The organism is Streptomyces sp. H39-S7 (assembly GCF_027158205.1).
In the GTDB taxonomy this organism is placed as follows: Bacteria; Actinomycetota; Actinomycetes; order Streptomycetales; family Streptomycetaceae; genus Actinacidiphila.
The window spans coordinates 1-57,671 of sequence record NZ_JAPVLU010000004.1 but is presented as its reverse complement, the minus strand read 5'-3'; the positions used below and the strand labels follow the sequence as shown (position 1 = coordinate 57,671).

Here is a 57,671-nt window from a genome sequence, read left to right as displayed (position 1 = left end):
CGGGAGAAATGCAGTTCCTCGGCGACGGCGGCGAATGCGCGCAGCAGGCGGGGTTCCAGATCGTGGGGCACGCCGCCATTGAACACCCGCCCGTCCATTGACAACGAAAACGCGTCAATGGCCGCCGATCAGGTGTTGGACCGCGGCAGCGGCCCGCGGCCAGGCTGATCACATGCACCGTCGCCCTCCCGCACCGCTGCTCCTCACCGCCGCAGGCGGCACCCTGATCGCCGCCGACCGCACCGTCAACCGGCGCGCCGTCGACCGGCCCGCCCTCCAGCACGCCGGCACCGTCCGGCCGCCCGGCCGCTTCGGCGCCTACCGGCGGATCTTCGCCGCTCCGGGCAGCGCGGCCTTCACGGCGGGCAGCCTGCTGTCCCGCGCCCCGATGGGGATGTTCGGCGTCAGCCTGATCATCATGATCGCCACGACCCGCGGCTCCTACGCGCTCGCGGGCGCCGTGGCCGCCGCCGGCCTGGCCGCGACCGCCGTCCTCGCCCCGCTCATAGCCCGCCTCACCGACCGGTACGGGCAGGCCAGGGTCGCGCTGCCGGCCACCGTGTGGTCCGTGACGGCCTGCCTCGCCCTCCTGCTGTGCGTGCGGTACGACGCCCCGTCCTGGACGCTCTTCGCCACGTACACCGCCAAGTCGACGACCCCGAACACCGGTGGCATGGCCCGCGCCCGCTGGGCGCACCTCTACCGCGACGACCCCGCGGCCCGCCACGTGGCCAACTCCTTCGAGCAGGTCGCCGACGAGTTCTGCTATCTGCTCGGCCCGGTGCTGGCGGCATTCCTGTGCACGGCGCTCTTCCCCGAGGCGGGCATGCTGGTCGCGAACGTCCTGCTGCTCGCGGGGGTCCTGCTCTTCATCGCCCAGCGCGGCACGGAGCCGCCCGCCGCGGGACGCCCCGCGACCCGTACCGGCTCCCTGCTCCGGGTGCCCGGCCTGCCGGCCCTGCTGGCGGTGTTCTTCTGCACCGGGGTGATCTTCGGCACGCTGGAGGTCACCACGATCGCCTTCGCCGACGCCCGCGGCCACGCGTCGGCCGCCGGCGTCGTCCTCGCCCTGCAGGCCGCCGGATCGGGCGCCGCGGGCCTGCTCTACGGCCTGTACCGGCCCACCGGCCCCGCCACCACCCGCTTCGCGGCCGCGGTGGCGGCGATGGCGGCCCTGATGACCCTGCCGCTGCTCGCCCGCGACCTGCCGACGCTCGCCGGCTGCCTCTTCCTCGCCGGCTGCGCCACCGCCCCCACCATGGTCAACGGCATGACCCTGGTGCAGAGCCTCGCGCCGCCGAACCGCCTCAACGAGGGCATGACGGTCGCCGTCACCGGCATCCTGGCCGGTATCTCCGCCGGTGCCGCCCTCGCGGGCACCGCAGCCGAACGCTTCCCCGCGGGCACCGGCTTCTGGCTCCCCGCCGCCGCGGGCGCCCTCGCCGCCGCCCTGGCGCTGCGGGTACGCCCGCGCACCCGCGTCCACGCATGAGAAAGGCCCCACCGCGGTGAGCGGCGAGGCCTTCGTCATACATGGGGTTGGTGGAGATGGCGGGAATCGAACCCGCGTCCTGTGGTGCGGAATCAGGGCTTCTCCGAGCGCAGTCCGCTGTGCTTTTCTCAGCCCTGGCAATCACGCGGACAAGTTGCCAACGGGCTCAGTCACTGTTTGGTTTCCTTCAAGCCCCCGTGACCGGGTCATGAAGTTTAGTTCCCTTGATTATGCCAGGATCCAGGCCGGGAACAGCTCCTGGGCTGACACTCCGTAGAGCTTTCTTCCTAGCTACTTATTAGGCAGCGAGGGAGAAAGCGGAGGCATCGCGCTTGGTGTTGGCGATTATGTTTTGCGACATATGGTTAACGAGATCATTGCCGCTTCCTCGGCTCGCTTCCCCTGCTTCGACATCCCCAGTCGAAACCGATCATCCCCATGTTGATTTTTCAAAGTGTCACCGGAACTGGCGGGCGAACCCGACGGACCCGGTGGCGCTGCACCCATCGTACGTGACCAACACGTTGCCGGGCCACTGCATTCCCGTGCGGCCGCGGCGCGCCCGTCAGGCGCGCTGGCGTCGCCTGACCGCGGAGATCGCGCGGTTCGACTCGCGGGTGTCCTGCTTCTCGCGCAGGGTCTGCCGCTTGTCGTACTCCTTCTTGCCCTTGGCCAGCGCGATCTCGACCTTCGCCCGGCCGTCCTTGAAGTACAGCCGGAGCGGGATGATCGTGTGGCCCGACTCCTGCGTCTTGTGGATCAGCTTCGCGATCTCGGCCTTGTGCAGCAGCATCTTGCGCTTCCGGCGGGCCGCGTGGTTCGTCCACGTCCCCTGCGTGTACTCGGGGATGTGGACGTTGTGCAGCCACGCCTCACCACCGTCCAGCTGCGCGAAGCCGTCCACCAGCGAGGCGCGGCCCATGCGCAGCGACTTGACCTCGGTGCCGGTCAGCACCAGGCCCGCCTCGAAGGTGTCCAGGATCAGATAATCGTGGCGCGCCTTCTTGTTCTGCGCGATCAGCTTGAGACCAGTCTCTTTCGTCATAGCGCGGCCATTCTCGCACTAGGAGGGGGGTCTGAGGCCACTCAATACTTCCCTGGCCTCCGTCACCGCCGCGTCGGAGGCCCCCGCGGGGGCCGAGCCGCCGTTCACCGTCAGATCCGGTTCGATGCCCCGGCCGTCCACGTTCCGCCCGTCGGGCAGGCTGTAGTGGCCGACGGTCAGCTCGGCGACCGAGCCGTCCGGCAGTTCGCTGGGCATCTGCACCGAGCCCTTGCCGAAGGTCCGCGAGCCGATCACGACCGCCCGGCCGCGGTCCTGCAACGCGCCCGCGAGCAGTTCCGCGGCGCTCATGGTGCCGCCGTCGACCACGGCCACCAGCGGGGTCACGGTGTCGCCGCCGTCCTTCGCGTAGAGGGCGCGCTGCCGGCCGTGCACGTCGTAGGTAGCGACGAGGCCGCCGTCGAGGAAGACGGAGGAGACGGTGACGGCCTCGGTGACCAGACCGCCGGAATTGCCGCGCAGATCCAGCAGCACGCCCCGGCTGCCGGCGCGCACCGCGTCGCGCACCGCGGACCGCACCTGGCCGCCGACGCCCTTGGTGAACGCCTCGATCTTGATGGAGGTGACGTCCCCCTCCAACGTGCCGACGGTGACGGCTTCGGTGGCCAGCACCTCGCGACGCAGCGTGATGTCGCGGTTACGGTCGCCGGTGCCGGCGTCGGCGCCCTCGTGCTCCAGCCCGAGCCGGACGACGGACCCGGCGACGTTGTCGCCGCGCAGCTCCGCCACGACGTCCGTGACCGGCTTGCCGTCCGCCCGCACCCCGTCGATCGACCGCAGCCGGTCGCCGACCCGCACCCGCGCGAGCGCCGCGGGACTGCCGGCCTGCACCCGGGCCACCTGGATCCAGCCGCCGCCGGTGCGCCGCACCCAGATCCCCACGCCCACGTAGCGGCCGTCCAGGGCCTGTTGCAGGCCCGCGTACTCCTGGGCGGTGTAGAACGAGGACCAGCGGTCGCCGCTGCGGCTGACCAGCTCTTCAGCGGCTTCCGGGCCGACCTTGCCGTCGTCGATCGCCTTCGCGATCTCGTCGGAGTCGGCGACGTTGCCCGCCGGGATCCGGCTCTGCGGCGCCGACGCGGACCGCGCGGGAACGGCCAGGGCGCCGGCCGCCACGCCGGTGGCCAGCACCGCGCCGAGGCCCGCGCACACGAACGTCAGGGCGACCCCGCGGTGTGAACCGCGGGGCGTCCCGAACATCAGCCGGCCGGACATGGCGGGAAGTCTAGGGCAGAAACGGGCGCCATACGGAGAGTTGACCGCAGACCGCCCGAAGCGGCGCTCACACCTTGAGGTATTTACGGAGCGTGACGAGAGCCGCGAGGGACGGCATCAGGATGCTGCACACCAGCACCAGGGGCAGGACCTTGATGACGTCGCCCCAGCCGAGGAAGTGCACCAGCGGGATCTTGTCCTGGAGCTTCAGCCCGTGGTCGATCAGCATGTACCGGCCGGTCATCAGCATGCCGCAGGCCACCCCGCCGCCGACCAGCCCGGCGAAGGCCGCCTCGGCGATGAACGGCATCTGGATGTAGAAGCCGGAGGCGCCCACCAGGCGCATGATCCCGGTCTCCCGCCGTCGGCTGAACGCCGAGACGCGCACGGTGTTGATGATCAGCAGCATCGCGACGATCACCATGAAGACCATGGTTCCGAACGCCATCCACGTCATGCCGCCGAGCAGGTCGAAGAGGTTCTTCAGCAACTTGCGCTGGTCCTGCACCTCCTGGACGCCGGGACGGCCGGCGAAGGCGCTGGAGACGACCTGGACCTTCGTCGGGTCCTTGAGCTTGACGCGGTACGACTCCTGCAACTGGTCAGGAGAGAGGGACCCGGCCACCGGCGAGTCCTTGAACTGCTCCTGGTAGTGCTTGTACGCCTCCTGCGCGGACTCGTAGAAGACGGTCTCGACGACCGGGAGCTTCTCCAGGTCGGTCTTGATCGCCTTCTTCTGCTCCTCCGTGACAGCGCCCTTGGAGCACGAAGGGGTGCTCTTCACGTCCGCCTTGTTGCAGAGGAAGATCGACACCTGGACCTTGTCGTACCAGTACCCCTTCATGGCGTCGACCTGCTGACTGGCGAGCCAGGCTCCGCCCGCGAGGGCGAGCGACAGGGCGACCGAGATGATCACCGCGAAGGTCATGGTGAGATTGCGCCGGAGACCGACGCCGATCTCCGACAGGACGAACTGGGCGCGCATGATGTCCTTTCAGGGGGCTGGTGGCTATGACTACGGAACGGAACCCGGTTCGGTTCAGTGCTGGTAGCCGTAGACACCGCGCGACTGGTCGCGCACCAGTCGCCCCTTCTCGAGCTCGATGACGCGCTTGCGCATCTGGTCGACGATGTTCTGGTCGTGGGTGGCCATCACCACGGTGGTCCCGGTGCGGTTGATGCGGTCCAGGAGACGCATGATGCCGACCGAGGTCTGCGGGTCGAGGTTTCCCGTCGGTTCGTCCGCGATCAGCAGCATCGGCCGGTTGACGAAGGCGCGGGCGATGGCCACACGCTGCTGCTCACCACCGGACAGCTCGCCCGGCATGCGGTCCTCCTTGCCGGCCAGGCCGACGAGGTCCAGCACTTCGGGGACCGTCTTGCGGATCGTCCCGCGGGGCTTGCCGATCACTTCCAGCGCGAACGCCACGTTCTCCGCGACGGTCTTGTTCGGAAGCAGCCGGAAGTCCTGGAAGACCGTGCCCAGCTGGCGCCGCATCTGCGGCACCTTCCAGTTGGAGAGCCTCGCCAGATCCTTGCCCAGGACGTGCACCATGCCGGTGTCCGTCCGCTCCTCGCGCAGGATCAACCGGAGGAAGGTCGACTTTCCGGACCCCGACGAACCGACGAGGAAGACGAACTCGCCCTTCTCGATCTCCAGCGAGACATCCCGAAGTGCAGGACGGTTCTGCTTGGGGTAGGTCTTGGTGACGCTGTCGAATCGGATCACGTTCGCACCAGTGAGGTAGCCGGATATTGGGGGCGGACAACCGCAGGGGCGGCTCTCCTGGTGTGGGCGACCATACGCGAACGGCGTAGGGGCGCGCAGTCGGCGTCCTGGGTTCGTGTGTTTGCGCACAGGGCACAGGGGGGCAAACCAGGCATCGAGGCCTGCACCTCACGCTGTGAAATCATGCGAGGCGCGCCGATTCCGGCCGAAGCTGGCACAGTGGAGGAACCGAACGGCCCAATGGCGCGTTCACCGGCGGAGGAGGAGATCGCATGACATCCGACCGACTGGTGTGCGCGAACTGTGCCGGCCCCGTGAGCGAGGGCCGCTGCGCGGTCTGCCGCGCCAACCGCGCCCGCCTCCAGCAGGAGAACCCCTGGTCGGCCCTGAGCCCGGCCGCCCTCATCGCCCTCCTGGTGGCCCTGCTGGCCGTCGTCCTGGTAGTAGAACACGCCACCTGAGCGCGCGCGCTGCGTGAGCGGCGCATATAGGGGCCCGGGCCCGAGCGGCGGGGTCCGGGCCGGGGTCCGAACAGCGTGAAGGGGTGCGTCTGCGGCGCTGCGCACCTTGACCGCGCGGAGGGGGGGAGGCGCCCCCTTGGCGTGCTGGTACGCATTGGTGATCAGCTCGCAAGCTACTTCCGAACTTGCGTTGTGCAACGACGCGAAGTCACCCGAGGTGCGGCTGTTCGCGATGCTCCAGGTAGTGGCTGATCCGGAGCCGCTGTGTGTGGTGCATGGCAAGGTCGGCAAGGTCGTCCGGGGCAATGAACCGGAGCTCCGTGGACTCGTCGGAGATGGCCGGTCGGCCACCGACAATGCGGGCGGTGAAGCAGACGTTGAACTGCCGTCGGACTTCGCCGTCCGAGTAGGCGATCACGTGACGGGGGTCGGTGTACGTGCCGACAAGGCCCGTGATCTCCACGTCAAGGCCGGTCTCTTCCTTGACTTCACGAATGGCTGTTCCCGGCAGTGAGTCCGTCATGTCCATACCCCCACCCGGCAATGCCCAGAGATCGTTGTCGCTCCGGCGCTGGAGCAGAATCCGGCCCTCATCGTCGGTGACGACGGCGGAAGCCGCCACGACCAAGCTGTTCGGCTCGGGCGCGTTCGGGTCGTCGTAGTACTCGGTGCGTGCCATGGTCACACCTCCTGTACTGGCGTCGCGGTCGCCCACACGGCAGCGAAGCTCTCTGCGTATGTGTCGAACAATCCACCACCGGTGTTGCGGCGAAGATGCCAGACCGGGGCCGCGTACGCGTTCACTCCCCAGACGTGAGCGTTGACCAGCGCTTGATCATCTGCGCGGTAGAGAGAGTTGTAGAGGGTGGTTCCGTGCATGCGGATATCGATGCCGGACACACCGGTGAGGGCCCGGTAGTGCATAAGGGCAAGTCGGCAGCGCGACTCGATGCCGTGGCCGAACCGCTCCTCCTGGCCACGCTGCTGAACGTTGGAACTGTCCGGATCACCTACCGCGATCCGGATCGCGCAGCCTGCGGCAGCCCGCTCCCGCAGCAGTTCATTGAGCCGGGGATATGCCTCGTGAAGGAAGACGGCGGCGTACACCAACACGTCGATCTGTTCACGCGCTTGCAGCAGCATGTCCACGAAGGCAGACGGGGGAACGTCCGCGCGCTGTTCGTAGAGCGCCACCAATTCGGGACTGACGGCGCGAGCGGCACGGGCCTGCCGGGAGCGCGCCGGCCATAGAGCGTTCACGTCTTCTCCTAGCGTCTCCGCCGCCAGCATGGCCGTGACACGGCGCGGTGTACGACCGAGATTGACCCACCGTTCGACGGACTTGGGATCTACCTCGGCTTTCGCCGCAAGAGTGGCGTGTGTCCAGCCTCCGGCCGCCATGACTGCACGTAATCGTTCGTTTGGCATCCGAGTCTCTCCCCACTTGCTGGGACGGCACTAGGGACGTTTTACCCGGTCTGGGACGTCCCGAAGTGGGTTTTGGGAGAGGTTCCTACGTCCTGATTGCCGGCGTGATGATCCATCCATGAGCGATGAGGCGATTCCGGAAGTCGGCGCGCTGGCGGTGGATACGGCCAAGGGGCGTGCGCAGTTCGCGTACCGCGCGTGGCTCGACCACGTCATGGGCTGCAAGGTCGCGTGCCGGGCGGATGGCGTTGACTGCGAAACTGCTGCCCAGCTGCGGCAGGCGCTCCGTGACGCGCGTGGGGAGGCCACGCCGTGAGCGGCAAGCCGCCGCCGGTCGCCCCGGCCAAGTGATCACGGTAACGCGGGACTGATGACGTGACGCGTGCTGCCAACGCTGCATGAAGCGCAGCGCACAAGCTGCGCAGACAGTCCGCACCGGGCCCGTCCCGAGGCGGGTACGCAACGAGAGGGGCCCGGAGCGCGCCGCCTGCGCGCTCCGGGCCCCTCTCGGGATGTATCAGCTACTGGCGGCCTGTTCAGGCAGCCGTGCGCCGGTTGGTGAGGCGCGGCATCATGCGGAAGCCGACGCCACCGGCGATCATCGTCGCGGCACCGACCAGCAGGAAGGTGGTCTCACCCGAACCCGTCTTGGCCAGCTCCTGGTTGGTGCTGCCCTGGGCCACCGGGATGGTGTTGTGGCTGTCGGTGCCGGTGTTGTTGCAGTCGACGCTGTCACCGGTGAGGGTGCAGGCGCCGCTGTTGCCACCGGTGGTACCGGTGCTGTGAGACGGAGCGACCGTGGTGGGGCTCGTCGTCGGCTTGGTGGTGCCGGTCGGCGGCTTGGTGGTCGTGGCCGGCGGAGTCGTCTTCGGCGGAGTCGTCTCGCTGGGCGGCGGAGTCGTCGTCGGCGGCGGGTCCGTCTTCGGCGGAGTCGTCTCGCCCGGCGGCGGAGTCGTCGTCGTCGGCGGCGGGTCCGTCGGCGTGCCCGTGGTGGTCTCGTCGACGCCGGGAGCGGCCACCGTGACGTCCACGGACACGGCCTGAGCCACGCCCACGGCCGTCAGGGACGCGCCCGCGGCGATGACCGCGGCGGCGGCTATGCGCGCCAGACGCAGTCGGGTGTTTTTCTTGCTCATCTGGTAAGTACCCCCAGTAGCGGATCTCTGTAAGTGGAGCAGCCATGGACCGGACGGCAACTCACGTCCGGTCATGCGCATGCCGCGCAACACCTTTCCCATAATCCTCGGCAGCGTCAAGGTCATTCCAGCCGGAATGCCGGGATTAGGGTTGTTTGCCGGGCAGTTGTGTACATGGCTGTGACATAAAAGTGGCAACTGCCACCCATTGGGTGGCAGTTGCCGACAGAGATGGGCGCGCAGGAACTAGTCCTGGGAAGCCTTCTGCTGGCCCTTGCGCCAGCGGATGCCCGCCTCGATGAAGCCGTCAATGTCACCGTCGAGGGCTCCCTGCGGGTTGCCGACCTCGTAGTCGGTGCGCAGGTCCTTGACCATCTGGTACGGGTGCAGGACGTACGAACGCATCTGGCTGCCCCAGGAGTTCCCGCCGTCGCTCTTGCCGAGGGAGTCCATCAGCGCCTGCTCCTCCTGGCGGCGGCGCTCGAGGAGCTTGGCCTGGAGGACGTTCATGGCGCTGGCCTTGTTCTGGATCTGCGAGCGCTCGTTCTGGCAGGAGACCACGATGCCGGTGGGGATGTGGGTCAACCGCACCGCGGAGTCGGTGGTGTTGACGCCCTGGCCGCCGGGGCCGGAGGCGCGGTAGACGTCGACGCGCAGCTCCGACTCGTCGATCTCGAGGTGGTCGGTCTTCTCGACGACGGGGAGGACCTCGACGCCCGCGAAGGACGTCTGGCGGCGGCCCTGGTTGTCGAAGGGCGAGATCCGCACGAGGCGGTGGGTGCCCTGTTCGACGGAGAGGGTGCCGTACGCGTAGGGGGCCTTCACGGCGAAGGTGGTCGACTTGATGCCGGCCTCTTCGGCGTAGGAGGTCTCGTAGACCTCCGTCTGGTAGCCGTGCCGCTCGGCCCAGCGCAGGTACATGCGCTGGAGCTGCTCGGCGAAGTCGGCGGCGTCCACGCCACCGGCCTCCGCACGGATGTTGACCAGGGCCTCACGGGAGTCGTACTCACCCGAGAGGAGGGTGCGGACCTCGAGTTCGTCGAGCGCCTTCCGGACCGAGACCAGCTCTTCCTCGGCCTCGGCGAGGGCATCGGCGTCGCCCTCGTCCTCGGCGAGCTCGAACATCACCGACAGGTCGTCGATACGACTGCGGAGCTGCTCGGCCTTGCGCAGCTCGGCCTGGAGGTGCGAGAGCTTGCTCGTGATCTTCTGCGCCGCGTCCGGGTCGTCCCAGAGGGACGGCGCGGCGGCCTGCTCCTCGAGGACGACGATATCGGCCCGCATCGCGTCGAGGTCCAGGACGGCCTCGATCGACCCCATGGTCGAGGAGAGGGACTTCAGCTCTTCGGATACATCGACGACTGCCACGGGTCCAGAGTACCGGCTGGTCGAACGGGACGTTCTCGCCCGGTGGCGATCATCTGGCGGGAGGCTCCGCACGGGCCGCCGCGGAGACGCCTCTCAGACCTGCGCCGTCGCGCGGCTGAGGGCGCCGGCCGGCGTGCGGACGTACAGCTCCAGGACACGCCCCGACGACGTGACGGCAGCCGGGGTGGTGGCCGCGGTGGCGCCGGGCAGGGCGGCGACGGACCACTCCGCGCCGCCGGTGACGGGGCCCGCGGCCTGGGAGAGGCCGCCGGAGGAAGCGGGGGCGAAGGCGTAGACCCGGTCGCCGGAGGCCAGCGGTTCCGGACGGCCGGCGGCGTCCAGACCCCGCAGGACGACCGGGGGCCGCCAGGCGCCCCCCGAGTAGGGCAGGCGCAGCACGGCGCCGTCGGCCTTGCGGACGACGAACGCGTCCAGGGTCCCCTTGGCGCGGGAGACGAGGCCGGGGGCGGCGGTGATGCGGCCGGGGGTGGGGACCACCGACCAGGCGTTCCAGCGGGTGCCGACGAGGGAGGCGGTGACGAGCTCGCCGCCGGAGCGGCCGACGAGGTCGATCCGGCCGGGCTCGGAGGACGCGGCGGCCGGGGCGGCGTCGAACCGGGTCCGCTCGTCGACCTGGTACCACTGGTTCCAGGCTTTGCCGATCATGGTCCGCCGGTAGAGCAGGCCGTCCGTGCCGAGGGCGAACAGGTCCAGCCGGCCCGGCGAGGCCGAGACGACGGCCGGGTCGTCGGCGACTCCTATACCCGTCAGGTGCTGCCAGGCGCTGTAGTCGCCCGCGGCGCCCGCGCCACGGGTGACGTACCAGACGTCGTTGTCCTCGCCGCGGGCGAAGACGTACGTGGTCCCGGAGACGGTGATGGCGCGCGGGCCGCCGACCAGTTTCACGCGGGGCGCGGGGACCGCGCTGAACGCGGACCAGCGCGGCAGCTCGACCGGAGCGCCGACCGAGCCCTGCGGTGAGGCGGCGCCCGCGGTGGGCGCGGTGGGGTGCGTGGTGGGCGGGGCGGTGCTGGGGTGGTCGTTGTCCGCCGGGGCCTCCGACCCGGAGTCGCCGCCCAGCGAGGCGACGCCCCAGCCGCCCAGCCCCGCGACGACCAGCGCGGCGGCGGCCGCCGCGCCCACCCTCACCCGGCGGCGGCGCACGGCGTCGGAGACGGCACGGTGCCGCGGGCTCGCGGGTCGGCCGGCGGCCGCCCCCGCACCACCGGGACCGCCGCCGGAGCGGGCGCTCCGGCCGTACCCGGCCAGTTCCTCGGCGGTGGGCAGCTTGATGCTCGTGTGGGTGTCGCGGCTGGAGTCGGGGGCCGCGCCGCGCACCAGCGGCACGGCGCCGCGGTGGCTCGGCGGCTCGAAGAGCCCGATGTCCTGCTCGTACGGGGTGTCCTCGTCGGCGTCGGCCGGGTGCTCGTCCGGCGCGTCCACGTCGAGCGGCGGCAGACCGGCCAGCCGCGGCAGCTGGTCCCGCAGGCGTTCACCCAGCTCACCGGCGGTGAGCCGGGACGCGGGCGACTTGGCGAGGCACTGCGCGAGCAGCTGCCACAGTTCGTCGGGGATGTCCGGGAGCGGCGCGACGGTCTCGGTCACGTGGCGGCGCAGCACGGCGCCGGGGTGGCCGCCGCCGAACGGCGTGAAACCGGCCAGCAACTCGTAGAGCACGGTCGCCAGGGCGTAGATGTCGACACTCGCGCGCGGCGGGAGCCCCTCGATGATCTCGGGGGCGAGGTAGTCCGGGGTGCCGATGATGCGGGTGGCCCGGGTACGGCGCGGGGAGTCGACGAGGCGGGCGATGCCGAAGTCGGTGAGGAGCGCGGGCGGAGCGCCGCCGGGCCCGGTGGGGGCGGCGGAGTCGAGCAGCACGTTCTCGGGCTTGACGTCGCGGTGCACGACGCCGGCGGCGTGCGCGGCGGCGAGGCCGTCCGCGACGTCGGCGGCGATGGCGACGGCGGCCTCGGGGGCCAGCCGGCGCTCGCGCTCCAGGCGGGACCGCAGGTCGGTGCCCCGCACCAGGTCCATGACCAGTGCGAGGTCGGTGCCGTCCACGACGAGATCGCGGATGCCGACGATCTGCGGGTGGTCCAGCGAGAGCAGCGCGGTGCGCTCCTGCACGAAGCGGCCCACGAGGTCCTGGTCGGAGGCGAGGTCCTCGCGCAGCAGTTTGATGGCGACCGGACCCTCGGGGCCCTCACCCAGCCACACCGTGCCGGCGGATCCCCGCCCCAGCACCTGGTGGGCGGTGTACCGGCTGCCGATCTTCCTTGCCAAGGCCTGCTCCGACTCCTCCGACGGTCCGTCGCGCCGTATGCGGCGCTGTCGCGTTGGCGACAAAACTACGCGGCTCGGCGGCCGTTCGGGGGGCCGGTGTGCGGTGACGTGTGCTTCTGCAACGGAAATCACCCGCCAGGTGTCGACAAGTCGCCAGCATGGCACCTGCGATGGGTGTCGGGAGCGGACATGACGAGGCTCCACGCGGCGTACGCGGAAGGTCGGCGGCGGACGTGTTCGGGTCCGGATCCGGGTTCGGATCCGGGTCCGGGTCGAGGTACGCGGGGAACGCGGCCGGGGTCAGTTGGCCGACCCCGCCACCTCGTTGACCTTGTCCCAGGCGGTGCTGATCCAGCCCGTCGTGGTGTCCCAGAGGTTCTGGCCGCTGTCGACCCACTCCGGGAGCGGCGTGGTGTACCAGACCACAACGAAGATGACGATCAGCACGAGAATCGTCGTCAGACAGCCCTTGAGGCAGCCCAGGCCCGGGATCTTCATCGGGTTGGCGCCGCGCGGCCGCGGCTCGCGCCGGGGATCGGGCTCCGGCGGCCGCTGCGGCTCGTACCGCTGCGGCTGCGGCTGCTGATAGCGCGGCTGGACCTGCTGCTGGGGCTGTTGCGGCTGCTGGTACCGCGGCTGGGGCCTGGACGGCTGCTGCGGCGCGTAGGGCTGCTGGCCCTGCTGCTGATACTGCCCCTGGCCCTGCTGGTACTGGTTCCGACCCTGCTGGTTCTGACCCTGCTGGTCCTGCCGGCCCCGGTCCTGCTGCTGACCGCCGGGCTGCCGTCGCGGCCTGCGGCGCAGCGGGTCCTGCTCCGGGTCGAGGTACTGCAGCTCGGTCTGCTCGCCACGCTGGCGGGCCGCGTCGAGCTGGGACTGCCAGGGGTGCGGGCCCTGCTGGTCCGGCCGGCCCTGCGGCGGGCCGCCGGGCACCGGCGGCCTGACGCGGGTGCCGTCGGCGCCGGGCCCGGCCGGGCCGGTGAGCGGCAGTACGCCGGTCGCGCCGTTCGGGTCGTAGCGGTGCGAGGGCAGCACCTGGGTCGGGTCGGCGCTGCCGGGGACGGTGGTCGGCGCGAGGTCGGGGCTGAGCAGCGCGGCGACGCCGAGCGCCGCCTCCGCCTCGGCGGGAGTCGCGTGCACGCCGATCCCGGCGGCGGCCACGCGCAGCGCGCGGGCCAGGTTCTCGGCGCTGGGCCGCTCCTCCGGGTTCTTGCGCAGGCACCGCTCGATGACGGTCCACAGCGGTTCCGGCACGTTGCCGGGGCGCACCGGATCCTGGCTCAGGTGCGCGTGCAGCACCTCCAGCGCGTTGTCGCCGCGGAACGGCGCGCGACCGGTGACCAGCTCGTAGAGCAGGATGCCCGCGCCGTACAGGTCGACGGCGGACGTCTGCGGCTTGCCCTGCGCGGACTCCGGCGCGACGTAGGCCGGGGTGCCGACGAACTCGTGGGTGCGCGTGATGCCGGGCGAATCCGCCAGACGGGCGATGCCGAAGTCGGTGAGCATCGGGTGCATGTGCGCGCTGCCGTCGTCGCCGTAGGTGGTGGCGAGCAGCACGTTGGCGGGCTTGAGGTCGCGGTGGACCACGCCGTCGGCGTGGCTGGCGGCGAGCGCGTCGGCGACGGCGGCGGTCAGCAGGGCGGCGCCGACCGACGAGAACGGGCCGTTCTCGCGCAGGTACTGGTGCAGGTCCGGACCGTCGACCAGGTCCATCACCAGCGCGAGCAGATCGCCCTCGACCACGAGGTCCCTGACCCGCACGATGTGCGGGTGGCGCAGGCGTACGAGTACGGCGCGCTCGCGCAGGAAGCGCATCACGATGTCGGGGTCGCTCGCGAGCTCTTCCTTGAGCACCTTGATCGCGACGACGCCGTCCTCGTCGCGCACCTGGGCGCGCCAGACGGTCCCCGTGGCCCCGCGTCCGAGTACCTCCTCGAGGAGGTACTTGCTGCCTACCGGCCGCACGTCATGCACTCCCTGGTCTCGGTGGTGCTTCGTGGTACCCGGTGGAAGGAGTACCCGGTGGATCCCTGCTCCGCCGCGACCCGTCGGGCCCGACCGTGCCAACTGTAGTGCGGACAGCCCCGGCGGCCCGCTGCCTACCGCGTGCACCGAGGCGCGTGTGGCCGTGTGTGACCGCCGGTACGCACTGCGGAGCTCGGAAGTAGGACGCCGGCGACCGCCGCTTGGTTGCCCCGGAACAGCTCCTCATTGCGACAAGCAGCACCTTTACGGTCAGCAACTGATCATTCAAGATCACTACTGTCGGGACCGGGGGCGGGTTGTCGGTGGCAGGTGGGAGGATGCATCCCGTACGGGTGTGACGGGGCAACAGGGGCCCGCCCGCTCGTGCTTGTACGTGTCGACGCGCCCGTGCGCGGTGGGGAGTTTCCTGCCAGGCATCCGGGCAGAAGGGACCGCGGACGAGATGCAGATCCGGCTGACCGTCCTCGGGCCGCGCAGCGGCCGAGCGGGACGCACCTGCGACGTGCTGGTCACCGCGCCCGCGGGGACCGCGCTGAGCGCGGTTTCCGGAGCGCTCGCGTCCGGAGCCGGCGACGGCCGGCCCGCGCGCTCCTCCGGCTCTTCCGTCGCGCTCTACTCGGGCGCCGAGCGGCTCGACCCGGGTGCCCTGCTCGGCATGCCGCCCCTCGTGGACGGCGCCGTGCTCTCCCTGCACACCCCCGCCGAGCAGCACGCGGAGCCGCCGCCGGGCGCGTCCGTCCCGGCCCGGCTGTGCGTCATCGGCGGCCCGGACTCGGGCGGAGTCCATCTGCTGCAGGGTGGCCAGGTCAGGGTCGGCCGCTCCGCCGAGGCCGACGTCCCGCTGGACGACCCCGACGTCTCCCGGCTGCACTGCGCGGTCACCGTCGCCGCCGACGGCCGGGTCACCGTCGCCGACCTCGGCTCAACCAACGGCACCACCGTCGACGACCGCCCCGTCGGGGAGCGGCCGGTCGCGCTGCCGCCCGGCGCGCTGCTGCGGATCGGCGAATCCACCCTCCACGTGGAGCCCGGTCCGCGCGACGCCGCCGTCCCGGCGGCGCCCGACAGCGAGGGCCACCTGCGGGTCACCCTCCCCACCGGAAGCGCACCCGCGGCCGAACGGACCGGCGGCGGCCACGGCTCCGCCACGTACCCCGGCCCCCGCCCGGAGGCCGCCCCCGCGGGCCGCCCGGCTCCCGAGACGGCCCCCAGGCCGCCGCGGCCGCCCGCCCCGCCTGCCGCCCGGCCCTCGGGCCGGCTGGACACCCCCCGCAGCGGTTCGCACGGCTACGCGGATGACGGTGCCCCGGGGCCGGACGAGACCGCGACGTACGGCCGCGGCGAACGGCTGCGGCCGGACGACACGGTCCGCGTCCCCCGCCCGCCCCAGCCACAGCAACCGCCGCAGCCCGGCGGCGGGCGGGTCGCCGGGACCATAGGAGCGTGGGCACGGCGGCTGGCGGCCGGCCGGAGCGGCGGCGCGGCCCAGGGCGCGGACGGCGCCCGGCTCTCCGCCGAGTCGGCCGCGCTGCGCCGGCGCTGGCCCGATCCGGCGACCGTGCTGCTGACCGCGCTCGGCCCGGGGCACCGGCTGTGGGAGCGCGGGCCCGACCATCCGGACGCGCTGACCCTGCGGCTGGGCACCGCCGACCTGCCGTCGGAGGACGGCGCCGGCACCCTGCGCACCGTCCCCTTCACCGTCGACCTGCGCGATCCGCACACCTTCGCGCTCGGCCTCGCCGGCCCCCGGCCGCGGCTGGCCGGGCTGGCCCGCGCGGTGCTGGCGCAGGCCTGCGCGCTGCACGCCCCCAGCACGCTGGAGCTCGTCCTGATCAGTGCGGACCGCTCGCGCGGCGCCGAGCAGCGGGCCGACGAATGGTCCTGGCTCAACTGGCTGCCGCAGCTGCGTCCCGCGCACGGCCAGGACTGCCGGCTGCTGCTGGCCTTCGACCGCGAGCAGGCGGTGGCCCGGGTCTCGGAACTCGCCCGCCGCCTGGAGGAGGGGCCGCTGGGCTCCGGCTGGGCCGGGGCCGCGCCGGAGGCCGTGGCCGAGGCCGCCGCCGGGCGCGAGGGCCCGTTCACCCTGGTCGTCGTGGACGGCGACCCCGGTTCCGCGACGCTGCGCGACGCCCTCGACCGGATAGCGGCGGTCGGCCCCTCGGTCGGCGTGCACGTGCTGTGCCTGGCCGAGTCGCCGGACCGGCTCGCGACCGGGTGCGGCGCCGTCGCCCAGCTGTCCGGCGATGTGGCGACGACCCTGCGGATGGATCCGGACGGGCCGGCCCAGGTCGTCGTGGACGCGGTGTCCCCCGCGTGGGCCGAGCGCTTCGCGCGGGCGCTCGCGCCACTGCGGGAGACGGACACGGCCGCACCGCGCGCCCGCAACGCGCTTCCGCGCACCGTGCGGCTGCTGGACGCGCTGGATCTGGCGCTGGCCACCCCCGCCAAGATCACCGCCCGCTGGGACGGCTCCCCGGACGACACCGGCGCCCAGGAGGCCGGGCAGGACGGCGGGCCGGCCCTCACCGGCTACGCCCGAGCCGGGGGACGGGCCCTCGCGGTGCTGGGCTCGGGCTCCGGCGGCCGGGTCGTCGTGGACCTGGCGGCCGAGGGGCCGCATCTGATGGTGGGCGGCGCCGCCGGTTCGGGGAAGACCGAACTGCTGCGCTCGATCGCCTCCGCACTCGCCGCCGCCGAGCGGCCGGACCGGCTGGCGCTGGTCCTGGTCGACGGCGCGGGCACCGAGCGCGGCGAAGGCCTGCGCGCGGTCACCGACCTGCCGCACGTCTCGACGTACCTGGCGGCCTCCGACCCCACCCGCATGCGCGAGTTCGCCCAGGCGCTCGGCGCGGAGCTCAAGCGCCGCGAGGAGCTGCTGGGCGGCCAGGGCTTCGCGCAGTGGCACGCGGACCGGTTGGTGACCGTGCCCCGGCAGTCGGCGGTGCGGGGTGACGGTCCGCGCGGCGACGGCTCGCGGGGCGACGGCCGCAAGCCGTCCGAGCAGGGCGCGCTGCGCGTCCAGACCCGCAGCGACTCCACGCTCCCCCGGCTGGTGGTCGTGGTCGACGACTTCGACGCGCTGGTCGCCCCCGGGCTCGGCAGCCCCGGCCGCCCGGCGGCCGGTTCCGTCGTCCGGGCGCTGGAAGCGGTGGCCCGCGAGGGCGAACGGCTCGGCGTGCACCTGGTCGCGTCGACGGGGCGCCCGGAGCGCACCTCGGGGACCGAGGCGGACGAGCAGTCGCGGCTGCGGATCGCGCTGCGCACCGAGGATCCCGCCTCGGCCGCGCTGCTGGTCCATGTCGAGGACCCGGCGGGTCTCGACGAGGCGGTGCCCGGCCGCGGCTATCTGCGCCGTCCCGGCGGCGCGGTGGCGCCGTTCCAGGCGGGCCGGGTCAGCGGGCGCATCCCCCGTACGGCGACGCTGCGGCCCACGGTCGTGCCGCTGGAGTGGGAACGGATGGGCGACCCGCCGACCCGGCGCCCGCTGCGCGAGCTCGGCAACGGGCCGACGGATCTCGCGCTGCTCGCCAGCGCGCTGCAGCGGGCCGCCGAGTCCGCCGGGACGGGTCCGGCCCGGCCCCTGATGTGACGGATGCGCGACCGCCGGCGCCCGCGCGAACCGCGGGCTGAGCCGGTTCGCGCGGGGGCCCAGTTTTCGCGTTTTCAAACCCCTCTGACGCCGCATCACGTCAAGGTCACGATCAACCCCTATACCCCGCCCATGCCCTTGCGTCGCCGTTCCGCGCGGGCGTAGGACAGACGGACCGGACCGAGGGGATGAGCAGATGCGTACATTCAGCACGCGCGCGCACAACCACCAGGCACGAACCGCGCTGGCCGTCGTTGCGGCCGCCGCACTGGCGCTCACCGCGGCCGGCTGCGGCAGTGACGACAAGAAGGAGGCCGGGCCGTCGTCCGGCGCTCCGTCGGCGTCGTCGCCGGGGCTCCAGCTGCCGGATCTCAAGGGCCAGAAGCTCGAGGTGGCCGCGGTGTGGACCGGCGCCGAGCAGAAGAACTTCCGGAAGGTGCTGGACGAGTTCCAGAAGCGCACCGGCGCGACGGTCACGTTCGTCCCGACCGGGGACAGCACCTCCACCTTCCTGGGGACGAAGATCCAGGGCGGGGCGCCGCCGGACGTGGCGTTCCTGCCGCAGGTCGGCGTGCTGCACCAGTTCGCGGACAAGGGCTGGATCAAGCCGATCGGCCCCGAGGCCCAGGCTCAGCTGACGAAGAACTTCTCGAAGGGCTGGCAGGACCTCGGCGCCTACAAGGACAAGCAGTACGGGGTCTACGCCAAGGCCGCCAACAAGTCGCTGGTCTGGTACAACACGGCGGCCTTCCAGCAGGCGGGCGTCGCCGAGCCGAAGACCTGGGACGAGTTCCTCAAGGCCGCGGAGACCATCTTCGAGTCGGGCACGCCCCCGGTATCGGTCGGCGGCGCGGACGGCTGGACGCTGACCGACTGGTTCGAGAACGTCTACCTGAGCCAGGCGGGCCCCGAGAAGTACGACCAGCTCGCCCAGCACAAGATCAAGTGGACCGACCCGTCCGTCAAGGACGCGCTGACCACGCTCGCCGGGCTCTTCGGCAAGAAGGACCTGGTCGCGGGCGGCCCGACCGGCGCCCTGCAGACCGACTTCCCGAAGTCGATCTCCCAGACGTTCACCGGCACCCCGCCCGGCGCCGCGATGGTCTACGAGGGCGACTTCTCGGCCGCGGTGATCTCTTCCAGCACCAAGGCGAAGGTCGGCACCGACGCCAAGGTGTTCCCCTTCCCGGCCGTCGGCAGCGGCAAGGCGCCGGTGGTCAGCGGTGGTGACGTCGCGGTGGTCCTGAAGGACGGCAAGGGCGCCCAGGCGCTGCTGACCTTCCTGGCCTCGACCGACGCGGCGAAGGTGTGGGCGTCGTCCGGCGGCTACGTTTCGCCGAACAAGTCGCTGGACGTGTCGGCCTACCCGGACGAGGTCTCCCGGAAGATCGCGCAGGCGCTGATCTCGGCGGGCGACGACTTCCGCTTCGACATGTCCGACCAGGCGCCCGCCGCCTTCGGCGGCACCAAGGGCGAGGGCGAGTGGAAGGACCTGCAGGACTTCCTGGTGAAGCCCACCGACGTGGCGGGCGCCCAGGCCAAACTCGAAGCGGACGCCGCCAAGGCGTACAAGAACTGAGGCGCCGGTGGCCTCCACGGTGACCACGGGGGGCGCGGCCGCGGCCGGCCCACCCCCCGTGAAACGCAAGAGCCTGCTGGGCACCCGCCCCGCAGTGGCGATGGCCTTCCTGCTGCCCGCGCTGCTGCTGCTGGGCGCGCTGGTGGTGTACCCGATCGGGTACACCGTCCAGCGCAGCTTCTTCGACGCGGACAACTCCGCGTTCGTCGGCCTGAAGAACTTCGGCGAGGTCTTCACCGACCACGCCAACCTGACGGCCGTCAAGAACAACGCGATCTGGGTGATCGTCGCCCCGGTGGTGGCCACCGTGCTGGGCCTGATCTTCGCGGTGCTGACCGAGCGGGTCTCCTGGGGCACGGCCTTCAAGCTCGTCGTCTTCATGCCGATGGCGATCTCAATGCTGGCCGCGGGGATCATCTTCCGGCTGGTGTACGAGAACGACCCGGACCGCGGTGTCGCCAACGCCGTCGTGGTCGGGATCCACGACACGTTCGCCGAGGCGTCCGCCTATCCGGGTGCCAGACCGCGCCCGAACGCGGATCTGGCGCCGACGGCGGGCGGCTCGTTCACCAGCAAGGCGCCGGCGCAGCCGGGCACACCGGCGGCGCTGCCGCTGATCGGGATCCCGCAGAACAAGATCCCGGGCGGTGCGCACGACGCGAAGGCGGCCGCTCCCGCGGCGGACGGCGGGGTCTCGGGCACCGTGTGGCTGGACTTCAAGCCCGGTGGGGGCGGGAAGGCCGGCGAGATCGACGCCGGTGAGAAGGCGCTGCCCGGCGTCAAGGTCGAGGCGGTCAAGGACGGGAAGGTCGTCGCGTCGGCGAAGTCCGGCGACGACGGCACGTTCGCGCTGCCGGCCTCGGCGGCCGGCGCCAGTCTGCGGCTGCCCTCGTCCAACTTCGCCACCCAGTACAACGGGGTGGACTGGCTCGGTCCGAGCCTGGTCACACCGTCGATCATCGTCTCGTACATCTGGATGTGGGCGGGCTTCGCGATGGTGCTCATCGCGGCGGGCCTGGCGGGCGTGCCGCGTGAACTGCTGGAGCAGGCACGGGTGGACGGCGCGAACGAGTGGCAGGTGTTCCGGAAGATCACCGTGCCGCTGCTGGCGCCCGTGCTGGTGGTGGTCCTCATCACGCTGATGATCAACGTGCTGAAGATCTTCGACCTGGTCTACATCATCGCCCCCGGCGCCTCGCAGAACGACGCCAACGTGCTCGCCCTGCAGCTCTACCTGAAGTCCTTCGGCGGCGGCAACGACCAGGGCGTCGGCAGTGCGATCGGCGTCCTCCTGCTGCTGCTCGTCCTGCCCGTGATGATCTTCAATATCCGGCGGCTGCGCAGAGAGGCACGACGATGAGCGCGATCGCGGCGAAACTCGCCTCCTGGGTCAGCGGGGGCGCGGTGCGCGTCTTCCTCATCGTGGTCGCGCTCTTCTGGCTGCTGCCGACCATCGGCCTGCTGCTGTCCTCCCTGCGCGACCCCACGGACATCGCGGCGTCCGGCTGGTGGAAGGTGTTCAGCGCCCCCTCCGAGCTCACCGTCTCCAACTACAAGTCGCTGCTCAGCAACGACACCGTCGTCAACTCGCTGCTCAACACCATCCTGATCACCGTCCCCACCACCCTGCTCGTCGTCGTCATCGGCTCACTGGCCGGCTACGCCTTCGCGTGGATGGACTTCCGCGGCCGCGACTGGTGGTTCCTGGCCGTGGTGGGCCTGCTGGTGGTCCCGGTCCAGGTGGCGCTGATCCCGGTCGCCCAGCTCTTCGGGAAGATCGGCATCTTCGGCGACATCACCGGCGTCGTCCTCTTCCACACCGCCTTCGGCCTGCCGTTCGCGATCTTCCTGCTGCGGAACTTCTTCGCCGAGATCCCTCGCGAACTGCTGGAGGCGGCGCGGCTGGACGGAGCCGGCGAGCTGCGGCTCTTCACCACCGTGATCATGCCGCTGGGCGGCCCCGCCATCGCGTCGCTCGGGATCTTCCAGTTCCTCTGGGTGTGGAACGACATGCTGGTGGCGCTGATCTTCGCCGACAGCGGCTCGCAGCCGATCACCGTCGCCCTGCAGCAGCAGGTCAGGCAGTTCGGCAGCAACATCGACATCCTCGCGCCGGGCGCGTTCGTGTCCATGGTCATCCCGCTCGTGGTGTTCTTCGCCTTCCAGCGGCAGTTCGTCTCGGGGGTGATGGCCGGCGCCGTGAAGTAGTCGCGATCAAGCACACTCCACGAGCCGTAACCAGATCACTCCCCGCGACGTTGCGCCGCATATAACGGGCACAGGCCGCGTACGTCATTGTTCATCCGATAACCGAGCAATCCTCGTGTGTACGCGGGCGCCCGTCCACAGCGCCCGCGTCAACACCTGGATGCCCCTTGCCCCGGTTCAGCGTCATCGTGCCCGCCTACAAGGTTCAGGCCTATCTGCACGCCTGCCTGGAATCCGTAACGACCCAGTCCTTCACCGACTTCGAGCTGATCGTGGTGGACGACGGCTCGCCGGACGGCTGCGGCGAGATCATCGACGAGTTCGCCGACCGCGACCGCCGGATCACCGCCCTCCACCTCCCCGAGAACGTCGGCCCCGGCCACGCCCGCAACGCCGGGCTGTTCCGCGCCACCGGCGACTACCTGCTCTTCCTCGACGGTGACGACACCCTCGCCCCCGGCGCCCTGCTGGCGGTCGCGGACCGCCTCAAGGAGACCGGCGGTCCCGACCTCCTCGTCTTCGACTACGAGCGCACCTACTGGCACGGCGAGGCCCGGCGCAACCGGCTCGCCGGGCACCTGGGGCAGCACGGTCCCGAGACCTTCACCCTCGGCGACCGCCCCGAGCTGCTCGACCTCCTCACCGTCGTCTGGAACAAGGCCTACAGCCGGGAGTTCACCGAGCGGGCGGCCCTCACCTTCCCCGCCGGCTACTACGAGGCAACCGCCTGGACGTATCCGGCGCTGCTGGCCGCCGGCAGCGTCGCCGTCCTGGACCAGGTGTGCGTCCGCTACCGGCAGCGCCGCCGGGGCACCGTCCTCGGCACCACCAGCCGCCGGCACTTCGACATCTTCAAGCAGTACGACCGGGTCTTCGCCTTCCTCGACGGCAACCCCCGGCTGGAGCACTGGCGCCCGGCCCTCTTCCGGCGGATGCTCGACCACCTCACCACCGTCTACAACTCCCCCGACCGGCTGCCGCGTTCGTCACGCGCCGACTACTTCGCACGATGCCGCGCCTACTACCGCCGGCACCGCCCGCCGGCCTTCAGCGTCACCCCGTTCAGCCAGGCGGGGCTGCGCCACGCCCTGGTGCGCCTCGGGGCCCGCCGCTCCTTCCAGGCGCTCGGCGGCGTCCACCGCACCCGGCTGCGGGCGCAGGCCCGGCTCACCGCGCGGTACGGCCGGATCCGCGAGGCGGCACTGCGGCTGCACTACCGCCTGCAGCGGCGCCGCGCCCTCGACCAGGAACTGGCGGTCTTCTCCGCGTACGACAACCGCGGCTACGTCTGCAACCCGGCCGCCATCGAGGCCCGGCTGCGCGAGCTGGCGCCACACATCCGCACCGCCTGGGTCACCACCCCCGAACACGCCCCCACCCTGCCGCCGGGGGTACACCGCCTGCAGCCGGGCTCGGCCGCGTACTGGACGGCGATGGCGCGCGCCAAGTACCTCGTCACCAACGACGACCTGCACCCCCGCTACGCCAAGCGCGCCGGCCAGCTCACCCTCCAGACCCACCACGGCACCCCGCTCAAGCACATGGGCCTGGACCTCCGGGAGTTCCCTGCGGCCGCCAAGGCCACGGACTTCGCCCACGTCCTCGCCCAGGCGGACCTCTGGGACTACAACCTGTCCTCCAGCCGCCACTCCAGCCTCACCTGGGAGCGCGCCTACCCGTCCGGCTTCACCACCCTGGAGTACGGCCAGCCCCGCAACGACATCTACCTGCGGGCCACCCCCGACGACGTGCTGCGCGTCCGCGCCGAACTGGGCATCCCCCGCGACTCCACGGCCGTGCTCTACGCCCCCACCCACCGCGACTACCGCGCCGGCTTCCACGCCGACCTCGACGTGGAGCGGATCGCCCGCGAACTTGGCCCCGGATTCACGGTCCTGATGCGCACACATCACCTCTACGACACCGGCGCCCAGCACGCTGCCGGACAGTCGGCCTTCCTCGATGTGTCCCGGCACCCGTCCGTCGAGCGGCTCTGCCTGGCCTCGGACGTACTGCTGACCGACTATTCGTCGCTGATGTTCGACTACGCCAACCTCGACCGGCCCATCGTCATCCACGCCGAGGACTGGGAGGTCTACCGTGCCTCGCGCGGAGCCTACTTCGACATCACCGCGCACCCGCCCGGCCTCCTCGCGCGCAGCGAGGACGAGTTGATCGACATCCTCGCGACCGACGCCTGGCGCGGGCCCCGCTCGGCCCAGCTGCGCGCCGCGTTCCGCGAACGCTTCTGCCCGTACGACGACGGATACGCCGCCGAGCGCGTCGTCCGCCGGCTCTTCCTGGAGAACCGCGGGGACACCCTGCCGTCGGTGATCCCGCCCCAGGACCGCCGCCCGGTGTCCGCCCCCGGCCAGGGGCGCGCGCTGTCCGGCCGCCCGCACACCGGAACCCTCTCCCCCTCACTCACGCCCAGCTGAACGGAACACCCCCATGACCGTCGAGCAACTCCCCGCCCCCACCGAACCGGTGGAGGTACTCCCCGCCCCCACCGCACTGGCCGAGGTGAAGGGCTGGTTCTTCCCGGCCGACCAGCTGCTCTTCGACTGGCTCCTCAGCCGGCAGCAGACGCTCACCGAGCCCGGCGACCTGCTCGAAGTGGGGGTGTACATGGGCAAGAGCGCCATCTTCACGGGCTCCTACCGACGCGAGAACGAACGCTTCACGGTCTGCGACCTGTTCGACGCGCCCGCCGAGGACACCGCCAACAGCGCCGAGATGGCCAGGTCGTACTCCACGCTCACCCGGCGGGCGTTCGAGGCGAACTACCTCTCCTTCCACGACGAGCTGCCGACGGTCGTCCAGGGCCTGTCCTCGGTGGTGCCCGACCATGTCACCGCCGACAGCTGCCGGTTCGTCCACATCGACGCCTCGCACCTCTACGAGCACGTCCACGCGGACATCACCGACGCCCGCGACCTGCTCAAGGCGCACGGCGTGGTCGTCCTCGACGACTTCCGCGCCGAGCACTGCCCCGGCGTCGCCGCCGCGGCCTGGCAGGCCGTGACCACCGGCGGACTGCACGTCATCTGCATCACCGACCGCAAGCTCTACGGCACCTGGGGCGACCCGGCAGCCGTGCGCGCCGAGCTGCTGACCTGGCTGGAGGCGCGCGAGGACCTCTGGCACGAGGTGCAGACCGTCGCGGGCGAACCGCTGATCCGCATCAGCGGCCGCAAGGCGTCCCTGCCGCCCCAGCCGGTCTCCCGCCACGAGGCTGCCGCCGCCCTCCCGGCCGAGGTGGAGACCCCGGCCCCGGCGCCGCCCGCGGCACCCGCCCCGGCGAAGCGCCGCCGCTCCCCGCTGCGGCGGTTCGCGGTGAACGTCCTGCCGCCGTTCATCACGAAGGCACTGCGCCGCGGCTGACAGGCAACACCGCTTTACAGGCGACTACGTTGGGCGATCGAGCGGCTACCCTAGGTCATCCCATCGTTTCGCCGGGTCGTACAGGCAGGGCGAACGGAGGGGACGGGCTCGCAGCCGTAGGGGTCCGAAATGCTGCCGTGTATTTGTGAGCCGCCAGGCTCGTAAATATACGATTTCGGACCCCTGCGGCGGAGAGCCCGGCCCCGGCCCCCGCACCCCGCCAGGAAAGGCCCGAGCCTCCGTATGACGCCCCGACTGACCGTCGTCGTCCCCGTCCACAACGTCGAGCAGTACCTGGAGGAATGCCTCCGGTCGGTCGCGGAGCAGACGCTGGACGCCCTCGATGTGGTGATGGTCGACGACGGCCCCGCGGACCGCACCCCGGAGACCGCGCGGCGGTTCGCCGAGAACGACCGGCGCTTCCGCCTGGTGCGAGCCGCACGACCGGACACCCGGGGCCTCGGTCACGCCCGCAACACGGGAGCCGGGCACGCGGACCCCCGCACCACGTACCTGACGTTCCTCGACGGTACGGAAACCCTCCCCCCACGCTGGTACGAGAAGCTGGTGAAGCGGCTGGACCGCTCGGGCGCGGACCTGGCGACCGCCTTCCGAGCCGCCGGCACCGGCACCGGCACCGGCACACCGCTGCTGGCCGACCGTTCGGCGACGAACAAGGTGTTCCGCCGCGCCTTCTGGGACCGCCACGCCCTCGCCTTCCCCGAAGACGTCCGCCACGAGGACAGCGCGGTCACGATCCGCGCGCACGTCCTCGCCGAAGCGGTCGACGTGCACGACCCCCAAGGCGACCGGCACGACCCCCAGGGCAACCGGCACGACCCCCACCCCCGCCCGGCCCCCCGCCGCACCGACGTCCAGGATCTCCGGGACCGCTTCGCGGCCGTGGACGGCATCAGCCGCTTCCTCGACGCCTCGGCCCAGGCACAACCGCTCAAGAGGACGTACGACCGTTCCGTCCTCTCCGAGGACCTGTCCGAGTGCGCCGGAAGGCTGCCGGCGGCGGGCCCCGAGTACCGCGAGGCCTTCATGGACCGCGCCCGGGACTTCCTCACCCGCGTCGACCCCGCGCTGCACGGCGAACTCCCGGTGGGACTCCGGATCAGGTGCCACCTCATCCGCGAGGGCCGGCTCGACGACCTGCTCGCCGTGCTGGCGCACGAGGACCGCAACCACGGCGGCTTCACGGTCGCGGGCCCCCCGTTCCCGCTGCGCAGGCGCGCCGAGGTCCCCGACGGCACGGGCGCCGGTGGTGGCACGATCCGGCTGCCGCACGACGTGGCCGCGCTGTCCGCGGCCGACCTCCCCGTACGGTCCGGCCTCCTCGAAACGCGCTGGCAGGACGGGAAGCTCGTCCTCAGGGGCTACGCGTACATCCGGAATCTCGACGCCTCCACCCGGCGCCGGTCCCTGAAGACCGCGGTCCTGACCTCGGGCCGGCGCAGGCTCCTGCTCCCGCTGCGTACCGTGCCGGCCCCGGAGGCCACGGACGCCTCGCGGCAGGAGCAGCACTGCTACGACTGGTCGGGCTTCGAGATCACCGTCGATCCGAAGCGGCTGCGCCGCGGCGGGCGGTGGAGCGCGGGCCAGTGGCGGCTCGGGGTCACCGTGGCGACCTCCGGCATCGTCAGGACCACCGAGGTGCACGCCGGGGACACCGACCGGCCTGTCTGGCCGCCGCCGCACCCGCTGGACGAGGGCATGCGCCTCGTCCCGTCCTTCGAGGCGGGCCGCCTGCGGTTGTCCGTCGAGCCGGTCGATGTGCGGCTCACCGGCCACCGGGCGCTGGACGACGACACCGTCGAACTGCTCACCGTCAACAGCGGCAAGGACCAGCCGCGCACCCTGCGGCTGACCCACCGCGCCTCCGGAACGTTCCTCGAGTACCCCGCCGTCTGCCGCCCGGCCGGCTCCACCGGCAGGCCCGGCAGCGTCGTCACCACCCGGTTCTCCCTCGCCGGCCTGGCGAGCGCCCGCGCGGCCTTCGGGACCGCTGCCGCCGAGGACGGCGTGACCTGGGACGTCGCCTTCACGCTGACCGACGGATCGACACGCATCGCCGTCGATCCGTCCGCGCCGCAGGGCCGTTATGCCGGCGGGCTCCGCCGTGAGCTGGTCCTCGGGGCCACGCCGGCCGGCGACCTGGAACTGCGGGACCGTACGCCCCGGCCGGTGGCCGACCACGTAGGAGTGCCGGCGGACGGCTCGCTGCTCATCGAGGGCGAGCTGCCGGCCATGGCCTCCGGGGGCGCCGAGCTGGTGCTGCGGCACGGCACGCACCGGGCAGAGGCCGTCTTCCCGGTCACGGTCACGCCGGACGGCGACCGCTTCAGCGTGACCGTCCGCCCGGCGGAAGCCGCGCCGGCCGAGGGCCGCTGGCACCTCCACCTCCGCACGAGCACAAGCACGGACACCGACACCGACACCGGCACCACCGGGGGCACCGGCACCACCGAGACCCCCCTCCACGTAGCCCCCTCCGCCTTCCCCGCTCTCCCCCTCACCCTCTCCCTCGCCGGCGGCGACCTCGTGCTGGACCGGCGCTGCCACGACCTGCTGGTCCTGGACGCCGGTCCCGCCGTGGCGCCGGAGGACCGCGGCCCTTACCGCGGGCGGCTGCTGCGTGAGCGGCACTACCCGCGGGCCCGCGCCCGCGGGCTGCGCGACGCCGTCCTCTACAGCAGCTTCGAGGGCCGCCAGTACTCGGACTCGCCGCGCGCCGTGCACGAGGAGCTGGTGCGCCGGGAGGCCGCCCTGGAGCACCTGTGGGTGGTCCGCGACGCCCGGGTGCAGCTGCCGCCGACGGCGCGCGCCGTCATCCACGGCAGCGCGGCGTGGCACGAGGCGCTCGCCCGCAGCCGCCACCTCGTCACCAACAGCCACCTGCCCGCCTGGTTCGAGCGGCGCGAGGGCCAGCGGGTCGTCCAGACGTGGCACGGCACGCCCCTCAAGCGCATCGGGCACGACCTGGCCGGCACGCTGTGCGCCGACCTCGCCCACCTGTGGCCGCAGCCCCGGCGCGGTCACCAGTGGGACGTGCTGATCTCCCCGAACCCGTACAGCACCCCGCTGCTGCGGCGGGCGCTCGGCTACGAAGGCGAGATCGTCGAGACCGGGCTGCCGCGCAACGATCTGCTCTTCTCCGTCGACCGCGACAAGCTGGCCGAGGAGGTCCGTAACCGGCTCTGCCTGCCGGCGGGCAAGCGGGTCGTCCTGTACGCCCCGACGCAGCGTGACGACCGGGCGTACGACGCCCGGCACTACCGGCTGGACCTGGCCCTGGACCTGGCCGCCGCCGAGTCGGCGCTCGCCGCCGACCACGTGCTGCTGGTTCGCGCCCACCCGCTGGTCGCGGACCGGGTGCCGGCCGGCGCCGGGGGGTTCGTCCGCGACGTGTCCGGCTACCCGGAGCTCGCTGAGCTGCTGCTGATCGCGGACGTACTCGTCACCGACTATTCGTCGGTGATGACGGACTTCGCGAACACCGGGCGCCCCATGCTGTTCCTCACGCCGGACCTGGACCACTACCGGGACACCGGCCGCGGCTTCTACCTCGATCTCGAGGCACAGGCGCCCGGCCCGCTCCTGCGCGGCACCGACGACCTGATCGGCGCACTGCGGGATCTGGACTCCGTCACCCGCGCGAGTGCGGAGAACTACGCCCGTTTCCACACCGCCTTCTGTCCCCTGGACGACGGCGCCGCCGCCTCCCGGGTCGCTGACCTGCTGCTTTCCGATCATGGCTGAGAGGCGGTGTTTCGCTCTGCCCATCGGCCCTGGTATTTGCGTTCTTCGCGCTGCTAGCGTTCACAAACACCGCCCAGCGCTCCTTCCGTTCATCCCAGAGAAAGCTACTCCGGCTGATGTCCGACACCTCGCAGGACCGTAAGAGCACCGCTGACGCCAACTACACCGAGCGTCTGGCGACCCTGGAGAAGGCCGGTATCAAGCGGCTGCTTCCCACGCAGGCCCCGTACCGCTGGAACCTGCGCCGCCTGAAGCTGGGCAGGGTGCTCGACATCGGCTGCGGACTGGGCCGGAACCTGCAGAACTGCGGTCCCGACAGCGTGGGCGTCGACCACAACCCGACGTCGGTGGCGACCGCCCGTGAGCGCGGGCTGACCGCGTACACCCCGGAGGAGCTGGCCAAGGCGGCGGACTGCGGACCGGGCTCCTTCGACAGCCTGCTGTGCGCGCACGTGCTGGAGCACCTGGACGAGGACGTCGCGAAGGGCCTGCTCGCCCAGTACCTGCCGTACCTGAAGCCCGGCGGCTCGGTGGTCCTCATCACCCCGCAGGAGGCCGGATACCGCACGGACGCCACGCATGTGCGCTTCGTCGGTTTCGAGGAACTGCGGGCCTACGCCGACGAGGCGGGGCTGACCACGCGGCGCACCTACTCCTTCCCGTTCCCCCGCGCCGCCGGGAAGGTCTTCCCCTACAACGAGTTCGTCCTGGTCTCCTCGGCCCCGACGGCCTGACCGCCGGGCCTCCGCGCCCCCGGCCTCCACGCCCCCGTCCACCCGGTCCGCCGGGAAGGCGGGGGCGCCGTTCGTTCGCCCCGCGCGCACAACCCGCCAAGGACCCCCGCATGGCCGGATACCCGTGCCAGGCACAGGAGTTCGGACCGGTAGCATCGTTCCTCGATCGCCGATCGGGGGTGCCGGACATCGCCAGCAACGACAGCGCCTGCGGCGACGTCCCCGGCGCGCTGGGCGCGCTGCGGCCGGAGGATCCCCGGGAGATCGCCGGGTACCGGCTGCTCGCCAGGATCGGCGAAGGCGGCCTGGGCGCGGTCTACCTGTCGCACGCTCCGAGCGGGCAGCCCGTGGCCCTGAAGGTGGTGCGCCGGGAGTACGCGCGTGACAGGGACTTCCGCCGGTGTTTCCAGTCGGACGTGCGGGCCGCGCGGGATGTGCGGGGCTACCACGTCGTGCCGGTCGTGGGCCATGACGCCACCGGGGACCGGCCGTGGCTGGCCGCCGCCTACATACCCGGCCTCTCCCTCGACGACGCGCTCACCGCCTTCGGGCCGCTGCCGCCCGCCTCGGTCCTGCAGCTGACCGGCTGCGTGGCCGGGGGGCTGCGCGCGGTGCACAACTGCGGGATCGTCCACCGTGATCTCCGGCCCGGCAACGTCCTGCTCAGCGACGACGGCCCCTGGCTGGCCGACTTCGGCCTGGCGGGGGCCGCCCAGTCCATGCGGCTGACGCGTGGCACGGGCCTCATCGCGGCCCCGCAGTACATGTCGCCCGAGCACGCCAACGGGGACGCCCTCACCCCCGCGACCGATGTCTTCTCGCTCGGTCTGATCGCCGCCGTCGCCGCGACCGGTCGCCATCCGTACGGCGACGGCGGCCCCGGCGGCCCCGTCAGCCTCGCCACCCGGATCGCCAACACCGCCCGGCGGCCGCCGGACCTGTCCGGCTACCCGGACCTGCTGCGGCCGGTCCTGGAGCGCTGCCTGACCGCCGATCCCGCCGACCGGCCCGCGCCGGCCGAGCTGGCCGAGCTGTGCGAACGGGCCGTCCGGCGTCCGCTGCGCGATTTCACCGACTGGCTGCCGGAGCCGCTGACCGCGGAGATAGCGCGGCGCACCGCCGCGGCCGAGCGGCCGCCCGCCCCGGAGCCCCTGATTCCCGACGCCCCCTCGGCGGGCTCCGGCTCCGGGGACCCGCCGGGCAACCTCTTCGGGCCGGTCGTCGCCACGTGGTCCAACTGGGGCACCGCGACCCCCGAGATCGCGCCGGTGGGCGGCACGTACCGCCAGCAGACGCTGCTCGCGATCGCCGCCAGCGTGGTCGCGCTGCTCCTCGCGGTGACCCTGACCTTCGCCTTCGTACGGAACAGCGGCCACGACCCGGCGCCGGCCACCCCCTCCCCCGCGCCCAGCACTTCGGGGCGGGCGTCGCCGAGCCCCTCCGCGCCGGCGGCCACCCGCTGACGCCTCGCCGACGACACGACGCCGGCCGGACCCCTTGCGGCGGGGTCCGGCCGGCGTCGTGTCAGTGGCCGATCCTCAGCGGCGGGCGCGCAGCAGCGTACGGAACGTCCGCATCGCGACCGACAGGTTCGCGAGGTCGAACTCCTCCGAGCCCTGGATCTCCTCGAGGGTGGTCCTGGCGCGGCCGATGAGCGCCGCGTTCTGCTCCTCCCACGCCTTGAAGCGCTGCTCCGGCGTGGAGGTGCCGTTCCCGGCGGCCAGCACGTCGGCGGTGAGCGAGGCGTGCGCCGCGAAGAGGTCCTCGCGGATGGCCGCGCGGGCCATCGACTGCCAGCGGTCGGCCCGCGGCAGTTCGATGATGCGGTCCAGGAGCTGGGTGATCCGGAGCCGGTCGGCGAGGTCGTAGTAGACCTTGGCGACCTCGATCGGGTCCTTGCCGGAGCGGTCCGCGACATCGACGATGTCGAGGGCCGGGAAGGCGGAGGAGAAGCCCGCGACCCGGGTGGCCAGTTCCGCCGGGACGCCCGCGGCGGTCAGCTCGTCGTAGATGTTCTGGTACCACTCCAGATCGGCGCCGCGCGTCAGCTTCGGCAGCTCCGACCAGACGGTGGCGACCCCGTCGCGGAAGAACTCGATGGTCTCGGCGATCTCCAGCGGCTGCGGCCGGTTGTTGAGCAGCCAGCGCGTGGCGCGCTCGACGAGGCGGCGCGAGTGCAGCCTGATGCGGGTCAGGACATCGGCGGCCACGACGTTGTCGAGCGCTTCGACATCGTCCCAGATCCGGGAGAGCCCGAAGATCGCGCGGGCCGCGGTGTGCGCCCTGACGATCTCCTCGCCGGTCGCGCCGATCTCCTCGCGGAAGCGGTGCAGGAAGGTCGTGCCACCGGTGTTGACGGTGTCGTTGACCAGCATCGTCGTGACGATCTCACGGTGCAGCGCGTGGTTCTCGATCTGCGGCGCGAACCGCTCGCGCAGCGGCCGGGGGAAGTAGTCGTGCAGCAGCGTGCGCAGGTACGGATCCTCCGGGAGGTCGGTGTGGATCAGCTCCTCCGCGACGGTGATCTTCGTGTACGCCATCAGCACCGACAGCTCGGGCTGGCTCAGGCCCTGCCCGTTGGCGAGGCGCTCGCGGATCTGCCGGTCGGTGGGGAGGAACTCCAGCGCCCGGTCGAGCCGCCCGTCGCGCACCAGCTTGCGCATAAAGCGCTGGTGGGCGTGGAGCAGGCTGGAGGCCTGTGCCATGCCGTTCCCCAGGGCGACGTTCTGCGCGTAGTTGTTGCGCAGCACCAGGCCGCCGACCTCGTCGGTCATCGCGGCGAGCAGCGTGTTGCGCTGCTTGACGGTCAGATCGCCGTCCGCGACCACGCTGTTGAGCAGGATCTTGATGTTGACCTCGTGGTCCGAGGCGTCCACGCCGGCGCTGTTGTCGATCGCGTCGGTGTTGATCCTGCCGCCGTTGAGGGCGAACTCGATCCGGCCGAGCTGCGTCAGGCCCAGGTTGCCGCCCTCGCCGACGACCTTGACCCGCAGGTCCGCGCCGTCGACGCGGATCGCGTCGTTGGCCTTGTCGCCGACGTCGGTGTGCGACTCGGTCGAGGCCTTGACGTAAGTGCCGATGCCACCGTTCCAGAGCAGGTCCACGGGGGCCTGGAGGATCGCCTTCATGAGGTCGGCGGGCGTCATCTTGGCGACGTTCGACTCGATGCCGAGCGCCTTGCGGACCTGCGCGTTGATCGGGATGGCCTTGGCACTGCGGGGGTGGATGCCGCCGCCCGCCGAGATCAGCGAGGTGTCGTACTCCGCCCACGAGGAGCGCGGCAGCTCGAACATCCGGCGCCGCTCGGCGAAGGAGGTGGCCGCGTCGGGGGTCGGGTCCAGGAAGATGTGCCGGTGGTCGAAGGCGGCGATCAGCCGGATGTGCTCGCTGAGCAGCATCCCGTTGCCGAACACGTCGCCCGACATGTCGCCGACGCCGACGACCGTGAAGTCCTCGGTCTGCGAGTCGTGGCCCATCTCGCGGAAGTGCCGCTTGACCGACTCCCAGGCGCCCTTGGCGGTGATGCCCATCTTCTTGTGGTCGTAGCCGACCGAGCCGCCCGAGGCGAACGCGTCACCCAGCCAGAAGCCGTAGCTGACGGCGACCTCGTTGGCGATGTCGGAGAAGGACGCGGTGCCCTTGTCCGCCGCGACGACCAGGTACGTGTCGTCCTCGTCGTGCCGGACGACGCCGTTGGGCGGGACGACCTCGCCGCCCACCAGGTTGTCGGTGATGTCGAGCAGGCCGGAGATGAAGGTCTTGTACGAGGCGATGCCCTCGGCCAGCCACGCGTCACGGTCCACCGCCGGGTCGGGCAGCCGCTTGCCGACGAAGCCGCCCTTGGCGCCGACCGGCACGATCACGGTGTTCTTCACCATCTGCGCCTTGACCAGGCCCAGCACCTCGGTGCGGAAGTCCTCGCGCCGGTCGGACCAGCGCAGGCCGCCGCGGGCGACCTTGCCGAAGCGCAGGTGGACGCCCTCGACCCGCGGTGAGTAGACCCAGATCTCGAACGCCGGGCGCGGCGCGGGCAGGTCCGGGATCGCCTGCGGGTCGAACTTCATCGACAGGTAGCTGTGCCACTGCCCGTCGTCACGGCGCTGGAAGTAGTTGGTGCGCAGCGTCGCCTTGATGAGGGTGAGGAAGGAGCGCAGGATGCGGTCCTCGTCCAGCGAGGCGACCTGGTCGAGCGCGCCGTCGAGCTCCTCCAGAAGGCCGTCGGTCAGCTCCTTGCCGGCCCGCTGGTGGTCCGGGGACATCCGGGCCTGGAAGAGGTTCACCAGCAGCCGGGTGGTGTGGACGTTGGTGCAGAGGGTGTCCTCCATGTAGTCCTGGCTGAAGGTGGAGCCGGCCTGCCGCATGTACTTGGCGTAGGCGCGCAGCACCATGGCCTGGCGCCAGTTCAGCCCGGCGCGCAGCACCAGGGAGTTGAAGCCGTCGTTCTCCGCCTCGTCGGTCCAGGTGGCGGCGAACGCCTCCTGGAAGCGCTCGCGGGCGTCGTCGCCGAGATCGCCGAGGGAGGGGTCGAGCCGCAGGCCGAAGTCGTACACCCAGGCGCGGGTGTTGTCGGTGCGGCGCAGCTCGTAGGGACGCTCGTCCACGACCTCGACGCCGAGCTTCTGCAGTACCGGCAGGACGGCGGAGAGCGAGACGGGCGCGCCGGTGCGGTAGATCTTGAAGCGCCGCTCGCCGGGGGCCGCGCCGACCGGCTCGTACAGGCTGAGGGTGAAGTCGCCCTCGGGCTTGAGCCGTTCGATGTGCTGGAGGTCCGCGACGGCCGAGCGGGGGGTGAAGTCGGCCCGGTAGCCGTCGGGGAAGGCCTGGGCGTAGCTGCGGGTCAGTTCCGCGGCCCGCTCCTCGCCGCACTCGGCGGTGAGCGCCTCGCCGAAGCCGTCGGCCCAGGAGCGGGCGGCCTCGACGAGTCGGGCCTCGATCCGGTCGATCTCGGACTCGGTGAGGTCGGTCAGGGGCGTGCCGGGGGCCACGCGGACGACGAAGTGCAGCCGGGAGAGCACCGATTCGGTGTTCCAGGCGGTGAAGTCGACGCTGTGGCCGTTCAGCTCGTCCTGGAGGATGTTGGTGAGCCGCAGCCGCACCGCCGTGGTGTAGCGGTCGCGCGGCAGGTAGACCAGCGCGGAGTAGTAGCGGCCGTACTCGTCCTGCCGCAGGAACAGCCGCAGCCGGCGGCGCTCCTGGAGGTACAGCACGCTGGTGACGATGGAGCGCAGCTCGTCGGCGGGCGTCTGGAACAGCTCGTCGCGCGGGTAGGTCTCCAGGATCTGGAGCAGGTCGCGGCCGTCGTGGCTGTCCGGGGTGAAGCCGGCGCCCTCCAGCACCTCCTCCACCTTGCGGCGGATCACCGGGACGCGCCGTACCGACTCGGTGTACGCGGCGGAGGAGAACAGGCCCAGGAAGCGCCGCTCGCCGATGACGTTGCCCTCGGCGTCGAACTTCTTCACCCCGACGTAGTCGAGGTAGGAGGGCCGGTGGACGGTGGAGCGGCTGTTGGCCTTGGTGAGGATCAGCAGTTTGTGCTCACGGGCCTTGGCGCGTGCGTCGACCGGAAGCCGGTTGAACGAGGGGGAGCCGGGGTGGGTGCCGTCGTCGCCGTGCTGGGGGTCGGAGCGCAGGATGCCGAGGCCGGTGCCGGGCACCGCGGACAGGACGTCCTCGCCGCTGCCGTCGGGGCCGGCGGCGGTGGTCAGCTCGTACTCGCGGTAGCCGAGGAACGTGAAGTGGTCGTCGGCGAGCCAGCGCATCAGCTCCCAGGCCTCGCTGACCTCCTGCTCGGGCAGCGGCGGCGGCGTGGCGGCGAGCTCCTCGGCGATCCGGATCGTGGCCTCGCGCATCTTCGTCCAGTCCTCGACGGACTCACGGACGTCGGACAGCGCGCCGCGCAGCTCGGCGGTGATCTCCTTGAGGTCGTCGCGGTCGGTCTCGCGGTCGATCTCGACGTGGATCCAGGACTCGGTGAGCGCGTCGTGCGGCAGCTTCTCGGGGGCGACGCCGTTGTCGTGCACCCCGCAGCCGGAGTCGATGATCTCCAGCAGCTTCCCCGTCAGGTCGCGGCGCACCACGATCTGCGGGTGGACCACCACGTAGATCGCGCGGTTCGCCTGGGACAGGGCGTTGGTGACCGAGTCGACGAGGAAGGGCATGTCGTCGGTGACGACCTCGACGACGGTATGGCTGCAGTTCCAGCTGTTCTCTTCGACTGTCGGGGTGTGCACCCGGACATTCGCGGTGCCCTGCGGCCGCAGCTCCGCGAGGCGGTAGTGGGACAGCGCCGCACCGAACACGTCGACCGGATCGCGATCGAGCAGGTCCTCCGGTGCCGTGTGGAGGTAGTAGCGCTGGAGGAACGCGAGCAGCGCCTCTTGGTCGAGGCCCTGGCCCGGGTGTCCCCCGGCCGGGCTGTTCTCAGCTACCCGGGCCGCCCGTGTGAGCAGCTCGGCCTTGGCTTCGTCCAGCTTGGTCTGCATGTCCTCTGACTCCTGTCGCGCGCCGTTGCGTGACGTCGGGTGATGGCGCGGCGTCCCGGTGCGCGGGTTCACCGCTACGGGACGACGCTATGCCGGGATACAGGGGGGCCGCGCCGTTGTTCACGGATCGAACCCGCCCGCATGGATCAACGCTGATCACGCAGTAAGGCTATCGCTCCGGCCGGGGGGGCTGTCAGGGGACGCCTCTGTACAAATACCGGACGGATTGTTGGACCAAATGGACAGCGCGCAAACAGCTGTGTTTCCGATTCGCTGGGGCCCGGTCACCGTCTGATCCGGCAGCGTCATCGGTGGTTTCCCGGCCCCGTCATCACGCGGTGAGCCGACGGGCGGCCTCGACCGCCTCCGCCAGCGAATCCACCACCGGCACCCCGGCCGCCGCCAGGCTGACCCGGCTGTGCGAACCGCCGGTGTACAGAACGGCGTGGGCGCCCGCGTGGGCGGCCGCCAGCGCGTCGTCCACCGCGTCGCCGATGACGACGACGCGATCGGGCGCGACACCCTCCAGCGCGGCGAGGTGGCGGACCATCTGCGCGGCCTTGCCGCCGCCGGACGGCCCGGTCGCACCGTCCATCCGGACGAAGTGCCGCTCGATGCCGTGGGTGCGCACGATCGGTATCAGGAGGTCGTGCGGGGCGAGCGAGCAGAGCGACTGCGTCAGCCCCGCGCGCTGCTGGGCGGCCAGCAGTTCGGCCGCGCCCTCGGCGAGCCCGCAGTTCCCCGCCCGCTCCCAGTAGTGACGGTGGAACGCCTCGTCCATCACCAGCCACTCCGCGTCCGTGGGCAGCCGGCCGATCAGCCGCTCGTAGAACTTCGGCACCGGCACGCAGTACAGCTCGCGGTAGCGGTCCATCGTGATCGGGGACAGGCCGAGCTCGGCGAAGGAGGCGTTCGTGGCCTCCAGCACCGCGTCGATGTCGTGGAAGAGGGTCCCGTTCCAGTCCCACACCAGATGCGCGTTCACATCCACGACGGTACCCGCCGGATACGACAGCCCGGCGGGCACGACGGCCAGGCGGTCACGGCGGGCAGGCGGTCACGGCGGGCAGGCCTCGGGTGGTCCGGCCGGGGCGCGGGGCCTCAGCCGATCAGGTTGGGGATCTCCTGCGTCGCGAACCAGAGCAGTTCGTGGTCCTCCGCGCCGTCCACGGTGAACCGGGCGTCGTCGTCGCCCGCGTCGGCCGCGCCCAGCGCCAGCGCGGCGGCGGTCACGTCCTCCTCCGCGTCGTCGGCGTCCAGGTGCACGGCGGCGGCGTCGCGCATCGACACCGCGGCGGCCAGCCGGACCTCACCGAGGGCAGCGGAGTCCAGCCCGCGGTCCGGGTCGAAGGAGACGGCCGACTCCGGCACGTCCACCGCGAGCACGACACGGCGGCGCGGGAGGCCGGGGGAGACGGCGAGCTGCCGGAGCGACGCCCCGGCGGCCCGGGTCAGAGCCGCGTACTCCAGCTCCTCGATGTCGTCGGACACGTACCACTCGCGGAGGCCGGGGGTGACCGCGTAGGCGTCCAGCGGTGCGGGACCCAGCTCGCCCGCCTTGTGGGCCTCGGCCAGGCCGGGCAGGGTCGTGGGAATGTAGACGCGCATGCCGGTCAGCATACGTGCGGGACGGCTTCACCACGCGGATAGGTGAACCGGCCGCCCCCGCCCCACCCCGGCGGATTCCGTTGCCCGCCGCCCCCGGCCCCCCGTACAACCGGGTTACCGAACGGTAGAAACCGAGGCCCGGGACACCCTGCGGCATTCGGCCGAACCGGCGGATCCCGTCAGCACCGCACCACGGGGGTACCAGCATGGCCGTCACCTCACCCGCGTCCGCCCGTCCCGGCCCGGCCCGAGCGGCCCGCAGGTCCGGCCCGCCCGACCGGCACGACCACCGGCGCCCGCCGGTCCGGGCCGGCCGGACGGCAGCCGTTCCGCCGCACCTGTGGTTCGCGGGCCGGCTGCTCACCGTCCTCACCGGCAGGCAGCCCATCAGCTGCCTCGCCGGCCGGGTCCGCGGACCCGCCTACGACCGGCTCTGGGAGCTGGTGAACTCGCGCGCCGACTGGCGGCTCCGGGCCGGCGGGGAGGCACCGTACGTCCACAGCTGCCAGGTCGCGCGGCAGCACGACGGCGCCCTGGAGGTGACGGCCGTCGTCTCCCTGGCCCCGGACGCCTTCCGCGCCATCGCCTTCCGGCTGGAACGCGGCCCGGCGGTGGGATCCGGCGGGGGCGTCTGGCGCTGCACCGCGGTCGAGGCCCGCTGAGGGGGGTGGGAACGCGGCCGGGGCCGGACCCCCGCGCTGGGAGCCCGGCCCCGGCCGGTGACGTGTCGTGCCGCGGCGTCGTGCGTGCCGCGCCCGCGCTACTTCTTGCGGCGCTTGCCGCCCTTGGCGGCCTTGCGGCGCTCCGCGCGGGTCTGGCCGTCCGTTTCGGAACCGCCGCCCTCGTTCTCGAAGTCGCCCTCGACGACACCGCCCTCGCCGTCCACCGAAGGGGCGGAGAAGTGCAGCCGGTCCGGGCGCTGCGGGGCGTCCAGGCCCTTGGCGCGGATCTCGGGACGGGCGTCCTTGACGAGCGACGGCGCCGTGTCCTCCACCGGGACCTCCTCGACCTGCTGCTCGACCTGGACGTCCAGGTTGAACAGGTAGCCGACGGACTCCTCCTTGATGCCCTCCATCATGGCGGTGAACATGTCGAAGCCCTCGCGCTGGTACTCGACCAGCGGGTCGCGCTGCGCCATGGCGCGCAGCCCGATGCCCTCCTGGAGGTAGTCCATCTCGTAGAGGTGCTCGCGCCACTTGCGGTCCAGCACCGACAGGACCACGCGGCGCTCCAGCTCGCGCATGACGTCACCGGAGAGCTGCGCCTCGCGCTCCTCGTACTGCTCGGTGATGTCGTCCTTGACCGTCTCGGCGATGAACTCGGCGGTGATGCCGGCCCGGTCGCCGGCCGCGTCCTCCAGGTCCTCGACGGTGAGCTTGATCGGGTAGAGCTGCCCGAAGGCGTTCCACAGCCGGTCCAGGTCCCAGTCCTCGGCGAAGCCGTCCTTCGTCTCGGCCTCGATGTACGCCTCGATCGTGTCGTCCATGAAGTGGCGCACCTGCTCGTGCAGGTCCTCGCCCTCCAGGACGCGGCGGCGCTCGCCGTAGATGACCTCGCGCTGGCGGTTGAGCACCTCGTCGTACTTGAGGACGTTCTTGCGGATCTCGAAGTTCTGCTGCTCGACCTGCGACTGGGCCGACGCGATCGCCCGCGTCACCATCTTGTTCTCGATCGGGACGTCGTCCGGCACATTGGCCATCGACATCACGCGCTCGACCATCTGCGCCTTGAACAGGCGCATCAGGTCGTCACCCAGGGAGAGGTAGAAACGGGACTCACCCGGGTCGCCCTGACGGCCGGAGCGGCCGCGCAGCTGGTTGTCGATGCGGCGGGACTCGTGGCGCTCGGTGCCCAGCACGTACAGGCCGCCGAGCTCCTTGACCTCTTCGAACTCGGCCTTCACGGCCGCCTCGGCGCGCTTGAGCGCCGCCGGGAGGTCCGCGGCCCACTCCTCGACGTGCTCGACCGGGTCCAGGCCGCGCTGGCGCAGCTCGGCCTCGGCGAGGTCCTCGGGGTTGCCGCCGAGCTTGATGTCGGTGCCACGGCCGGCCATGTTCGTCGCGACGGTGACCGCGCCCTTGCGGCCGGCCTGGGCGACGATGGACGCCTCCCGGTCGTGCTGCTTGGCGTTCAGCACCTCGTGCGGGACACCGCGCTTGGACAGCTGCGCCGACAGGTACTCGGACTTCGCGACCGAGACGGTGCCGACGAGGACCGGCTGGCCCTTCTCGTGCTTCTCGGCGATGTCCTCGACGACGGCCGCGAACTTCGCCTCTTCGGTGCGGTAGATCAGGTCCGCCCGGTCCAGGCGCGCGAGGTCGCGGTTGGTCGGGATCGGGACGACACCCAGCTTGTAGATCTGGTGGAACTCGGCGGCCTCGGTCATGGCCGTACCGGTCATGCCGGAGAGCTTGTCGTAGAGGCGGAAGAAGTTCTGCAGGGTGATCGTGGCGAGAGTCTGGTTCTCGTCCTTGATGTCCACCCCTTCCTTCGCCTCGATCGCCTGGTGCATGCCCTCGTTGTAGCGGCGGCCCGCGAGGATACGGCCGGTGTGCTCGTCGACGATCATGACTTCGCCGTCCATGACGACGTAGTCCTTGTCGTTCTTGTAGAGCTCCTTGGCCTTGATCGCGTTGTTCAGGTAGCCGACGAGCGGGGTGTTCACCGACTCGTAGAGGTTGTCGATGCCGAGCCAGTCCTCGACCTTCGCGACGCCGCTCTCGTGGATGGCGACCGTGCGCTTCTTCTCGTCGACCTCGTAGTCGCCGGTCTCCTCGACGCCGATGCTGCCGGCCTCGCCCCGGTTGAGCCGCTTCACCAGGCGGGCGAAGTCGGCGTACCACTTGGTCGCCTGGTCGGCCGGGCCGGAGATGATCAGCGGGGTACGGGCCTCGTCCACGAGGATCGAGTCGACCTCGTCGACGATCGCGAAGTTGTGGCCGCGCTGCACCAGCTCGTCCTTCGACCACGCCATGTTGTCGCGCAGGTAGTCGAAGCCGAACTCGTTGTTGGTGCCGTAGGTGATGTCGCAGTTGTACATCTCGCGGCGCTGCGCCGGCGACATGTTCGCCAGGATGCAGCCGACCTCCAGGCCGAGGAATTTGTGCACCCGGCCCATCCACTCCGAGTCACGCTCGGCGAGGTAGTCGTTGACCGTGATGAGGTGGACGCCCTTGCCGGAGATCGCGTTCAGGTACGCGGGAAGGGTGCCGACCAGGGTCTTGCCCTCGCCGGTGCGCATCTCCGCGACGAATCCGAGGTGGAGGGCGGCACCGCCCATCATCTGGACGTCGTAGTGGCGCTGGCCGAGCACGCGCTTGGAGGCCTCACGGACCGTTGCGAACGCCTCGGGGAGCAGGTCGTCCAGGGTCTCGCCGCCCTCGAACCGCTCCTTGTACTCCTCGGTGAGGGCCCGCAGCTCGGCGTCCGTCAGATTGACGAAGTCCTCTTCAATGGAATTGACCTGGTCCGCGATGCGGTGCAGCTTGCGCAGGATCTTGCCTTCGCCTGCACGCATGAGCTTGTTGAAGACGGACACGTAGGCTGGCTCCTTGCCGGTCGGGCCTGGCACGTAATCTCGCGCTGGGCACAGCGGGATGCACTCCGCCGCAACGGCCATCGTAAGCGAGGACACCTGCGGGCCGGGAGGTCCGTCAGCACACCGGTCCTTCGTCACCCCGCGTAGTGCTACAAATCGCTTTTTCAACGGGCCCGGCGGTCGGTGATACTCCCGCCATGGAGCCCATCACCCTCACGACCGAACGCCTCGTCCTGCGCACGCTGCGGCCGGACGACGCCGACGCGGTGTACCAAGCGTGCCAGGACCCCGAGATCGCGCGCTGGACCAGCGTCCCCGCCCCGTACACGCGTGAGCACGCGGCGGATTTCGCGGGTCAGGTGAGCGCCCAGGGGTGGGCGGACGACATCCTCTACAACTTCGGCGCCTTCACCAGGGACGCCGGCACGCTGGTCGGATCCATCGGCCTGGTGCGGCTCGGCAAGCTCGGGCCGCCCGACCACCAGGCCGAGCTCGGCTACTGGGCGGTCAAGGAGCAGCGCGGCCGCGGGTACACCGCGGAGGCGGGCCTCGCGGTGTGCCGGTGGGCGTTCGCCGACCTCGGCGTGGAGCGGATGGAGTGGTACGCGGACGCCGGCAACGAGGGGTCGCGGGCGGTCGCCCGCAAGATCGGCTTCGTGATGGAGGGCACCCTGCGCGCCAAGATCGTCCACACCGGGACGCGGCGGGACTGCTGGTCGGGATCGCTGCTCCCCTCGGACCTGGGCCTTCCGCTGGCGACTCCGTACCTGCCCTTCCCCGGCGAGTAGCCCCTTCCCCCCTTCCCCTTCCGGCGGGTGGATCGCCGGGGGTCCCCGGGCGTTGTCAGTGGCGCGTTCTAGGCTCTCCGGCATGACACCGCTGCCACCCCCTGTAGCCACCCTGTCCGCGGACGACGCCCGCCGGATCGCTCTGCGGGCGCAGGGCCTGCTCGGCGTGCCGGACCGGCGTGCGGGGGTCCGCGGCGTGCTGCGCGCGCTCGGGGCGGTCCAGCTCGACACGATCTCCGTCCTGGCGCGGTCGCACGAACTCATTCCGTACGCCCGGCTGGGCGCCGTGGGCCGGGAGGCCATCGAGAAGGCGTACTGGACGGAGTCCCACGCGTTCGAGTACTGGTCGCACGCCGCCTGCATCCTGCCCATCGAGGAGTGGCCGCACTTCGCCTTCCGGCGCCGCGCCCGGCGGGACAAGGGCCACCGCTGGCACGTGCTGGAGGACGCGGACCGCTCGTGCGGCGCCGTGCTGGACCGGCTCAAGGCCGACGGGCCGCTGACGTCCACGGAACTGGGCGGCGCCAAGAACGGCGGCCCGTGGTGGGACTGGTCGGAGACGAAGATCGCGGTGGAGTGGCTGCTCGACACCGGCCAGGTGGTCTGCACCGAGCGGCGCGGCTGGAAGCGCGTCTACGACCTGGCGGAACGTGCCGTTCCCGCCGACCTCCTGCACGACGACATCGAGGACGCCGAGTGCATGCGGCGGCTCGTGGCGCAGGCCGGGGCGGCGATGGGCGTGGCCACCCGCGCCGACCTGGCGGACTACCACCGGCTGAAGGGCGAGCAGGTGATGGCCGTGATCGGGGACTCGGGGCTGGTCCCGGTCGAGGTCGAGGGGTGGGGGAAGCCCGCCTGGGCCGACCCGGTGGTGCTGGAGGCCGAGTCCGCCGCGAAGCGCGGCCGGCACCGCACGACGCTGCTCTCCCCGTTCGACTCCCTGGTCTGGGACCGGCCGCGCACCGAGCGGATCTTCGGGTTCACGCACCGGCTGGAGGCGTACGTGCCCAAGCCGAAGCGTGTCCACGGCTACTTCGCGATGCCGCTGCTGGCGGGCGGGAACCTGGTGGGCCGGGTGGACCCGGCGCGCGAGGGCAGCACCCTCGTGGCCCGGCAGGTGACGCTGGACGGCCCGAAGGCGGTGCAGCCGGCGGCCGATGCGATCGCCGAGGCGGCCGGCTGGGTCGGCTGCGACGAGGTGCGGGTGGAGCGGGTACTGCCGGAGACGCTGCGGGAGCCGCTGGCGGACGCGCTGCGTCTGACGCACGACCGCCGCTGACCGTCACCCCTCGCCCGGCGTCCGCCGCGCGAGGCCGGGGGCGTCGTCGCGCGGGCTACCGGATCTCGAGGATCTTCTCGCGCATGGCGTAGACCACCGCCTCCATCCTGGAGTGCAGCTGCAGCTTCTCCAGGATGTTGCGCACGTGGTTCTTCACGGTGTTCTCGCTGATGAACAACTGCTTCGCGATGTCACGGTTGTTCAGGCCGGTCGCCACGAGCTTGAGCACTTCCAGCTCCCGGTCGGTGAGCCGCGGCGCGGGTACCAGGCGCCGCTCGTCAGTGCGCTGGATCATCGACTTGAACTCGGTGAGGAGCTTCGACGCCATCGAGGGACTGATCTGCGACTGGCCGTCGGCGACCGCGCGGATGGCGGTGGCGACCTCGTCCGTGGAGATCTCCTTGAGCAGGTATCCCGTCGCGCCGGCCTTGATCGCTTCGTAGAGGTCGGCCTCTTCATCGCTTATCGTCAGCATGATGATCTTGGCGCTGGGGGCGACCTCCTTGATCGAGGTACAGGCCTCGATACCGCCGCGCCTGGGCATCCGGACGTCCATCAGCACGATGTCGGGCAGCAGGTCGGCGGCCTTCTCCACCGCCTCGGCGCCGTCCCCCGCCTCGCCGATGACCTGGATGTCCTCCTCCTGGGCGAGGACGATCTCCAGTCCCCTCCGGAACAGGGCGTGATCATCGACAACCAGTACCCGAATGGGCTCCTTGCGGGGCGCCTCCAGGTGGTCCCTCGCAGGGGCGTGCCCCTCGTCGCTGATGTCTGCGGGCTCGAAGCTGTCCGGCATCAGATCCTCCCCCTCAGGCCAGAGTTGGCAGCATGACCCATGCTTTCACGACTGGGGCCTGTCCGGTGCTTTCCCGGCCGGGGGCCGCCCAGGACGCGGCGCCGCCCCCGAGGAAGAAGTTCTCCGGGGACGGCGCCATCCGTAGGGCTGTGCGGTGGGGAAAATCAGCGGCGAAGCGCGCCGCCCGCGCCTGAGGGCGCCTCCTCGGCGGACGGGTCCGCCTTCAGGTGAAGGACTCCGTAGTCATAGCCGTGCCGCCGGTAGACGACACTCGGCGAGCCCGTGTCGGAGTCGATGAAAAGGTAGAAATCGTGCCCGACCAGCTCCATCTCGTAGAGGGCCTGGTCGAGCGCCATCGGCGCGGCGGCGTGCGTCTTCTCACGCACCACCAGCGGGCCGTCCCCCTGTACCTCGAGCGGCCCGATCCGGGTCGTCGGTACGGCGTCCTCCGCGGCCGGTGCCGGCGCCGAGCCGTTCAGCTCGCCGGTCAGCGAGGCTGTGGCCTGGGCGACGCTGACAGGCGTGCGCCCTCCGCCATGGTGCACCCGGCGCTTGTCGGCCGCCTTGCGAAGACGTGCTTCCAGCTTGGCCACCGCGAGGTCGAGCGCGGCATACGGATCGGCCGCAGAGGCCTCGGCTCGCACCACGGGGCCGCGGGTGTTCAGTGTGATCTCCACCCGGTCGGACCGGTCCGACTGGCGGGGGTTGAGCTCTTTGGACACCTCGACGTCAAGACTGATCACCTTGCCATCGAGCTTCTGGACCTTGTCCAGCTTCTCGGTCACGTGCTTACGAAACCGATCAGGCACGTCGGTCTTGCGGCCCTTGATGACGATGTCCACTCAGAACTCCGTTCCGGATCGCTCCGAACACGCGGAGCGCATCCCAATCGCCTAGGCCGGCCGGGCACCTGTCCCGTCCGGCGCTGCGTCAGCTGCTGCTTCTCCTGCCCCGAAATTCGCCGGAGCCACCGAAGCCGCGGCTTTCACCTCCTTCTCCCCCACCAGCAAGATCAACACCCCATGGTGTTCACCTTGCCTCACAACCGAACATAGTCCTGGAGTGCGGAGGTCGGCATCCCCAGCATCGGTATACCTCCGTTCGGGTGAACGCCCGGCTGTACTAGCTGCAACGATGTGTTCCAGGCCAAAGTTCCGTTTCCAGCGGCCCCGCGACCACCGCCGCACCGGCGATCCGGCCACCCGCCGCCTCCACCGCCCGCGCCGCGGCGGCCAGTGACGCCCCGGTCGTCATGAGGTCGTCCACCAGCACCACCGGAGCCACCGCCAGCAGCCCGCGGCCACCCTGCGCGGCCACCAATGCTCCCGACAGGTTCTCCAGCCGCTCGGGCCCGCTCAGCCGCGTCTGGTCGGCGACCGCCCGCCGATGGCGCAGCACCGCGGCCACCCGGGCCCGCCGGCCCGACCGCCGCAGTTCCGCGGCCGCGCACCGCGCGATCCGCCGGGTCGCGTCGTGTCCCCGGGCCGCGACCGTCCGCCGCGCGGAGGGCACCGGCACCAGTAACAAAGGCCCCGCCGCGCCCACCTTGAGCACCGCCCCGGCCAGTGCCGTGCCCAACGGCCGGGCCAGTCCCAGCGCGCCGCGCTCCTTGTGCGCCAGCACCACTGCCCGTACCTCGTCCGCGTAGACCGCCGCGGCGTGCACCACCGGCAGCCCGCCCGGCGCCGGATCCGGCCGCAGCCGCCGCACGGCCGCCCCGTCCGGCGAGCCCAGCAGCTCTCCGCACCCGCCGCACAGCGCCGTGCGTGGCCGACCGCATCCCGCACAGTCGACCGGCAGGACCAGCCCGGCGAACTCCGTCCACCACGCCCGCATGGCCACCACTGTGCCCGCTGCGGGGGCCCTCCACCAGACCCCCTGCCCAGCCTGTGGAAAACCCTCGCGGAGGGTCCGCCATCAGGGTCGCGCCGAGCCCGGTGTCAGCCCGGGTAGACCGGCCCGATGCCCTTCGCGGCGACCTGCTTCCAGTTCGCGTCCTGCGCCAGGAGCCGGTAGATACCGCCCTTGTACGCCGCCAGCAGCGGCTTCGTCTGATCCTCCGACGCCGCCACCGAGGCCGCGTCGCTGATCCCCGGCAGGGCGGACGTCGACGGCAGTGAGCCGTCCGTGTTCATGTACTGGATCTGCTGGAGTCCGCCCGACTCGGTCCCGACCACCAGCAGCCTGCTGCCGCCCGCCCAGGACGCGGCGGTGACGTCCTCCAGTTGCGGAGTCACACCCTTCAGCGCCGTCACGGTGATCACGGGCACCTCCGCCGTCCCGCCCCGCTCGATCCGGCCGAGCTTCAGCGACGTCCGGTTGCCCTTCTTGACCAGCATCGCGATCCGCGTCCCGTCCGCCGCGACGCGCAGCGACTGGATCCGTGCGTCGCCCAGATCCGGCACCACCACCTCGCCGGCGTCCCCCGCGCCGTCACGCAGCATCAGCAGCCGGGACCGCGAGCCGTCGCGGTCGGCCACCCACAGGTTTCCGTACCCGTCCCAGCTGGGCGCGCTCAGGCCGTCGTTCGCGGCGTGCGCGGTGCTGGTCAGCACCACCCTGCCGGGATCGGACGAGCCCTTGGAGATGTTCGCGACGACCAGGTCACGGCCACCGGCCCTGACCCCGGCCGCGTACTGCTCGTCCCGCTTGACCGCGGCCGACACCAGTTTCGCGGTGGCCCCGCCGAGCACGCCCGGCACCGGGTCCGCCATCAGACTGTTGTCCTCGGGCAGCGAGACCAACTGCTGGTGGTCGTCGATGAAGAACTGCCGGGGCGACGCCCCGCTCAGGGTCTCCGGCAGATACGGCTTGGCCCGCTCGTCCGACAGCGTGCACGCCGAATCACCATTCGCGCGCTGCACCTCCACCGAGGTGATCTTCGTCGCCGACTGGCTCTGTGCCGTGGGCAGCAACTGCGCCGCCAGCCGCTGGCACTGCGCCGCGCCCATCCGGTCCGCCATCGAGTTCAGCCGCACCCGCAGGTGCTGCGCGTCGTCGAGCGAGACCCCGTGGTCCCCGTCCTTGTTGTAGAGCGCAACGCCCTTGGGCGCCTCGGAGCGCACCACGGGAGCGAGCCAGTCGGTCGGGCCGCCGAGCATCGCCGAGACCGCCGACTCCAGCGAATTTATCCGTCGCCGCAGATACACCGGGTCGGCCACCAGCGTCGACGCGCCCGCGCCGGGCGTCCCGAGGTTGGCGAAGTAGTACATGTTGACGGAGTGGTAGATCCGCTGGAAGTCGGACTCGGTGAGCACCAGTCCGTTGTCCACCCAGTCGATCCGCCACTCGTTCTTCTCCTTCACCAGCTGGAAGGAGGTGTGGAACGCCGTTCCGTCACCCGAGGTGTAGGCGCGCTTCTCGTCCACCGCCGCGACCTGCGTACCGTTCAGCCCGAACGAGTGCAGGCCCTCCTTGCGCGCCGTCCCGGACTGCTCCTCGACCGGTGACGGGCCGCCCGACAGGACCGTGATCTTCGCGAACGGGTCCCAGCGCTGGGCCATCGACGTCGTCAGGTACTCCTTGGCCGTCGCGTACTCGGCCTCGTCACTGGTCGTCGCCTCCAGGAAGCCGCGCACGATCTGGTCGGGGAACTCCCCGGGCTGCGGCTTGATCCCCAGCACCTGCACCTGCTGGTCCGAGTCGGCGCTCTGCTCACCGGCGACCTTGTGCACCTCACCGCTGCCCGGCATCGAGGCGCAGCCGGCGAGCAGCACCGCGCACACCACCGGCACCCACAGCCGGGCCTGCCGACCGCCCCTTCGGGCGTGCCGCTCCCCCATCGCCCGCATCAGCGTTCGTCCTCCCGTACAGAGTCTCCCGGGGCGCCCGACTCGTGCCCCACCACCCGCGACCCGTTCCCGGGCAGCGCCGCGGGGTCCGCGGACGGCGGGCGCGCCGGGGCCGACGGCATGGGCGGCAGCGCCGGCGACAGCGGTGACGTCCGCGGCATCGGCGGGGCGTCCGGACGCGGCGGCGTTCCGGAGGCGTTCAGGCCGCGATTGCGGCGCGAGTCCTCGGGTTCCAGCGCGATCGGTGAGCCGCGCAGGCTCTCGCCGGCCGTACGCGGCAGCGTCATGCGGAACTGCGAGCCACCGCCGGGCTCGCCCCACGCCTGCAGCCACCCGCCGTGCAGCCGGGCGTCCTCCACCGCGATCGACAGGCCGAGGCCCGTTCCGCCGGTGGTACGGGCCCGCGCCGGATCGGCGCGCCAGAACCGGTTGAACACCCGGGTCGCCTCACCGGGCTTGAGTCCCACGCCGTAGTCCCGCACGGCGATCGCGACCGCTCCGTCGGCCGTCGCCAGCCGGATCACCACATCGCGGCCCTCGCCGTGCTCCACGGCGTTGACCACGAGGTTGCGCAGTACGCGCTCGACGCGGCGCGGGTCGGCCTCCGCTATCACCGGCTGCTCGTCGCCCCGGACGATCACCCGGCTGCCCTTGCGCTCGGACAGCGGCTCGGCGGCGTCCACCACCCGCCGCACCACGTCCCGCAAGTCGATCGGCTCCGCCGACAGGTCCGCGGCGCCCGCGTCGAACCGGCTGATCTCCAGCAGGTCGGAGAGCAGCCCCTCGAACCGGTCGAGCTGGCTGCCGAGCAGTTCCGCGGAGCGCGCGGTCACCGGGTCGAAGTCCTCGCGGGCGTCATGGATGACGTCCGCGGCCATCCGGACGGTGGTGAGCGGTGTCCGCAGCTCGTGCGAGACGTCGGAGACGAATCGGCGCTGCAGCCGGGACAGCTCCTCCAGCTGCTGGATCTTGATCTGCAGCGTCTGCGCCATCTTGTTGAAGGATTCGCCGAGCCGCGCGATGTCGTCCTCGCCCGAGACCTTCATCCGTTCCTGGAGCCGCCCGGCGGCGAGCCGCTCGGAGATCCCTGCGGCCATCCTGACCGGCGTCACGACCTGGCGGGTGACCAGCCAGGCGATGGCCCCGAGCAGCACCACGACGAAGATCCCCGCGGTCGCCAGCGTGCGCTTGACCAGGCCGAGGGTCGTCTCCTCCTGATCGAACGGGAAGAGGTAGTACAGCTGGTACGGCTTGCCGTTCACGTCGCTGAGCCGCTTGCCGATGACCAGCGCGTTCTCCGGGTGCGGATTGTTCTCCCGCTTGATCGTCGCGTAGGTCTCGCTCGATCCGGAGCGGGTCTCCACGCTGTCGCGCAGGTCCTGCGGAATGCTGTCGTCGGGCAGCACCAGGCCCGAGGTGCGCGGACCGCGGGCATCCGCCCCGTCACCCGTCCCGGGGCTGAGCGCGACGACCGAGTAGACGCCCTTGCCACCACTGGCGAGCTGGCCGACCAGGTTGTTCAGCCACGTACCGGAGTCGATCATCCCGCGGGTGGTTCCGCCGCCCGCGGCCGGGACGACGTCCCGCTCCTTCTCCTTGTCGGCCTGCGCCTGCGCCACGGAGAAACCGCCGCTGGCCTGGCCCCGGGACGCCTGCTCCTTCGCGTCGAGCAGGCCGTTCTTCACCTGCCCGATGACGACCACGCCCAGCAGCAGCACCACACCCAGCGACATCAGCAGCGTCACCGCCACCACCCGCAGCTGGATGTTGCGCCGCCACAGCCGGACAGCGGGCAGCAGCGGGCGGCGTGCCCAGCGCACGCACGAGCGCAGCACCGGCAGCAGACCGCTCAGTGGGTCCGCGTGCCGGCTCTCCAAGCGCTCACGCTCGTACGACGCCGACATGTCAGCCCGGACCGGCCTTGTAGCCGACGCCACGGACGGTCACCACGATCTCGGGACGCTCAGGGTCCTGCTCGACCTTGGAGCGCAAACGCTGGACGTGCACGTTGACCAGTCGGGTGTCGGCCGCGTGGCGGTATCCCCACACCTGCTCCAGCAGCACCTCTCGGGTGAACACCTGCCAGGGCTTGCGGGCCAGCGCGACCAGCAGGTCGAACTCCAGCGGCGTCAGCGCGATGGGCTGGCTGTCCCGCTTGACGGAGTGGCCGGCCACGTCGATGACGAGGTCGCCGATCGCGAGCTGCTCGGGCGTCGGCTCCTCCGCCCGCCGCAACCGGGCCCGGACGCGTGCGACCAGCTCCTTCGGCTTGAACGGCTTGACGACGTAGTCGTCGGCGCCGGACTCCAGACCCACCACGATGTCGACCGTGTCGCTCTTCGCGGTGAGCATGACGATAGGTACCCCGGACTCCGCGCGGATCTGCCGGCATACGTCGATGCCGTCCCGACCCGGGAGCATGAGATCGAGGAGAACCAGATCAGGCTTGGTCTCCCGGAAAGCGGCAAGGGCCTTGTCACCGTCTGCTACGAACGACGGCTCAAAACCTTCACCACGCAGCACGATGCCGAGCATCTCGGACAGTGCGGTGTCGTCATCGACGACCAGGACTCGACCCTTCATTGCATCATCATCCCATTGTCGTAACCGTTTGATCGACCAGCGTGTTAATAGTCACCCCGTCCATGGGCGTGTCTCTGCAGGTCAGCCGCCGACCTGCGGTATCGCGCACTGTCGAAAAATGGCCTGCGGATGACTTCGGTCCTGCGCAGAGACGCCAGTGCGGGATCTCGCCACTGTCGGTGAAACCGTACGCCAGAGCCCGTGAAACAGGTTACGCAGCGCAAGCGCGCGACGGCCCCGGCCGTCACTCCGCGCGGGAACCGCACATCACCCTGAGTGCGTCCGCCGTGACGGGCGAGACGACGCCGCGCTCCGTGACGACGGCCGTGATCAACTCCGGCGGTGTGACGTCGAACGCCGGGTTGTACGCCCGGGCGCCGAGCGGCGACCCCAGATCCGTCACCTCATGGCCCGGCCGCTGCTCCACCTCGATGGAGGCACCGTCCGGGGTCGCGAGGTCCACGGTCGTGCTCGGGGCCACCACGATGAACGGCACGTTGTGGTAGCGGGCGAGCACCGCCAGCGGGTAGCTGCCGATCTTGTTCGCCGTCGAGCCGTCGGCGGCGATCCGGTCCGCACCGATCAGCACCGCGTCGACCTCGCCCGCCGTGAAGAGCGAACCGGCCGCGTTGTCGGTGAGCACCGTGTACGGCATGCCGGCGCGCGCCGCCTCGTACGCGGTCAGCCGGGCACCCTGGAGCAGCGGACGGGTCTCGTCGACCCACAGCCGGCGCAGCTCACCGGACCGGTGCACCGCCAGCACGACGGCGAGCGCCGTTCCCTCACCGCCGGACACCAGTGCCCCGGTGTTGCAGTGCGTCAGGATGCGGTAGCCGCCCCCCGGCGCCAGCTCCGCCAGCAGTTCCGCACCGCGGCGGGCCATGGACGCACTGGCCGCCGCGTCCTCCGCGTGCAGCGCACGGGCCTCGGCGAGCACGGCCGCCGCGGCCGCCTCCAGGCCCTCGGGCACCGCCGCCCGGTACGCGTCCACCGCCCGGCGCACCCCGTACGCCAGATTGACGGCGGTCGGCCGGGCCCCGGCCAGCAGATCGGCCGCCTCGTCCACGTCATAGCCGCGCGCCGCGGCGAGGGCCACCCCGTAGGCCCCGGCCAGCCCCAACAGCGGTGCGCCACGCACCGCGAGGTCACGGATCGCCTGCACCAGCGCCTGCACATCGGTGCAGGTCAGCTCCACTTCCTCGCCCGGCAACCGGGTCTGGTCGAGGAGCACCAGCACCGGTCCTTCCGGCGGCTCCTCCCATCGGAGCGCGGGAATGCCGTTGGCCACCGGTATCGAGAACTGATCACCCATCCGCCCAGTCTGCCCTGCCGAGCCCCACCGGCGGCAGCCCATGGCACGATGGCCAGCACACTGAACGCAGGCGAAGGGGCAGCAGCGATGAACGACACTCCGGGCTGGGCACCGCCCGGATCCTCCGACTCCGACGAGCCGGAGCGCGGTGACAGTCCCCAGACACCGCCCCCACCGCCCACGGCTCCGCAGGACGCGCCGCCGAACTGGTCCAAGCAGCAGCCCCCGCCCAACCAGTGGTCCGCTCCGGCGGGCGGCGGTTGGGGCAGCCCGCCTCCGCCGCCCCCGCACCCCGGCCCCGGCCCCGGCTGGGGCGCCCCGGGCGGCTGGCAGGCGGCACCCTGGGGCAGGCCCCCGGCGGCCAAGCCCGGCGTGATCCCGCTCCGCCCGCTGGGCGTCGGCGAGATCCTCGACGGCGCGGTCTCCACCATGCGCGCCCACTGGCGGGTCGTGCTGGGCATCTCGCTGGCGGTCGCCCTGGTCACCCAGGCCGTACTCGTCGTCGTCCAGGGCCTGTTCCTGACCAACGACTCCGACTTCAACCGCGTGCAGAAGGATCCGAACGCGACCGCCGGGGAGATCCTGCGCTCGGCCGGCGGCACCCTCGCCGGCTCCGGCGCCGCGGCCCTGATCAGCCTGATCGCCATGATCTTCGCGACCGCGATGCTCACCATGGTGATGAGCCGCGCGGTACTGGGACGCCCGGTCACCACCGGCGAGGCCTGGCGGGACTCCCGTCCCCAACTGCTGCGGCTGCTCGGGCTGACCCTGCTGCTGCCCCTGATCGCCCTCCTGATCATCGGAGTGGCCACCGTGCCGGGCATCGTGGTCATCGCCCTGGGAGCCGAGGGCGGCGGCATCGCCCTGGCCGTGCTCGGCGGCCTCGCCGGCTGCGCCGTCGCGGTCTGGATGTCGGTCCGCTGGAGCCTGGCCTCCCCCGCGCTCATGCTGGAGAAGCAGGGCGTCATCACGTCCATGAAGCGCTCCATGAAGTTGGTGCGCGGTGCCTGGTGGCGGATCCTCGGCGTCCAACTGCTGGCCTGGCTCCTGACCACCATCGTCTCCAGCACCATCCAGGTCCCGTTCGCGCTGATCGCCGGAGTCATCGGCGGAGACGGCGCGAGTTCCTTCATCTCGGAGAACGCCGACCTCGGCTGGACCTTCCTCATCATCAGCGCCATCGGCGGCGTCATCAGCACCGCCATCACCCTCCCCATCAGCGCGGGCGTCACCGTCCTGCTCTACATGGACCAGCGCATCCGGCGCGAGGCCCTCGACATCGAACTGGCCCGCGCCGCAGGCCTCCCCGGCTACGGCGGCACCGGGACCCCGGACCGCCCCACTCCCGAGAGCTGACCCCAGGTGTCGGGGGACGCACCGGTCATCACCCCGCGCGACGCCGCCCGCGAAGCGGCCGAGCACGAGCTGTCCAAAGGGATCTACCACCAGAACGACCCGAGCCTGTTCCAGCGCGCCCTGGACTGGCTCTGGGACAAGGTCGCCGACCTCCTGTCGGCAGCCTCCGGCGCGACTCCGGGCGGCGGGGTGGGGCTGCTGGCCATCGCCCTCGCCGTCGTCCTGCTGCTGGTCGCCCTGCGGTGGCGGCTCGGCGCGGTGCGCCAGGCCTCCACCGGCGGGCCCGGCCTGTTCGGCGACCGCACCCGCACCGCCGCCGAACACCGCACGGCCGCCGAACAGCACGCCGCCGCCCGCAGATGGACGGAGGCGTCCCAGGAGCGGATGCGCGCCCTCGTCCGCTCGCTGGAGGAACGGACCGTCCTGGACCCGCGCCCCGGCCGCACCGCCGACGAAGCTGCCGCGGACGCCGGCCGTGCCCTGCCCGACCACGCCACCGCACTGGGCGACGCCGCCCGGCTCTTCGACGACCTCACCTACGGCGGCCGCACCGGCACCGAGCAGACGTACGCGCTCCTTCGCGACCTCGACGGCCGGCTGCAGCGCGCCAAACCGCAGTTCGCCGACGCCGGGGACGTCCGCCCATGACCACTCCCCCTTCCACGGCACCCGCCCCGCCGGACACCTCGCCCGCCGGTTCGCCCCCCGACGCGGTCGACCGGGCACCCGACACCTCGCTCTCGCCCACCGCCCGCCAGCTGTGGACCCGCTCGCGCGCCCTCCTGGCGGCCGCACTCGCCGTGCTCATCTTCGGCATCGGCTACGCCGCGCTGCGCTCCGGCCAGAGCCACGGAGCCCTGGACCCCGGCTCCGCCGACCCCGCGGGCAGCCGCGCCGTCGCCCAGCTCCTCGCGGCGCAGGGCGTCACCACCACCGTCGTGACCACCACCGACGAAGCCACCGCCGCGCTCGGCAGCGACACCACCCTGCTCGTGACGGTCCCCGATCTGCTCACCTCCCATCAGCAGTCCCTCCTCCGCAGCGCCACGGAACGGTCCGGCGGCCGTACCGTCCTCCTCTCCCCCGGCCCGTCCGCGACCGAAGCGCTCGCCCCCGGTGTCCAGGCGCTCGCGCCCACCGACACCCGGACCCTCACCCCGCAGTGCTCGCTGCCCAGCGCCACCCGGGCGGGCGACGCCGAACTCGGCGGCGTCGAGTACGCGACCTCCGTCGCCGGCGCCGACAGCTGCTACCCCAGCGGCGGCCACCCCACCCTGGTCCGGCTCCCGGCCGGCGGCAACGGTGACACCGTCGTCCTCGGGTCCGCCGAACTCCTCACCAACGACCGCCTCGACGACCAGGGCAACGCCTCCCTCGCCCTGCAACTCCTCGGCGCCCACCCCAGACTGGTCTGGTACCTCCCTTCCCTCGGCGACACCTCCGCCCTCGACGGAGAGCGCAAGAGCTTCTTCGACCTGATCCCCGACGGCTGGAGCTGGGGCCTGCTCCAACTCCTGATCGCCGCCGTCGTCACCGCCCTCTGGAGGGCCCGCCGGCTCGGACCCGTCATCGCCGAACGGCTCCCCGTGGCGGTGCACGCCTCCGAAGCCACCGAAGGCCGCGCCCGCCTCTACCGCCGGGCCAACGCCCGCGCCAGAGCCGCCGAAGCACTGCGCCAGGCCACCCGCGACCGGCTCGCACCGATCGTCGGCAGCTCCCCGGCACCGGACCCCGAAGCACTGACCGCAGCCGTCGCCGCCCTCCTCGACGGCCCCGGCACCGACGGGCCCCACCTCGACCCCGGCGCGCTCCTCTACGGCCCGCCCCCTTCCGACGACGCGTCCCTGCTGCGCCTCGCCGACGACCTCGACGCCCTTGAGCGCCGCATCAACTCCACAGAGAGGCACGCAACTCCGTGAGCGCCCCGACAGCCGACAGTGCCCGCACCTCCCTCGAGGCCCTGCGCACCGAAATCGCCAAGGCCGTCGTCGGCCAGGACGCAGCAGTCACCGGCTTGGTGGTCGCCCTGCTGTGCCGAGGCCATGTCCTCCTGGAAGGCGTCCCCGGAGTCGCCAAGACCCTCCTGGTCCGAGCCCTGGCGGCGTCGCTCCAACTGGAGACCAAGCGCGTCCAGTTCACGCCCGACCTGATGCCCGGTGACGTCACCGGCTCCCTCGTCTACGACGCCCGCACCGCCGAGTTCTCCTTCCAGCCGGGCCCGGTCTTCACCAACCTCCTGATCGCCGACGAGATCAACCGCACCCCGCCCAAGACCCAGGCCTCCCTCCTCGAAGCGATGGAGGAACGCCAGGTATCGGTCGACGGCACCCCGCGCCTCCTCCCCGACCCCTTCCTTGTCGCAGCCACGCAGAACCCCGTCGAGTACGAGGGCACCTATCCCCTCCCCGAAGCCCAACTCGACCGATTCCTGCTGAAGCTGATCCTTCCGCTCCCCTCCCGCGCCACCGAGATAGACGTCCTCACCCGGCACGCGGAAGGCTTCAACCCCCGGGATCTCGCGGGCGCCGGCCTCCGTCCCGTCGCAGGCGCCGACGACCTCGAAGCCGCCCGCTCCGCCGTCGCCAAAACGTCCGTCTCCCCCGAGATCACCGGCTACATCGTCGACCTCTGCAGGGCCACCCGAGAATCCCCCTCCTTCACTCTCGGTGTGTCACCGCGCGGTGCGACCGCCCTGCTGGCGACCTCCCGCGCCTGGGCCTGGCTCACCGGCCGCGACTACGTCACCCCTGACGACGTCAAGGCCCTCGCCCTGCCCACCCTCCGCCACCGGGTGCAACTCCGGCCCGAGGCCGAGATGGAGGGCGTGACGGCCGACTCGGTCATCACCGCGATCCTCGCCCACGTCCCCGTGCCCCGCTAGGCCGGCGGGAACAGCCCATGGCCCTCACCGGACGCACCGCCCTTCTCGCCGTACTCGGCGCCCTCGTCGTCGGCGTGCTGCTCCCCGGCTGGAGCGGCATCCTCGCTGTCGAAGGCGTCCTTCTCCTCGGAATCCTGTGCGATCTCGCTCTCGCCGCGCCAGTGCGAAAGCTCCATTTCACTCGAATCGGTGACACATCCGTTCGACTCGGTGACACCGCGAACGTCACGCTGACCGTCACCAACCCGGGCCGCCGCCCGCTGCGCGCCCTGCTGCGCGACTCCTGGCCGCCCAGCAGCTGGCATCCGGGCAGCGAAGCGGACGCGTCCCGGCACCGGTTGACGGTCCCGCCGGGCGAACGCCGCCGCGTCACGACCGTGCTGCACCCCACCCGCCGCGGCGACCGCCAGGCCGAACGTGTCACGGTGCGCTCCCACGGCCCGCTGGGCCTCGCCGCCCGCCAGGGCTCGCACAGCATCCCGTGGACCGTCCGCGTGCTCCCGCCCTTCACCAGCCGCAAACATCTGCCCTCGCGACTGGCACGACTCCGCGAACTCGACGGCCGCACCTCGCTCCTGACCCGCGGTCAGGGCACCGAGTTCGACTCGCTGCGCGAATACATCCCCGGCGACGACACCCGCTCCATCGACTGGCGCGCGAGCGCCCGCCGCACGACCGTCGCCGTACGGACCTGGCGTCCGGAGCGCGACCGCCACATCCTCATCGTGCTCGACACCAGCCGTACCTCGGCGGGCCGCGTCGGTGACGCCCCCCGCCTCGACGCCGCCATGGACGCCGCACTCCTGCTCGCCGTCCTCGCCGGCCGGGCCGGCGACCGCGTGGACCTCCTCGCGCACGACCGCCGCATCCGCGCCTCCGTCCAGGGCCGCAGCACCACCGAGATGCTTCCGGCCCTCGTCAACGCGATGGCGCCGATCGAACCCGAACTCGTGGAGTCCGACGCCAGGGGCCTGGTCGCCGCGATCCTGCAGCGCGCCCCCCGCCGCTCCCTCGTCGTCCTGCTCACGGGCCTCGACGCGGCCCCCATGGAGGAAGGCCTGCTGCCGGTCCTCCCCCAGCTCACCCATCGCCACGAAGTCCTCGTCGCGTCCGTGGCCGACCCTCACATCGCGGAGATGGCCCGCGGCCGCGGCACGCTGGACAGCGTCTACGCGGCAGCGGCCGCGGAACAGTCCCGCGCCGAACGCCGCCGCACCAGCCGCCGCCTCTCCCGCCACGGCATCACCGTCGTGGACGCCCCTCCAGCTGACATCGCCCCCGCGCTGGCAGACGCGTACCTGGCCCTGAAGGCAGCCGGCCGCCTGTAGGACCCGCCCCGGGACCTGCTCACCACCCGCGGGCTCAGTCCCGGCGGCTGGAGGACCTGGCCGCGCTGCTGGCCGTACTCGGCCAACGGTTCGGCCTCGAGCTGTACGAAAAACACGGGGCCCTACTGCAAGAAATCGCAGGCCAATGCAAAGAAGCCCCCAGGCATTAGCCTGGGGGCTTCTTCTCAAAGATTGTTCGGCGGCGTCCTACTCTCCCACAGGGTCCCCCCTGCAGTACCATCGGCGCTGAAAGGCTTAGCTTCCGGGTTCGGAATGTAACCGGGCGTTTCCCTAACGCTATGACCACCGAAACACTATGAAGTTAACCAACCGGATACTGACACGGTTCGTTACTTCAGAACTACACAGTGGACGCGAAGCAAAAATAGTTAGACAAGCCCTCGGCCTATTAGTACCAGTCAGCTCCACCCGTTACCGGGCTTCCACATCTGGCCTATCAACCCAGTCGTCTACTGGGAGCCTTAACCCCTCAAAGGGGGTGGGAATAC

At 71.6% G+C, this 57,671-nt stretch carries 41 protein-coding genes, 2 rRNA genes, 1 other RNA gene and 1 pseudogene (1 of these 45 running past the window's edge); 20 read left to right on the top strand and 25 right to left on the bottom strand.

The genetic code is table 11. The features are described 5' to 3' along the window. Positions 1 to 71: the beginning of a LysR family transcriptional regulator gene (locus O3X23_RS05180; RefSeq protein WP_269269918.1), read on the bottom strand. It extends 967 nt beyond the left edge of the window; only the first 71 of its 1,038 coding nucleotides appear in the window; the start codon lies at positions 69 to 71; its stop codon lies beyond the left edge, outside the window. Positions 72 to 172: 101 nt separating this feature from the next. Between O3X23_RS05180 and O3X23_RS05175 the strand changes: the two genes are divergently transcribed. Beyond that, positions 173 to 1,492, top strand: coding sequence for an MFS transporter (locus O3X23_RS05175; protein WP_269269917.1), 1,320 nt, complete (start codon positions 173 to 175; stop codon positions 1,490 to 1,492). A gap of 48 nt (positions 1,493 to 1,540) precedes the next feature. Here the strand turns inward: O3X23_RS05175 and ssrA are convergent. From ssrA to ftsE, 5 genes are all read right to left on the bottom strand, one after another. Beyond that, positions 1,541 to 1,930: a transfer-messenger RNA gene (ssrA, locus tag O3X23_RS05170) on the bottom strand. Between the two features lie 127 nt (positions 1,931 to 2,057). Beyond that, entirely contained in the window at positions 2,058 to 2,537 is a 480-nt protein-coding gene (smpB, locus tag O3X23_RS05165; RefSeq protein ID WP_269269916.1) for an SsrA-binding protein SmpB, read from the bottom strand. An 18-nt stretch (positions 2,538 to 2,555) separates the two neighbouring features. Beyond that, entirely contained in the window at positions 2,556 to 3,770 is a 1,215-nt protein-coding gene (locus O3X23_RS05160) for a S41 family peptidase (RefSeq protein ID WP_269269915.1), read from the bottom strand. A 67-nt stretch (positions 3,771 to 3,837) separates the two neighbouring features. Next, the gene (gene ftsX / locus O3X23_RS05155; protein WP_269269913.1) at positions 3,838 to 4,755 is read right to left on the bottom strand and encodes a permease-like cell division protein FtsX; all 918 of its coding nucleotides are present in this window, start codon (positions 4,753 to 4,755) and stop codon (positions 3,838 to 3,840) included. Positions 4,756 to 4,809: 54 nt separating this feature from the next. After that, complete coding sequence (ftsE, locus tag O3X23_RS05150; protein WP_138357585.1) at positions 4,810 to 5,499, bottom strand: cell division ATP-binding protein FtsE; 690 nt, start codon at positions 5,497 to 5,499, stop codon at positions 4,810 to 4,812. 272 nt (positions 5,500 to 5,771) lie between these two features. Here ftsE and O3X23_RS05145 point away from each other — a divergent pair, with 272 nt between their 5' ends. Next, the gene (locus O3X23_RS05145; RefSeq protein WP_269269912.1) at positions 5,772 to 5,960 is read left to right on the top strand and encodes a hypothetical protein; all 189 of its coding nucleotides are present in this window, start codon (positions 5,772 to 5,774) and stop codon (positions 5,958 to 5,960) included. 208 nt (positions 5,961 to 6,168) lie between these two features. Here the strand turns inward: O3X23_RS05145 and O3X23_RS05140 are convergent, their stop codons facing one another. Beyond that, a complete protein-coding gene (locus O3X23_RS05140) occupies positions 6,169 to 6,639 on the bottom strand; it encodes an NUDIX domain-containing protein (protein WP_269269911.1) in 471 nt (156 codons plus the stop codon). Positions 6,640 to 6,641: 2 nt separating this feature from the next. Beyond that, positions 6,642 to 7,388: an XRE family transcriptional regulator gene (locus O3X23_RS05135; RefSeq protein ID WP_269269910.1), complete on the bottom strand. Its 747-nt coding sequence runs from the start codon at positions 7,386 to 7,388 to the stop codon at positions 6,642 to 6,644. A gap of 118 nt (positions 7,389 to 7,506) precedes the next feature. On the opposite strand from O3X23_RS05135, the gene O3X23_RS05130 reads away from it, so the two are divergent. Beyond that, on the top strand, positions 7,507 to 7,704 hold the full coding sequence (locus O3X23_RS05130; RefSeq protein WP_269269909.1) for a hypothetical protein: 198 nt from the start codon (positions 7,507 to 7,509) through the stop codon (positions 7,702 to 7,704). A 220-nt stretch (positions 7,705 to 7,924) separates the two neighbouring features. Here the strand turns inward: O3X23_RS05130 and O3X23_RS05125 are convergent, their stop codons facing one another. The 4 genes and pseudogenes from O3X23_RS05125 to O3X23_RS05110 all read right to left on the bottom strand — a co-directional run bounded on the left by O3X23_RS05125 (position 7,925) and on the right by O3X23_RS05110 (position 14,140). Further along, positions 7,925 to 8,524 carry an LPXTG cell wall anchor domain-containing protein gene (locus tag O3X23_RS05125; protein ID WP_269269908.1) on the bottom strand — a complete coding sequence of 200 codons (600 nt, stop codon included), beginning with the start codon at positions 8,522 to 8,524 and terminating at the stop codon, positions 7,925 to 7,927. Positions 8,525 to 8,770: 246 nt separating this feature from the next. After that, positions 8,771 to 9,892, bottom strand: coding sequence for a peptide chain release factor 2 (prfB, locus tag O3X23_RS05120; protein ID WP_269269907.1), 1,122 nt, complete (start codon positions 9,890 to 9,892; stop codon positions 8,771 to 8,773). Between the two features lie 1,017 nt (positions 9,893 to 10,909). Next, positions 10,910 to 12,175: pseudogene (locus O3X23_RS43915) on the bottom strand (serine/threonine-protein kinase); the annotation flags it as partial. A 300-nt stretch (positions 12,176 to 12,475) separates the two neighbouring features. After that, positions 12,476 to 14,140 (bottom strand): serine/threonine-protein kinase, encoded by a 1,665-nt coding sequence (locus O3X23_RS05110; RefSeq protein ID WP_269269905.1) that lies wholly within the window; start codon positions 14,138 to 14,140, stop codon positions 12,476 to 12,478. 463 nt (positions 14,141 to 14,603) lie between these two features. Between O3X23_RS05110 and O3X23_RS05105 the strand changes: the two genes are divergently transcribed. The 9 genes from O3X23_RS05105 (at position 14,604) to O3X23_RS05065 (ending at position 30,883) form a co-directional block, all read left to right on the top strand. Further along, positions 14,604 to 17,750 (top strand): FtsK/SpoIIIE domain-containing protein, encoded by a 3,147-nt coding sequence (locus tag O3X23_RS05105; RefSeq protein ID WP_269269903.1) that lies wholly within the window; start codon positions 14,604 to 14,606, stop codon positions 17,748 to 17,750. Between the two features lie 196 nt (positions 17,751 to 17,946). Beyond that, positions 17,947 to 19,329: an ABC transporter substrate-binding protein gene (locus O3X23_RS05100; RefSeq protein ID WP_269269902.1), complete on the top strand. Its 1,383-nt coding sequence runs from the start codon at positions 17,947 to 17,949 to the stop codon at positions 19,327 to 19,329. A 73-nt stretch (positions 19,330 to 19,402) separates the two neighbouring features. Then, positions 19,403 to 20,689, top strand: coding sequence for a carbohydrate ABC transporter permease (locus tag O3X23_RS05095; protein WP_443047776.1), 1,287 nt, complete (start codon positions 19,403 to 19,405; stop codon positions 20,687 to 20,689). Next, positions 20,686 to 21,537 (top strand): carbohydrate ABC transporter permease, encoded by an 852-nt coding sequence (locus O3X23_RS05090; protein WP_269269901.1) that lies wholly within the window; start codon positions 20,686 to 20,688, stop codon positions 21,535 to 21,537. Before O3X23_RS05095 ends, O3X23_RS05090 begins: the two co-directional genes overlap by 4 nt. Before the next feature lie 167 nt (positions 21,538 to 21,704). After that, a complete protein-coding gene (locus O3X23_RS05085) occupies positions 21,705 to 23,975 on the top strand; it encodes a bifunctional glycosyltransferase/CDP-glycerol:glycerophosphate glycerophosphotransferase (protein WP_269269900.1) in 2,271 nt (756 codons plus the stop codon). A 13-nt stretch (positions 23,976 to 23,988) separates the two neighbouring features. Next, positions 23,989 to 24,921 carry a class I SAM-dependent methyltransferase gene (locus O3X23_RS05080; protein ID WP_269269899.1) on the top strand — a complete coding sequence of 311 codons (933 nt, stop codon included), beginning with the start codon at positions 23,989 to 23,991 and terminating at the stop codon, positions 24,919 to 24,921. Positions 24,922 to 25,164: 243 nt separating this feature from the next. Then, the gene (locus tag O3X23_RS05075) at positions 25,165 to 28,686 is read left to right on the top strand and encodes a bifunctional glycosyltransferase/CDP-glycerol:glycerophosphate glycerophosphotransferase (protein WP_269269898.1); all 3,522 of its coding nucleotides are present in this window, start codon (positions 25,165 to 25,167) and stop codon (positions 28,684 to 28,686) included. A gap of 116 nt (positions 28,687 to 28,802) precedes the next feature. Further along, the gene (locus O3X23_RS05070; protein ID WP_269269897.1) at positions 28,803 to 29,420 is read left to right on the top strand and encodes a class I SAM-dependent methyltransferase; all 618 of its coding nucleotides are present in this window, start codon (positions 28,803 to 28,805) and stop codon (positions 29,418 to 29,420) included. Between the two features lie 110 nt (positions 29,421 to 29,530). Beyond that, entirely contained in the window at positions 29,531 to 30,883 is a 1,353-nt protein-coding gene (locus O3X23_RS05065; RefSeq protein ID WP_269269896.1) for a serine/threonine-protein kinase, read from the top strand. A gap of 75 nt (positions 30,884 to 30,958) precedes the next feature. Here the strand turns inward: O3X23_RS05065 and O3X23_RS05060 are convergent, their stop codons facing one another. The 3 genes from O3X23_RS05060 to O3X23_RS05050 all read right to left on the bottom strand — a co-directional run bounded on the left by O3X23_RS05060 (position 30,959) and on the right by O3X23_RS05050 (position 37,510). Continuing rightward, the gene (locus O3X23_RS05060) at positions 30,959 to 35,902 is read right to left on the bottom strand and encodes an NAD-glutamate dehydrogenase (protein WP_269269895.1); all 4,944 of its coding nucleotides are present in this window, start codon (positions 35,900 to 35,902) and stop codon (positions 30,959 to 30,961) included. Positions 35,903 to 36,233: 331 nt separating this feature from the next. After that, positions 36,234 to 36,887 carry an HAD family hydrolase gene (locus O3X23_RS05055; RefSeq protein WP_269269894.1) on the bottom strand — a complete coding sequence of 218 codons (654 nt, stop codon included), beginning with the start codon at positions 36,885 to 36,887 and terminating at the stop codon, positions 36,234 to 36,236. Between the two features lie 116 nt (positions 36,888 to 37,003). After that, entirely contained in the window at positions 37,004 to 37,510 is a 507-nt protein-coding gene (locus O3X23_RS05050) for a DUF6912 family protein (RefSeq protein ID WP_269269891.1), read from the bottom strand. Between the two features lie 206 nt (positions 37,511 to 37,716). Between O3X23_RS05050 and O3X23_RS05045 the strand changes: the two genes are divergently transcribed. Continuing rightward, positions 37,717 to 38,172 (top strand): Rv3235 family protein, encoded by a 456-nt coding sequence (locus tag O3X23_RS05045; RefSeq protein WP_269269890.1) that lies wholly within the window; start codon positions 37,717 to 37,719, stop codon positions 38,170 to 38,172. Between the two features lie 98 nt (positions 38,173 to 38,270). Here O3X23_RS05045 and secA read toward each other — a convergent pair whose 3' ends face one another. Beyond that, positions 38,271 to 41,048, bottom strand: a complete 2,778-nt coding sequence (gene secA / locus O3X23_RS05040; RefSeq protein WP_269269889.1) for a preprotein translocase subunit SecA — start codon at positions 41,046 to 41,048, stop codon at positions 38,271 to 38,273. A 197-nt stretch (positions 41,049 to 41,245) separates the two neighbouring features. Between secA and O3X23_RS05035 the strand changes: the two genes are divergently transcribed. Together O3X23_RS05035 and O3X23_RS05030 are read left to right on the top strand one after the other, a co-directional pair. Beyond that, positions 41,246 to 41,836, top strand: a complete 591-nt coding sequence (locus O3X23_RS05035; RefSeq protein ID WP_269269888.1) for a GNAT family N-acetyltransferase — start codon at positions 41,246 to 41,248, stop codon at positions 41,834 to 41,836. Positions 41,837 to 41,918: 82 nt separating this feature from the next. After that, positions 41,919 to 43,115 (top strand): winged helix-turn-helix domain-containing protein, encoded by a 1,197-nt coding sequence (locus O3X23_RS05030; RefSeq protein ID WP_269269886.1) that lies wholly within the window; start codon positions 41,919 to 41,921, stop codon positions 43,113 to 43,115. 55 nt (positions 43,116 to 43,170) lie between these two features. On the opposite strand, the gene O3X23_RS05025 is transcribed toward O3X23_RS05030, so the two are convergent. From O3X23_RS05025 to mtnA, 7 genes are all read right to left on the bottom strand, one after another. Continuing rightward, positions 43,171 to 43,911 (bottom strand): response regulator, encoded by a 741-nt coding sequence (locus O3X23_RS05025; RefSeq protein WP_138358878.1) that lies wholly within the window; start codon positions 43,909 to 43,911, stop codon positions 43,171 to 43,173. Positions 43,912 to 44,075: 164 nt separating this feature from the next. Next, positions 44,076 to 44,753 (bottom strand): ribosome hibernation-promoting factor, HPF/YfiA family, encoded by a 678-nt coding sequence (hpf, locus tag O3X23_RS05020; protein WP_269269885.1) that lies wholly within the window; start codon positions 44,751 to 44,753, stop codon positions 44,076 to 44,078. A gap of 280 nt (positions 44,754 to 45,033) precedes the next feature. After that, complete coding sequence (locus O3X23_RS05015) at positions 45,034 to 45,747, bottom strand: ComF family protein (protein WP_269269884.1); 714 nt, start codon at positions 45,745 to 45,747, stop codon at positions 45,034 to 45,036. A 104-nt stretch (positions 45,748 to 45,851) separates the two neighbouring features. After that, entirely contained in the window at positions 45,852 to 47,702 is a 1,851-nt protein-coding gene (locus tag O3X23_RS05010) for an LpqB family beta-propeller domain-containing protein (RefSeq protein WP_269269882.1), read from the bottom strand. Then, positions 47,702 to 49,606 carry an MtrAB system histidine kinase MtrB gene (mtrB, locus tag O3X23_RS05005; protein ID WP_269269881.1) on the bottom strand — a complete coding sequence of 635 codons (1,905 nt, stop codon included), beginning with the start codon at positions 49,604 to 49,606 and terminating at the stop codon, positions 47,702 to 47,704. Before mtrB ends, O3X23_RS05010 begins: the two co-directional genes overlap by 1 nt. Position 49,607: 1 nt before the next feature. After that, entirely contained in the window at positions 49,608 to 50,285 is a 678-nt protein-coding gene (mtrA, locus tag O3X23_RS05000) for a two-component system response regulator MtrA (protein WP_269269880.1), read from the bottom strand. A gap of 244 nt (positions 50,286 to 50,529) precedes the next feature. Beyond that, positions 50,530 to 51,597 (bottom strand): S-methyl-5-thioribose-1-phosphate isomerase, encoded by a 1,068-nt coding sequence (mtnA, locus tag O3X23_RS04995; RefSeq protein ID WP_269269879.1) that lies wholly within the window; start codon positions 51,595 to 51,597, stop codon positions 50,530 to 50,532. 87 nt (positions 51,598 to 51,684) lie between these two features. Here mtnA and O3X23_RS04990 point away from each other — a divergent pair, with 87 nt between their 5' ends. The 5 genes from O3X23_RS04990 to O3X23_RS04970 are packed head-to-tail and all read left to right on the top strand — an operon-like array spanning position 51,685 to position 57,162. After that, the gene (locus O3X23_RS04990; protein WP_269269878.1) at positions 51,685 to 52,953 is read left to right on the top strand and encodes a DUF7544 domain-containing protein; all 1,269 of its coding nucleotides are present in this window, start codon (positions 51,685 to 51,687) and stop codon (positions 52,951 to 52,953) included. Between the two features lie 6 nt (positions 52,954 to 52,959). Then, positions 52,960 to 53,601, top strand: coding sequence for a DUF4129 domain-containing protein (locus O3X23_RS04985; RefSeq protein WP_269269877.1), 642 nt, complete (start codon positions 52,960 to 52,962; stop codon positions 53,599 to 53,601). Then, the gene (locus O3X23_RS04980; RefSeq protein WP_269269876.1) at positions 53,598 to 54,872 is read left to right on the top strand and encodes a DUF4350 domain-containing protein; all 1,275 of its coding nucleotides are present in this window, start codon (positions 53,598 to 53,600) and stop codon (positions 54,870 to 54,872) included. Before O3X23_RS04985 ends, O3X23_RS04980 begins: the two co-directional genes overlap by 4 nt. Continuing rightward, entirely contained in the window at positions 54,869 to 55,834 is a 966-nt protein-coding gene (locus O3X23_RS04975; protein WP_269269875.1) for an AAA family ATPase, read from the top strand. Before O3X23_RS04980 ends, O3X23_RS04975 begins: the two co-directional genes overlap by 4 nt. 17 nt (positions 55,835 to 55,851) lie before the next feature. Next, a complete protein-coding gene (locus tag O3X23_RS04970) occupies positions 55,852 to 57,162 on the top strand; it encodes a DUF58 domain-containing protein (protein ID WP_269269874.1) in 1,311 nt (436 codons plus the stop codon). Between the two features lie 194 nt (positions 57,163 to 57,356). Here the strand turns inward: O3X23_RS04970 and rrf are convergent. Both rrf and O3X23_RS04960 read right to left on the bottom strand, forming a co-directional pair. Further along, a 5S ribosomal RNA gene (gene rrf, locus O3X23_RS04965) occupies positions 57,357 to 57,473 on the bottom strand. 78 nt (positions 57,474 to 57,551) lie between these two features. Beyond that, a 23S ribosomal RNA gene (locus O3X23_RS04960) occupies positions 57,552 to 57,671 on the bottom strand; the annotation flags it as partial.

Bases quoted from the DNA above. Each gene is read 5' to 3' on its own strand.
- O3X23_RS05070 (WP_269269897.1), top strand. From the start codon at position 28,803: ATGTCCGACACCTCGCAGGACCGTAAGAGCACCGCTGACGCCAACTAC.
- O3X23_RS05145 (WP_269269912.1), top strand. From the start codon at position 5,772: ATGACATCCGACCGACTGGTGTGCGCGAACTGTGCCGGCCCCGTGAGC.
- O3X23_RS05025 (WP_138358878.1), bottom strand. From the start codon at position 43,911: ATGCCGGACAGCTTCGAGCCCGCAGACATCAGCGACGAGGGGCACGCC.
- O3X23_RS05010 (WP_269269882.1), bottom strand. From the start codon at position 47,702: ATGCGGGCGATGGGGGAGCGGCACGCCCGAAGGGGCGGTCGGCAGGCC.
- mtrB (WP_269269881.1), bottom strand. From the start codon at position 49,606: ATGTCGGCGTCGTACGAGCGTGAGCGCTTGGAGAGCCGGCACGCGGAC.
- smpB (WP_269269916.1), bottom strand. From the start codon at position 2,537: ATGACGAAAGAGACTGGTCTCAAGCTGATCGCGCAGAACAAGAAGGCG.
- O3X23_RS05015 (WP_269269884.1), bottom strand. From the start codon at position 45,747: ATGCGGGCGTGGTGGACGGAGTTCGCCGGGCTGGTCCTGCCGGTCGAC.
- O3X23_RS05090 (WP_269269901.1), top strand. From the start codon at position 20,686: ATGAGCGCGATCGCGGCGAAACTCGCCTCCTGGGTCAGCGGGGGCGCG.
- mtnA (WP_269269879.1), bottom strand. From the start codon at position 51,597: ATGGGTGATCAGTTCTCGATACCGGTGGCCAACGGCATTCCCGCGCTC.
- O3X23_RS05175 (WP_269269917.1), top strand. From the start codon at position 173: ATGCACCGTCGCCCTCCCGCACCGCTGCTCCTCACCGCCGCAGGCGGC.
- O3X23_RS04990 (WP_269269878.1), top strand. From the start codon at position 51,685: ATGAACGACACTCCGGGCTGGGCACCGCCCGGATCCTCCGACTCCGAC.
- O3X23_RS05125 (WP_269269908.1), bottom strand. From the start codon at position 8,524: ATGAGCAAGAAAAACACCCGACTGCGTCTGGCGCGCATAGCCGCCGCC.
- O3X23_RS05100 (WP_269269902.1), top strand. From the start codon at position 17,947: ATGCGTACATTCAGCACGCGCGCGCACAACCACCAGGCACGAACCGCG.
- O3X23_RS05050 (WP_269269891.1), bottom strand. From the start codon at position 37,510: ATGCGCGTCTACATTCCCACGACCCTGCCCGGCCTGGCCGAGGCCCAC.
- O3X23_RS05140 (WP_269269911.1), bottom strand. From the start codon at position 6,639: ATGGCACGCACCGAGTACTACGACGACCCGAACGCGCCCGAGCCGAAC.
- O3X23_RS05065 (WP_269269896.1), top strand. From the start codon at position 29,531: ATGGCCGGATACCCGTGCCAGGCACAGGAGTTCGGACCGGTAGCATCG.
- O3X23_RS05105 (WP_269269903.1), top strand. From the start codon at position 14,604: ATGCAGATCCGGCTGACCGTCCTCGGGCCGCGCAGCGGCCGAGCGGGA.
- O3X23_RS05080 (WP_269269899.1), top strand. From the start codon at position 23,989: ATGACCGTCGAGCAACTCCCCGCCCCCACCGAACCGGTGGAGGTACTC.
- O3X23_RS05075 (WP_269269898.1), top strand. From the start codon at position 25,165: ATGACGCCCCGACTGACCGTCGTCGTCCCCGTCCACAACGTCGAGCAG.
- O3X23_RS05160 (WP_269269915.1), bottom strand. From the start codon at position 3,770: ATGTCCGGCCGGCTGATGTTCGGGACGCCCCGCGGTTCACACCGCGGG.
- O3X23_RS05045 (WP_269269890.1), top strand. From the start codon at position 37,717: ATGGCCGTCACCTCACCCGCGTCCGCCCGTCCCGGCCCGGCCCGAGCG.
- O3X23_RS04970 (WP_269269874.1), top strand. From the start codon at position 55,852: ATGGCCCTCACCGGACGCACCGCCCTTCTCGCCGTACTCGGCGCCCTC.
- O3X23_RS05135 (WP_269269910.1), bottom strand. From the start codon at position 7,388: ATGCCAAACGAACGATTACGTGCAGTCATGGCGGCCGGAGGCTGGACA.
- O3X23_RS05130 (WP_269269909.1), top strand. From the start codon at position 7,507: ATGAGCGATGAGGCGATTCCGGAAGTCGGCGCGCTGGCGGTGGATACG.
- O3X23_RS05035 (WP_269269888.1), top strand. From the start codon at position 41,246: ATGGAGCCCATCACCCTCACGACCGAACGCCTCGTCCTGCGCACGCTG.
- O3X23_RS05030 (WP_269269886.1), top strand. From the start codon at position 41,919: ATGACACCGCTGCCACCCCCTGTAGCCACCCTGTCCGCGGACGACGCC.
- mtrA (WP_269269880.1), bottom strand. From the start codon at position 50,285: ATGAAGGGTCGAGTCCTGGTCGTCGATGACGACACCGCACTGTCCGAG.
- O3X23_RS04980 (WP_269269876.1), top strand. From the start codon at position 53,598: ATGACCACTCCCCCTTCCACGGCACCCGCCCCGCCGGACACCTCGCCC.
- O3X23_RS05060 (WP_269269895.1), bottom strand. From the start codon at position 35,902: ATGCAGACCAAGCTGGACGAAGCCAAGGCCGAGCTGCTCACACGGGCG.
- ftsX (WP_269269913.1), bottom strand. From the start codon at position 4,755: ATGCGCGCCCAGTTCGTCCTGTCGGAGATCGGCGTCGGTCTCCGGCGC.